The 55002-nt window shown below is 73.4% G+C and carries 59 protein-coding genes (2 of these 59 running past the window's edge); 26 read left to right on the top strand and 33 right to left on the bottom strand.

The annotated features are described in order from the left end of the window. The 4 genes in view from ACQEVB_RS15215 to ACQEVB_RS15230 are tightly spaced (at most 8 nt apart) and all read left to right on the top strand, a layout consistent with a single transcriptional unit that may run on beyond the window. On the top strand, positions 1–735 hold the 3' portion of the coding sequence (locus tag ACQEVB_RS15215) for an MCE family protein (RefSeq protein ID WP_432970865.1). Its footprint begins 411 nt before the window's first position; the window shows 735 of its 1146 coding nt (coding positions 412–1146); the start codon falls outside the window, past its left edge; it ends in the stop codon at positions 733–735. Then, positions 732–1964, top strand: a complete 1233-nt coding sequence (locus ACQEVB_RS15220; protein WP_432970868.1) for an MCE family protein — start codon at positions 732–734, stop codon at positions 1962–1964. The genes ACQEVB_RS15215 and ACQEVB_RS15220 overlap by 4 nt, the downstream gene beginning before the upstream one ends. Before the next feature lie 8 nt (positions 1965–1972). Next, positions 1973–2455 (top strand): hypothetical protein, encoded by a 483-nt coding sequence (locus tag ACQEVB_RS15225; RefSeq protein WP_432970871.1) that lies wholly within the window; start codon positions 1973–1975, stop codon positions 2453–2455. Then, a complete protein-coding gene (locus tag ACQEVB_RS15230; RefSeq protein WP_432970874.1) occupies positions 2452–3117 on the top strand; it encodes a hypothetical protein in 666 nt (221 codons plus the stop codon). The genes ACQEVB_RS15225 and ACQEVB_RS15230 overlap by 4 nt, the downstream gene beginning before the upstream one ends. Positions 3118–3125: 8 nt before the next feature. Here the strand turns inward: ACQEVB_RS15230 and ACQEVB_RS15235 are convergent, their stop codons facing one another. Continuing rightward, positions 3126–3713 (bottom strand): TetR/AcrR family transcriptional regulator, encoded by a 588-nt coding sequence (locus ACQEVB_RS15235; RefSeq protein ID WP_432970877.1) that lies wholly within the window; start codon positions 3711–3713, stop codon positions 3126–3128. 112 nt (positions 3714–3825) lie between these two features. Then, positions 3826–4824, bottom strand: a complete 999-nt coding sequence (locus tag ACQEVB_RS15240; RefSeq protein WP_432970880.1) for a LacI family DNA-binding transcriptional regulator — start codon at positions 4822–4824, stop codon at positions 3826–3828. Between the two features lie 167 nt (positions 4825–4991). On the opposite strand from ACQEVB_RS15240, the gene ACQEVB_RS15245 reads away from it, so the two are divergent. The 4 genes from ACQEVB_RS15245 to ACQEVB_RS15260 are packed head-to-tail and all read left to right on the top strand — an operon-like array spanning position 4992 to position 10300. Next, positions 4992–6344, top strand: a complete 1353-nt coding sequence (locus tag ACQEVB_RS15245) for an ABC transporter substrate-binding protein (RefSeq protein WP_432970883.1) — start codon at positions 4992–4994, stop codon at positions 6342–6344. Then, entirely contained in the window at positions 6331–7275 is a 945-nt protein-coding gene (locus tag ACQEVB_RS15250) for a carbohydrate ABC transporter permease (protein ID WP_432970886.1), read from the top strand. Before ACQEVB_RS15245 ends, ACQEVB_RS15250 begins: the two co-directional genes overlap by 14 nt. Next, on the top strand, positions 7272–8111 hold the full coding sequence (locus ACQEVB_RS15255) for a carbohydrate ABC transporter permease (RefSeq protein ID WP_432970889.1): 840 nt from the start codon (positions 7272–7274) through the stop codon (positions 8109–8111). Before ACQEVB_RS15250 ends, ACQEVB_RS15255 begins: the two co-directional genes overlap by 4 nt. A gap of 23 nt (positions 8112–8134) precedes the next feature. Continuing rightward, positions 8135–10300 carry a glycoside hydrolase family 36 protein gene (locus ACQEVB_RS15260; RefSeq protein ID WP_432970892.1) on the top strand — a complete coding sequence of 722 codons (2166 nt, stop codon included), beginning with the start codon at positions 8135–8137 and terminating at the stop codon, positions 10298–10300. A 126-nt stretch (positions 10301–10426) separates the two neighbouring features. On the opposite strand, the gene ACQEVB_RS15265 is transcribed toward ACQEVB_RS15260, so the two are convergent. From ACQEVB_RS15265 to ACQEVB_RS15310, 10 genes are all read right to left on the bottom strand, one after another. After that, positions 10427–11257 carry a glycosyltransferase family 2 protein gene (locus tag ACQEVB_RS15265; RefSeq protein ID WP_432970895.1) on the bottom strand — a complete coding sequence of 277 codons (831 nt, stop codon included), beginning with the start codon at positions 11255–11257 and terminating at the stop codon, positions 10427–10429. Continuing rightward, positions 11242–12249, bottom strand: coding sequence for a glycosyltransferase (locus tag ACQEVB_RS15270; RefSeq protein WP_432970898.1), 1008 nt, complete (start codon positions 12247–12249; stop codon positions 11242–11244). The genes ACQEVB_RS15265 and ACQEVB_RS15270 overlap by 16 nt, the downstream gene beginning before the upstream one ends. Continuing rightward, positions 12246–13313, bottom strand: a complete 1068-nt coding sequence (locus tag ACQEVB_RS15275) for a glycosyltransferase (RefSeq protein ID WP_432970901.1) — start codon at positions 13311–13313, stop codon at positions 12246–12248. Before ACQEVB_RS15275 ends, ACQEVB_RS15270 begins: the two co-directional genes overlap by 4 nt. After that, positions 13310–14404, bottom strand: a complete 1095-nt coding sequence (locus ACQEVB_RS15280) for a glycosyltransferase family 1 protein (protein ID WP_432970904.1) — start codon at positions 14402–14404, stop codon at positions 13310–13312. Before ACQEVB_RS15280 ends, ACQEVB_RS15275 begins: the two co-directional genes overlap by 4 nt. A gap of 7 nt (positions 14405–14411) precedes the next feature. Further along, entirely contained in the window at positions 14412–14894 is a 483-nt protein-coding gene (locus ACQEVB_RS15285; RefSeq protein ID WP_432970907.1) for an SRPBCC family protein, read from the bottom strand. Between the two features lie 61 nt (positions 14895–14955). Then, on the bottom strand, positions 14956–17148 hold the full coding sequence (gene katG / locus ACQEVB_RS15290) for a catalase/peroxidase HPI (RefSeq protein WP_432970910.1): 2193 nt from the start codon (positions 17146–17148) through the stop codon (positions 14956–14958). A gap of 82 nt (positions 17149–17230) precedes the next feature. Then, positions 17231–17665 carry a Fur family transcriptional regulator gene (locus tag ACQEVB_RS15295; RefSeq protein ID WP_432970913.1) on the bottom strand — a complete coding sequence of 145 codons (435 nt, stop codon included), beginning with the start codon at positions 17663–17665 and terminating at the stop codon, positions 17231–17233. A gap of 58 nt (positions 17666–17723) precedes the next feature. Next, positions 17724–18194 (bottom strand): CinA family protein, encoded by a 471-nt coding sequence (locus ACQEVB_RS15300; protein WP_432970916.1) that lies wholly within the window; start codon positions 18192–18194, stop codon positions 17724–17726. Next, positions 18191–19690, bottom strand: coding sequence for an FAD-dependent oxidoreductase (locus ACQEVB_RS15305; RefSeq protein WP_432970919.1), 1500 nt, complete (start codon positions 19688–19690; stop codon positions 18191–18193). The genes ACQEVB_RS15300 and ACQEVB_RS15305 overlap by 4 nt, the downstream gene beginning before the upstream one ends. Before the next feature lie 28 nt (positions 19691–19718). Next, positions 19719–20150: a DUF4383 domain-containing protein gene (locus tag ACQEVB_RS15310; protein WP_432970922.1), complete on the bottom strand. Its 432-nt coding sequence runs from the start codon at positions 20148–20150 to the stop codon at positions 19719–19721. Between the two features lie 496 nt (positions 20151–20646). Between ACQEVB_RS15310 and ACQEVB_RS15315 the strand changes: the two genes are divergently transcribed. Further along, on the top strand, positions 20647–21108 hold the full coding sequence (locus ACQEVB_RS15315; protein WP_432970925.1) for an MSMEG_6728 family protein: 462 nt from the start codon (positions 20647–20649) through the stop codon (positions 21106–21108). 4 nt (positions 21109–21112) lie between these two features. Here the strand turns inward: ACQEVB_RS15315 and ACQEVB_RS15320 are convergent, their stop codons facing one another. The 7 genes from ACQEVB_RS15320 to ACQEVB_RS15350 all read right to left on the bottom strand — a co-directional run bounded on the left by ACQEVB_RS15320 (position 21113) and on the right by ACQEVB_RS15350 (position 27742). Then, entirely contained in the window at positions 21113–21694 is a 582-nt protein-coding gene (locus tag ACQEVB_RS15320) for a hypothetical protein (RefSeq protein WP_432970928.1), read from the bottom strand. A gap of 86 nt (positions 21695–21780) precedes the next feature. Then, positions 21781–22878, bottom strand: a complete 1098-nt coding sequence (locus ACQEVB_RS15325) for a Gfo/Idh/MocA family protein (protein WP_432970931.1) — start codon at positions 22876–22878, stop codon at positions 21781–21783. Beyond that, a complete protein-coding gene (locus tag ACQEVB_RS15330; RefSeq protein ID WP_432970934.1) occupies positions 22875–23651 on the bottom strand; it encodes a ThuA domain-containing protein in 777 nt (258 codons plus the stop codon). Before ACQEVB_RS15330 ends, ACQEVB_RS15325 begins: the two co-directional genes overlap by 4 nt. A gap of 13 nt (positions 23652–23664) precedes the next feature. Then, on the bottom strand, positions 23665–24468 hold the full coding sequence (locus ACQEVB_RS15335) for a carbohydrate ABC transporter permease (RefSeq protein ID WP_432970937.1): 804 nt from the start codon (positions 24466–24468) through the stop codon (positions 23665–23667). Beyond that, positions 24465–25406, bottom strand: coding sequence for a carbohydrate ABC transporter permease (locus ACQEVB_RS15340; RefSeq protein ID WP_432970940.1), 942 nt, complete (start codon positions 25404–25406; stop codon positions 24465–24467). The genes ACQEVB_RS15335 and ACQEVB_RS15340 overlap by 4 nt, the downstream gene beginning before the upstream one ends. After that, entirely contained in the window at positions 25399–26622 is a 1224-nt protein-coding gene (locus ACQEVB_RS15345) for a sugar ABC transporter substrate-binding protein (RefSeq protein WP_432970943.1), read from the bottom strand. The genes ACQEVB_RS15340 and ACQEVB_RS15345 overlap by 8 nt, the downstream gene beginning before the upstream one ends. 88 nt (positions 26623–26710) lie before the next feature. After that, on the bottom strand, positions 26711–27742 hold the full coding sequence (locus ACQEVB_RS15350; RefSeq protein ID WP_432970946.1) for a LacI family DNA-binding transcriptional regulator: 1032 nt from the start codon (positions 27740–27742) through the stop codon (positions 26711–26713). Positions 27743–27904: 162 nt separating this feature from the next. Between ACQEVB_RS15350 and ACQEVB_RS15355 the strand changes: the two genes are divergently transcribed. Continuing rightward, positions 27905–28666, top strand: a complete 762-nt coding sequence (locus ACQEVB_RS15355) for a PIG-L deacetylase family protein (RefSeq protein ID WP_432970949.1) — start codon at positions 27905–27907, stop codon at positions 28664–28666. Between the two features lie 20 nt (positions 28667–28686). Further along, the gene (locus tag ACQEVB_RS15360) at positions 28687–29532 is read left to right on the top strand and encodes an alpha/beta fold hydrolase (RefSeq protein ID WP_432970952.1); all 846 of its coding nucleotides are present in this window, start codon (positions 28687–28689) and stop codon (positions 29530–29532) included. Between the two features lie 4 nt (positions 29533–29536). On the opposite strand, the gene ACQEVB_RS15365 is transcribed toward ACQEVB_RS15360, so the two are convergent. Then, a complete protein-coding gene (locus ACQEVB_RS15365; RefSeq protein WP_432970955.1) occupies positions 29537–30013 on the bottom strand; it encodes a MarR family transcriptional regulator in 477 nt (158 codons plus the stop codon). Between the two features lie 133 nt (positions 30014–30146). Here ACQEVB_RS15365 and ACQEVB_RS15370 point away from each other — a divergent pair, with 133 nt between their 5' ends. Genes ACQEVB_RS15370 through ACQEVB_RS15380 form a run of 3 tightly spaced genes read left to right on the top strand, consistent with a single transcriptional unit; the run spans position 30147 to position 33101 of the window. Continuing rightward, positions 30147–31127 (top strand): helix-turn-helix domain-containing protein, encoded by a 981-nt coding sequence (locus tag ACQEVB_RS15370; RefSeq protein ID WP_432970958.1) that lies wholly within the window; start codon positions 30147–30149, stop codon positions 31125–31127. Positions 31128–31179: 52 nt separating this feature from the next. Then, a complete protein-coding gene (locus ACQEVB_RS15375; RefSeq protein ID WP_432970961.1) occupies positions 31180–31893 on the top strand; it encodes an SDR family NAD(P)-dependent oxidoreductase in 714 nt (237 codons plus the stop codon). Beyond that, entirely contained in the window at positions 31893–33101 is a 1209-nt protein-coding gene (locus ACQEVB_RS15380; RefSeq protein WP_432970964.1) for an acyl-CoA dehydrogenase family protein, read from the top strand. The genes ACQEVB_RS15375 and ACQEVB_RS15380 overlap by 1 nt, the downstream gene beginning before the upstream one ends. A gap of 3 nt (positions 33102–33104) precedes the next feature. Here ACQEVB_RS15380 and ACQEVB_RS15385 read toward each other — a convergent pair whose 3' ends face one another. The 7 genes from ACQEVB_RS15385 to ACQEVB_RS15415 all read right to left on the bottom strand — a co-directional run bounded on the left by ACQEVB_RS15385 (position 33105) and on the right by ACQEVB_RS15415 (position 39907). Further along, complete coding sequence (locus ACQEVB_RS15385) at positions 33105–34046, bottom strand: PDR/VanB family oxidoreductase (protein WP_432970967.1); 942 nt, start codon at positions 34044–34046, stop codon at positions 33105–33107. 14 nt (positions 34047–34060) lie between these two features. Continuing rightward, positions 34061–34219, bottom strand: coding sequence for a hypothetical protein (locus tag ACQEVB_RS15390; RefSeq protein WP_432970970.1), 159 nt, complete (start codon positions 34217–34219; stop codon positions 34061–34063). Continuing rightward, positions 34216–35247 (bottom strand): Rieske 2Fe-2S domain-containing protein, encoded by a 1032-nt coding sequence (locus ACQEVB_RS15395; protein WP_432970973.1) that lies wholly within the window; start codon positions 35245–35247, stop codon positions 34216–34218. The genes ACQEVB_RS15390 and ACQEVB_RS15395 overlap by 4 nt, the downstream gene beginning before the upstream one ends. An 80-nt stretch (positions 35248–35327) precedes the next feature. Next, the gene (locus tag ACQEVB_RS15400) at positions 35328–36089 is read right to left on the bottom strand and encodes an IclR family transcriptional regulator (protein ID WP_432970976.1); all 762 of its coding nucleotides are present in this window, start codon (positions 36087–36089) and stop codon (positions 35328–35330) included. Beyond that, positions 36090–36779, bottom strand: a complete 690-nt coding sequence (locus tag ACQEVB_RS15405) for a FadR/GntR family transcriptional regulator (protein WP_432970979.1) — start codon at positions 36777–36779, stop codon at positions 36090–36092. A 4-nt stretch (positions 36780–36783) separates the two neighbouring features. Then, the gene (locus tag ACQEVB_RS15410) at positions 36784–37305 is read right to left on the bottom strand and encodes a hypothetical protein (protein WP_432970982.1); all 522 of its coding nucleotides are present in this window, start codon (positions 37303–37305) and stop codon (positions 36784–36786) included. Positions 37306–37309: 4 nt separating this feature from the next. Further along, complete coding sequence (locus tag ACQEVB_RS15415; protein ID WP_432970985.1) at positions 37310–39907, bottom strand: helix-turn-helix transcriptional regulator; 2598 nt, start codon at positions 39905–39907, stop codon at positions 37310–37312. A 159-nt stretch (positions 39908–40066) separates the two neighbouring features. On the opposite strand from ACQEVB_RS15415, the gene ACQEVB_RS15420 reads away from it, so the two are divergent. Beyond that, complete coding sequence (locus tag ACQEVB_RS15420) at positions 40067–40675, top strand: dihydrofolate reductase family protein (protein ID WP_432970988.1); 609 nt, start codon at positions 40067–40069, stop codon at positions 40673–40675. Positions 40676–40678: 3 nt separating this feature from the next. Here the strand turns inward: ACQEVB_RS15420 and ACQEVB_RS15425 are convergent, their stop codons facing one another. Both ACQEVB_RS15425 and ACQEVB_RS15430 read right to left on the bottom strand, forming a co-directional pair. Then, complete coding sequence (locus ACQEVB_RS15425) at positions 40679–41359, bottom strand: response regulator (RefSeq protein WP_432970991.1); 681 nt, start codon at positions 41357–41359, stop codon at positions 40679–40681. Between the two features lie 7 nt (positions 41360–41366). Then, complete coding sequence (locus ACQEVB_RS15430) at positions 41367–42518, bottom strand: sensor histidine kinase (protein WP_432970994.1); 1152 nt, start codon at positions 42516–42518, stop codon at positions 41367–41369. Between the two features lie 194 nt (positions 42519–42712). On the opposite strand from ACQEVB_RS15430, the gene ACQEVB_RS15435 reads away from it, so the two are divergent. Further along, the gene (locus tag ACQEVB_RS15435; protein ID WP_432970997.1) at positions 42713–43039 is read left to right on the top strand and encodes a DUF6223 family protein; all 327 of its coding nucleotides are present in this window, start codon (positions 42713–42715) and stop codon (positions 43037–43039) included. A gap of 84 nt (positions 43040–43123) precedes the next feature. On the opposite strand, the gene ACQEVB_RS15440 is transcribed toward ACQEVB_RS15435, so the two are convergent. Next, complete coding sequence (locus ACQEVB_RS15440) at positions 43124–43429, bottom strand: PadR family transcriptional regulator (protein WP_432971000.1); 306 nt, start codon at positions 43427–43429, stop codon at positions 43124–43126. A 46-nt stretch (positions 43430–43475) separates the two neighbouring features. Further along, complete coding sequence (locus ACQEVB_RS15445) at positions 43476–43865, bottom strand: VOC family protein (protein WP_432971003.1); 390 nt, start codon at positions 43863–43865, stop codon at positions 43476–43478. Between the two features lie 193 nt (positions 43866–44058). Between ACQEVB_RS15445 and ACQEVB_RS15450 the strand changes: the two genes are divergently transcribed. The 8 genes from ACQEVB_RS15450 to ACQEVB_RS15485 are packed head-to-tail and all read left to right on the top strand — an operon-like array spanning position 44059 to position 51328. Continuing rightward, positions 44059–44814: a GntR family transcriptional regulator gene (locus ACQEVB_RS15450; protein WP_432971006.1), complete on the top strand. Its 756-nt coding sequence runs from the start codon at positions 44059–44061 to the stop codon at positions 44812–44814. Between the two features lie 19 nt (positions 44815–44833). Beyond that, the gene (locus ACQEVB_RS15455; protein ID WP_432971009.1) at positions 44834–46111 is read left to right on the top strand and encodes an ABC transporter substrate-binding protein; all 1278 of its coding nucleotides are present in this window, start codon (positions 44834–44836) and stop codon (positions 46109–46111) included. Beyond that, entirely contained in the window at positions 46108–46965 is an 858-nt protein-coding gene (locus tag ACQEVB_RS15460; RefSeq protein WP_432971012.1) for a carbohydrate ABC transporter permease, read from the top strand. Before ACQEVB_RS15455 ends, ACQEVB_RS15460 begins: the two co-directional genes overlap by 4 nt. Further along, positions 46962–47780, top strand: a complete 819-nt coding sequence (locus ACQEVB_RS15465; RefSeq protein ID WP_432971015.1) for a carbohydrate ABC transporter permease — start codon at positions 46962–46964, stop codon at positions 47778–47780. The genes ACQEVB_RS15460 and ACQEVB_RS15465 overlap by 4 nt, the downstream gene beginning before the upstream one ends. After that, positions 47777–48703, top strand: a complete 927-nt coding sequence (locus tag ACQEVB_RS15470; RefSeq protein WP_432971018.1) for an N-acetylglucosamine kinase — start codon at positions 47777–47779, stop codon at positions 48701–48703. The genes ACQEVB_RS15465 and ACQEVB_RS15470 overlap by 4 nt, the downstream gene beginning before the upstream one ends. Further along, positions 48700–49365, top strand: a complete 666-nt coding sequence (locus tag ACQEVB_RS15475; protein ID WP_432971021.1) for an N-acetylmannosamine-6-phosphate 2-epimerase — start codon at positions 48700–48702, stop codon at positions 49363–49365. The genes ACQEVB_RS15470 and ACQEVB_RS15475 overlap by 4 nt, the downstream gene beginning before the upstream one ends. After that, positions 49362–50567, top strand: a complete 1206-nt coding sequence (locus ACQEVB_RS15480; protein ID WP_432971024.1) for a hypothetical protein — start codon at positions 49362–49364, stop codon at positions 50565–50567. Before ACQEVB_RS15475 ends, ACQEVB_RS15480 begins: the two co-directional genes overlap by 4 nt. Next, positions 50564–51328 carry a sugar isomerase domain-containing protein gene (locus ACQEVB_RS15485; RefSeq protein ID WP_432971027.1) on the top strand — a complete coding sequence of 255 codons (765 nt, stop codon included), beginning with the start codon at positions 50564–50566 and terminating at the stop codon, positions 51326–51328. The genes ACQEVB_RS15480 and ACQEVB_RS15485 overlap by 4 nt, the downstream gene beginning before the upstream one ends. 36 nt (positions 51329–51364) lie before the next feature. On the opposite strand, the gene ACQEVB_RS15490 is transcribed toward ACQEVB_RS15485, so the two are convergent. Next, complete coding sequence (locus ACQEVB_RS15490; RefSeq protein WP_432971030.1) at positions 51365–51505, bottom strand: hypothetical protein; 141 nt, start codon at positions 51503–51505, stop codon at positions 51365–51367. Between the two features lie 90 nt (positions 51506–51595). On the opposite strand from ACQEVB_RS15490, the gene ACQEVB_RS15495 reads away from it, so the two are divergent. Together ACQEVB_RS15495 and ACQEVB_RS15500 are read left to right on the top strand one after the other, a co-directional pair. Further along, the gene (locus ACQEVB_RS15495) at positions 51596–52339 is read left to right on the top strand and encodes a Clp protease N-terminal domain-containing protein (RefSeq protein WP_432971033.1); all 744 of its coding nucleotides are present in this window, start codon (positions 51596–51598) and stop codon (positions 52337–52339) included. Positions 52340–52567: 228 nt separating this feature from the next. Then, the gene (locus ACQEVB_RS15500; protein ID WP_432971036.1) at positions 52568–54379 is read left to right on the top strand and encodes a metallophosphoesterase family protein; all 1812 of its coding nucleotides are present in this window, start codon (positions 52568–52570) and stop codon (positions 54377–54379) included. On the opposite strand, the gene ACQEVB_RS15505 is transcribed toward ACQEVB_RS15500, so the two are convergent. Further along, positions 54373–55002, bottom strand: the 3' end of a protein-coding gene (locus tag ACQEVB_RS15505; RefSeq protein ID WP_432971039.1) for a protein kinase domain-containing protein. It continues 2853 nt past the right edge of the window; 630 of the gene's 3483 nt are visible here — the last part of the coding sequence; its start codon lies beyond the right edge, outside the window; it ends in the stop codon at positions 54373–54375. The genes ACQEVB_RS15500 and ACQEVB_RS15505 overlap by 7 nt on opposite strands.

The following is a 55002-nucleotide window of genomic DNA, read 5'->3' on the forward strand; positions in this document are numbered from 1 at the left end:
AGCCGCAACCCGGAGGTCGAGGAGGTGCTGGGTGCGCTGTCGATGCTGCTGAACGGGGGCGGCGTCGCGCATCTCCAGGACATCGTCGGCGAGGTCAACCAGGCGCTGGACGGCAACGAGCCGCAGATCCGGTCGCTGCTGGGCCGCCTGGACCAGCTCATCGAGCAGCTCGACGGGCAGAAGGCGACGATCGTGCGCGCGATCGACGGGCTGGCGCACCTGTCCGACGCGCTCGCCGGGCAGACCGGGAACCTCGCCACCGCCATCGACGAGCTGGGGCCGGGCATCGACGCCATCGAGGAGCAACGGACGCAGCTGGTGGGCATGCTCGAAGCGCTCGACCGGCTCTCGGACGTCGCCGTCGACACGATCCACCGCAGCCGCGACGACCTGGTCGCCGACCTGCGCGCCCTCGCCCCGACCCTGCAGAAGCTCGCCGAGGCCGGCAGCGACCTGCCGCGGTCGCTGCAGTTCGTGCTGACCTACCCGTTCCCCGACTACGCGATGGAGTCGCTGAAGGGCGACTTCTTCAACACCGACGTCCGCATCGACCTCGACCTGAGCACCACGCTGGGCAACCTCAGCCGCTCGTCGCAGCCACCCGTGGCGCTGCCGGACGCGCTGGGGGGTGGGCTGCCGGGGTTGCTGCCGCCGGCACCGAGCGGGAAGCGCGAACCGGGGGAGGGCGGCGGGGTGCCCGGCGTGCTCGGCGACCTGCTGGGCGGTTCGTCATGATCACCACCAGGATGCGCGTGCAGCTCGTGGTGTTCATGCTGATCGCGGCCGTCGGCATCACGTACGTCGGCGGCGACTACGCCGGGCTCAACCGGTTGTTCGGCACCGGCGGCTACCGGGTGACCGTGCAGCTCGCCGACTCCGGTGGGATCTTCGAGAACTCGGAGGTGGCCTACCGCGGCGTGGCCGTCGGGCGCGTCGAGGAGCTGCGGGTGACGCCCGGTGGCGTCGACGCCGAGCTGCTCATCGACGACTCGGCGCCGCGCATCCCGGCGGCGACGCGGGCGGTGGTCGCCAACCGGTCGGCCATCGGCGAGCAGTACGTGGACCTGCGGCCCGACGCCGACACCGCGCCGTACCTGGCCGAGGGATCGACGATCCCGGTCGCGCGCACCAGCCTGCCGCCGCGCGCCGAGGAGACCCTCGCCAGCGTGGACCGGCTGGTCACGAGCGTGCCGGTCGAGTCGCTGCGCACCGTCGTCGACGAGCTGGGCACCGCGTTCGCCGGCACCGGTCCCGGCCTGCAACGGTTGCTGGACGGCGCCGGCGCGCTCACCGCGACCGCGACCGAGCACCTGCCGCAGACGACCGGGTTGCTCGCCGACGCCCGCACCGTGCTCGCGACGCAGGAACAGCAGTCCAGCGACGTCCTCGAGTTGAGCCGCGGCCTGCAGGGGATCGCGGAGCAGCTCAAGGAGTCCGACCCGGACCTGCGGCGGATCATCGCGGCCGGGCCGCCGGTCGCGGGTGAGGTGCAGGAGCTGCTGCGCACGTCCGGGTCGGACCTGTCGGTCGTGATCGCGAACCTGCTCACCGTCTCGCAGGTCACCGTGACCCGCACGGACGCGCTCACCGAGCTGCTCGTCGCGTTCCCGGTGATCAACGCGTTCACCCCGGGCACGGCACCGGACGGGCGCGGGCACCTCGGGCTGGTGCTCGACTTCTTCGATCCGCCCTCGTGCACCCGTGGCTACGAAGGCACCGTCCAGCGCGGGGCGGACGACTTCGCGGACGTGGCCGTCAACAGCGACGTGCACTGCGCCGAGCCGCACGGGAGCCCGACCAGCGTGCGCGGCTCCCAGAACGCCCCGTCGGGCGGGAAGGTGCGCGCGCCGGCCACCGCGGGCGGGTCGGGGCAGGCGCCGGTGGCGGGACAGGTGCCCGGCACGGTCGGCGTCATGGACCACGGCGGCGCCACGACGTTCGCGCAGCTGCTGGGCCTGCCGTGATCCGGAGGGTGCTCCCGTTCGTGGCCGGGGTCGCGGTGGTCGCCGCGATCGCCGGCGGCCTCCTGTGGTGGCAGGCCGCCACCTCCCCGGCGGTGGCGACCGCGCAGGCCAGGGACCTGGTGCTGGACGCCGGCTCGCGGGCGCTCGTCGAGCTGAACACGATCGCCTCCGACGACGCCGACGCGGCGGCCGACCGCTGGGAGCGCAACGCCACCGGGCCGCTGCTCGCGCAGCTGCGGAAGCAGCGGGAGCAGACCGTGACGGCCGCCAAGGCGGCCCGCACGAGCTCGACCGCCCGGCCGCTGCAGGCCGCCGTCACCGAGCTGGACCGCGCGGCGGGCACCGCGCGGCTGCTCGCCGCCCTGGAGGTGCGCGTGACGACGGCCGACGGGCAGGTCGCGACGAAGCGCACCCGGCTCGCCGCCGCGCTCACCCGCACACCCGACGGATGGCTGCTCAGCGAGGTCGACGTCGTGGGGCTCTCGACGTGACGGGCCTGCGCAGGGCGGTCCGCACCCGCAGCGCCCCGAAGCCGGTGCGCCGGGTGCGGGTCGCGGGTGTGCGGGACCGGAAGGTCGCGGTCGAGCCGGAGGTGGAGGTCGAGCCGGAGGTCGCCGCCGCCGAGGAGCCGTCGCCGGCGCGGCCGCCGCTGCACCGGCGCGTGCCGTCCGCGGTGCTCGTCGCCGTGACGGTGGTGGCTGCGGCACTGGCGGTGTGGTCGACCGTCGAGGCGCGCGGGCTGCGCGCCGGCGGCGCGGCGAACACGGCGCTCACCGACATCGCCACCACGCGCGACGTCACCGCGGCCGTGCGCACGGCGGTGGAGTCGGCGTTCAGCTACGACTACGGCGATGTCGACCGGACCCGCACGGCCGCGCGGCAGGTGCTCGTCGGACGCGCCGTGCAGCAGTACGACGACCTGTACGCGCAGGTCGTGGCGCAGGCGCAGGCCCGGCGGCTGGTGCTCACCACGTCCGTGCGCTCGATCGGGGTGACCGAGCTGCGCGGCGATCGCGCGGTGGCGCTCGTGTTCGTCGACCAGCAGATCGTGCAGACCGGGGACGGCGCGCACGACTCGGGCGCGAGCCAGCTGTCGGTCACGGCCGGGCGGCACGACGGCGCCTGGCTGATCGAGGACATCACGGTCCTGTAGACGGTTGCTCAGCCGGCGGCCGGCACCTTCAGCCCGTCGAGCATGAGGGTGAGGTACTGGTCGGCGAGCTGGGTGGCGGTGAGCCGTCCGGTGGGGGTGAACCAGCGGACGGCGACCCAGACGGAGTCGCGCAGGAAGCGGTAGATGATCGTGGGATCGAGGTCGGCGCGGAAGACGCCGGCCGCGATCCCGTCCTCGATGACCTTGATCCACAGCCGGCGGACGTCGTTGTCGGCCTTCGCCAGGTAGGCGAAGCGGGGGAGCTGGGAGAGGTAGTTGCGCTCGTTCTGCAGCACGGTGATGGCCGCGCGGTGCGGACCGAGCGAGACGAACGCGGCTTCGACGAGGTCGCGCAGCCGGGTCTCGGGATCGGAGTCGCGCTCGACGATCTCCCGGTAGCTGGCCAAGAGGCTGTCGAGGTAGCTGGAGAGGATCTCGTCGACGATCATCTCCTTGGAGTCGAAGTGGTAGTACAGGCTCCCGGACAGCACACCGGCGGCGTCGCCGATCTCGCGTACGGTGGTGGCCTTGAAGCCGCGTTCGGCGAAGAGCTCGGCCGCGATCTGGACGAGGGCCTGGCGGCGCTCGGAGCTCACGTTGCTGTCCTGCGCTGCTCGCGAGCGGGGCTTGGTCGAACGGCCCGCGGTCGCGCGCTTGGGAGCTGGCATGCGCCGAGTATCCCCCGACGGTGCCCAAGCGCTAGCTCGGCTACCGCTCGGCCGTGTCCGGTCCCCGCGGGGGCCCGCTGCTCTCCCGGACCACCAGTTCCGCCGGCAGCCGGACGCACGTCGGCGGCGGGGTGCCCTGCTCCAGCTGGGCGTGGAGCAGCGCGAACGCGCGCCGCCCGAGCTCCAGGAAGTCCTGCGTGACGGTGGTGAGCGACGGCCGCACGTAGGCAGCGAGGGGGGTGTCGTCGAAGCCGACCACGCTCAGGTCGCCCGGCACGTCCCGGCCGATGTCCATGGCCGCCCGCACGATGCCGGTGGCGACGTCGTCGTTGACGGCCAGCACGGCGGTCACGTCGGACCGCCGGGCCAGCTGCGCGCCCGCCTCGTAGCCGGAGCGGGGCGTCCAGTTCACCTCCAGCGGCTCCGGCACCGGTGCGCCGGCCCGTTCCAGCGCCGTGCGCCAGCCCAGCAGCCGGCCCGACGGCAGCAGCGGGGGCACGGCGACGTGGTGGACGGTGCGGTGGCCGAGGTCGAGCAGGTAGCGCGTGGCCGCCTCGGCGCCGGCCTGCTCGTCGATCATCACGTGGCCGCGGTCGCCGACCCCGGTGCCGAAGGCGGTGACGGTCGGGGTGCGCGGCGGCACCCGCTCCACCGCTGCCCTGGCCAGGTCGTCCTGGGTGAAGGCGATGAGCCCGGCGTGCGGTTGGGACAGCAGCCGTTCGACGGCGTCGACGCGGTCGGAGTGGTCGGGGGACTGGAGCACGGTGATGTGCACGGTGTAGCCGGCGCTCCACGCCGCGTCCTCGATCCCCTCCAGCGTGCGCGCGTAGCCGTACAGGCTGGTGTTGGACGCGACGACGGCGATCGTCGAGTCCCGCCCGGTGACCAGCGCGCGAGCCGCGCTGTTGGGGTGGTAGCCGAGCTCGTCGATCGCGGCCTGCACGCGGGCGCGGGTGTCCGGATGGACGCGATCGCTCTCGTTGATCACCCGCGAGACGGTCTGGTAGGAGACGCCGGCCGCGCGCGCGACGTCGGTCATCGACGGTCGCGACGCCGACCTCTGCGCCTGCCAGGAATGTGCCACGCGGATGCGCTCCTTCTTGTGCCGAGGGCCTTGACGATACCCGGTGTGAACGTTCACACTGCTCGCGCCATGCGATGTGAACGATCACATCGGAGGATCGCGAGCCTCAACGGAGAGCTGCCATGTCTGACCGCACCCCTGTATCCGCCGGCGTCGACCGCTCGTCCCTCTCCCGCCGGAAGCTCCTCCGCTACGGCGCGACCGCCGCCGCCGCGGTGGGCGCGGGCTCCCTGCTCGCCGCGTGCGGCAGCGGTGGTGGCGGCGCGGCGGCCGGCCCGGACGCGCGGGCCGACCTGGTGCTCTCGTCGTGGCAGATCCCGCTGGACATCGAGACCTACCGCAAGTTCGCCGCCGACTACAAGGCGACCCACCCCAACGTCAACATCACCGTGCGGGAGACCCCGGGCGGCGACTTCAACCAGTGGTTCACCACCCAGCTCGCCGGCGGCAGCGCACCCGACATCATCCGCATCACCTGGCAGCAGATCGGGCGCTACGCGAAGAACAACGGCGTCGTCGCGCTCGACGACTACCTGGCCCCGAACTACGGCGCCGACTTCGGCCCGACTTTCTGGTCGGCCGCGCAGCTGAACGGGAAGGTGCACGGCATCCCGCAGCACACCGACACGTTCGCGACGTTCTACCGCACCGACGTGTTCTCGAAGATCGGCGTGACCCCGCCGGCCAGCCTCGACCAGGCGTGGACGCTGGATCAGTTCGTCGACATCGCTCGCGAGGTCAAGAAGGCCACCGGCGCGTACGCGCTGTCCTACGGGTTCGGCGGCGTCCCCACCGGCTACCGCTGGCTGCCGTTCCTCTACATGCACGGCGGCCGGCTCGTCGCCGACGACGGCGTGACCCCGGCCATCGACAGCCCCGAGGGCGTCGCGGCCCTCACCTGGTTCCAGCGGCTCTACGCCGAGGGCCTGATCCCGATGTCGAACACGGTGAAGGGCTCGAACGACGCGTCGACCGTCAACTCGTTCATCACCGGCCAGGCCGGGATGATGATCTTCGGCGACTGGATCATGTCGGACGTCTCCAAGGGGCTGCCGCAGGAGTCGTGGGGCATCACCTACATGCCGCGCGGGAAGTCCGCGGCGTCCGACCTCGGCGGCAACCTGCTCGCCGTCACGGCCACGTGCAAGAACCCGGCCGTCGCCGCGGACTTCATCCAGTTCGTGTGCAACGAGCAGAACATGCGCTACTTCTGCGAGAACGACCTGTTCCTGCCCGTACGGACGTCGCTCACGAAGCAGCCGCTCTCGTACAAGTCGCAGCAGAAGCAGATGGCGCTGTTCTCCGAGCAGGCCACGACGGTGCCGGAGTCGATGGCGAAGGTGCAGACCGCGCCGAACTTCAACGCGATCAACCAGGTGCTCGCCGACGAGCTCGACCTGTGCTGGACAGGGCAGAAGACGCCGGCCGACACGGCCCGCTCGATCTCCGACGGAATCCGCAATGCCGCTGCCTGAGCTGGTGGCGGAGCCGGTCGTCCCCGTGACCGACCGGCGGCCGGCCGCGCACCGCGCGCGGCCGCGCCGGCGCCATGGCGCGACGCCGTGGCTGTTCATCGCGCCGAGCCTGCTGCTGTTCGCGGTGTTCGCGTTCCTGCCGATCGCGATCTCGGTGGTACTGAGCTTCCAGGACGTCGCGGTCTTCGGCGGCGGCCGGTTCGCCGGCGTCGACAACTACACCGAGCTGGTCACGACCCTGCTGTTCTGGACCACCGTGCAGAACACGCTCGTGTTCACCATCGGCACGGTGCCCACGAGCACGGCGATCGGGCTGCTGCTCGCGGTGCTGCTCAACCGGCACCTGCCCGGGCGTGGGCTGATCCGCAGCCTCTACTTCCTGCCGATGGTCATCTCCGGGGTGGCCGTGTCGCTCGTCATGGCGTGGATCTTCAACGCCGACAACGGCATCGCGAACGCGGCGCTGGAGGAGCTCGGGCTGCCCCGCGTGGGCTGGCTGAGCTCGCCGAACTGGGCGATGATCACGTTGGTCCTCGCCGTGGTGTGGGGCCGGATCGGGTTCTGCATGGTCACCTACCTGGCGGCGCTGCAGAACATCAACCCCGCGCTGCTGGAGGCCGCCGAGATCGACGGGGCCGGGCCGTGGAGCCGGTTCGCGCGGATCGTGTGGCCCCTGCTGGCGCCGACGACGTCGCTGCTCGTCGTGCTGAACGTGGTGTTCTCGATCCAGGCCTTCGACGTGATCTACGTGCTGACAGGTGGCGGGCCGGGCTTCGCCACCACGGTGCTGGTGCAGTACGTGTTCCGGGCCGCCTTCACCGACGGCCGCATGGGCTACGCCTCCGCGATCGGGGTCGTGCTCGTGCTGGCCCTGCTCGCGCTGACGCTCCTGCGCAACCGGTTGGCCCGGCGTTCGGAGGACCTCGCATGACCACGATCTCGCGACGCGACCGGATGACCGCAGGGCGCTGGCTCGTCTGGGCCCTGCTCGTGCTGGGCGGGCTGGTGATGCTGTTCCCGGTGTACTGGGTGCTGGTCACGGCGATCAGCCCGGGCGGGCTGGCGCAGGGCACCGGGTTCCGGCTGTGGCCGGAGCGGGTCGACCTCGGCGTCTTCGGCCGGGCGTTCACCGACCAGCCGGTCGCGCAGTGGCTGCTCAACTCGGCGGTGATCGCCGTCGCGGGCGTCGTGCTGACGGTGGCGGTGAGCCTGCTCGCCGGCTACGCCTTCGCGAAGTACCGCTTCCGCGGCCGGGACGCGCTGTTCGCGCTGATGCTCGTCACCATCATGGTGCCGATCCACGTGATCATGGTGCCCGAGTTCGTGATCGTGTCGAAGCTGGGCATGGTCAACTCGCCGTGGGCGGTGGTGCTGCCGACCGCCGCCCAGGCCGTCACGATCTTCATGGCCCGCCAGTTCCTCGCCGGCCTGCCGGACGAGCTGCTCGAGGCCGCCCGCGTGGACGGGGCCGGTGAGCTGCGCATCTTCCTGCGGGTGGTGCTGCCGCTGTCCGGACCGCTCATCGCCGTGCTGACGATCCTGACGTTCGTCTGGCGGTGGAACGACTTCGTCTGGCCGCTCGTGGCCCTCCAGACCCCGAACGACTACACGATCTCGGTGGGGCTCGCCTCCCTCAACGGCACCTTCTCCCACCCCTGGGACGAGATGATGGCGATCACGCTGCTGTCGATGATCCCGGTCGTCGCCGTCTTCGTCGCCTTCCAGAAACGGTTCGTGCGCGGCATCGCCGAATCCGGCCTCAAGTGATCCGACCAGCGAAGGACTCCTCCATGTCAGAACTGCTCGCGCCCGTCGACCCGACGGCCGGGACCGACCGGATCACCTGGCGCTTCGGCGCCGGTGCCGTCCGCCTGCTCGCCGGCGCGGACGCACCCGTCCGGTTGGTGTCCGTGCAGCCGGGGGACGACGCCGCCGAGTGGCCGACCGACCTCGTGCACACGGTGCCGCTCGTCGAGCTCGGGCTGGGGACCGAGGGGCGGAAGGGAGCGAGCCCGCACGCGCAGCACCGCCGCTACCTGCCCTCGAGCCGGCTGCGGCACGTCTCGCACGAGGCGACCAGCTCCGGCGGCGTCGACGTGCTGACCGTCGAGCAGCAGGACCCCGAGACCGGCGTCGTCGTCACCACCCGGCTCGAGCACCGCCCCGGCGCATCGGCGTTCCGCGCGACCACGCACCTGCGCAACGGCGGCGGCGCCGCGGTCGCCGTCCGGTACGTCTCGTCGTTCACCCTCGCCGGGTTCGCCGACCAGGACATCATCGACGCGCCGAAGCGGCTGCAGCTGCACCACGCGCGCAACGCGTGGGACGCCGAGTTCCGCTGGCACCGCACGACGCTGGAGGACGCCGGCGTCGTCGACATCGGGCGCATCGGGGAGGGCAACGACTCCTCGCTCGGGCACTTCGCCGTCCGCGGCTACGGCAGCTGGTCGAGCGGCGATCACCTGCCCGCCGGCGCGATCACCGACCGCGTCACCGGTCGGGCCTGGACGTGGCAGCTCGAGCACAACGGTCCGTGGCAGTGGGAGGCGCTGGACCGGCAGGGCCGGCTCTACGTCGGCATGAGCGGGCCGACGGCGGAGGACCACGAGTGGGAGGTCGTCCTCGAGCCGGGTGCGGAGTTCACCAGCGTGCCCGTCGCGGTGGCGGTGTCGACGGACGGGCTCGACGGCGCGCTCGCCGAGATCACCCGCTACCGGCGGCAGATCCGGCGCCCGCACGGCGACAACGCGGCCTGCCCGGTGATCTTCAACGACTACATGAACTGCCTGATGGGCGATCCGACGACGGAGCGGCTGCTCCCGCTCGTCGAGGCGGCCGCCGCGGCGGGCGCGGAGTACTTCGTGATCGACGCCGGCTGGTACTCCGACGAGCCCGGGTGGTGGGACTCGGTCGGGGAGTGGCTGCCGGCGAAGTCGCGGTTCCCGAACGGGCTCGCCGAGGTCACCGACGCGATCACCGCGGCCGGCATGATCCCCGGGCTGTGGCTGGAGCCCGAGGTGGTGGGCGTGCGCAGCCCGCTGCTGGACCGGCTGCCGACCGAGGCGCTGTTCTGCCGCGACGGCGTGCCGATCGTCGAGAACGGCCGCCACCAGCTCGACTTCCGCCACCCGGCGGTCGTGCGGCACCTCGACGAGACCGTCGACCGGCTCGTCGCCGAGTTCGGCGTGGGCTACTTCAAGCTCGACTACAACATCAACATCGGGGCGGGCACGGACGTCGACGGCGCCCGTCCCGGCGCGGGCCTGCTGGGGCACAACCGGGCGTACAGCGCGTGGATCGACAGCGTGCTCGACCGGCACCCCGACCTGGTGTTGGAGAACTGCTCGTCCGGCGGGATGCGGGTGGACTACGCCCAGCTCGCCCGGCACAGCATCCAGTCCACGAGCGACCAGACCGACCCCGAGCGGTACGTGTCGATCGCGGCGGCGGCGCCGGCGTCGGTCACGCCGGAGCAGTCCGCGGTCTGGGCCTACCCGCAGCCGGACTGGACCACCGACGTCAACGACCTGACGCTGGTCAACGCCCTGCTCGGGCGGGTCCACCTGTCCGGCCGGATCGACCTGCTCGACGAGGCCGGGCGCGCCGCCGTGCGCGCCGCGATGGACACCTACAAGGCCCTGCGCCACCGGATCCCGCACGCCCTGCCCGTCTGGCCGCTGGGCCTGCCCGGCTGGTACGACGCGTGGTGCGCCGCCGGCCTCGTCGACGACGAGGGGATGCTGCTGCAGGTCTGGCGGCGCGGCGGCTCGGGATCGAGCGCGGACACCGCGGCGCTGCCGATCCCCGCGTTCGCCGGGCGCGACGTCGACGTGGAGGTGCTGTACCCGGTGGGCGGCAACGGCTCGGCGACCTGGTCGCGGGCGGACGGCGCGCTGCAGGTGCAGCTGCCCGACGCGCCCAGCGCCCGGCTGCTCCGCCTGGTGCCGCGCGCCTGAGCTCGCCCCCGACCCACTCCCGGTGCGTCGAGAACGACGTTGTGGTGATCAACAGGCCTTTTTGATCACCACAACGTCGTTCTCGACGCGTTCCCCGGGTCGTTGGGCGGGCGGGCGGCTCGTGAATCAGGCCATTCCGTGACCGGTGACCGCCCAGCTGTCGGTCCGCGGGTCGTAGCGGGCGAGCCCGGCGTCGGCGAAGGCGGTGAGCCAGCCCGTCATCGGCCACCAGCCCCAGCGGCGGCGGAAGATCGCGGCGTTGCGCAGGATGTCGGCGAGGTGCTCGCGGGGCGGGTCGGAGACCGGGTGGTGCTGGTGGAAGGCGGTGGCGCCGCCGACCCAGCGCAGCCCGATGCCCGCCGCGCGGGCGGACTGGCCGAAGTCGGTGTCCTCGCCGCCGTAGCCGACGTAGGCCTCGGTGAACCCGCCGATCTCCGCCCACACCGGCGCGGTGACGGCGAACGACAGCGACCAGAACAGCTCGTGGTCGGCCGAGTCGAGCGTCTCGTGGTCGGCGGGGGCGGGGCGGGCCGGGTGCGGGGCGGCGAGCCGGTCCAGCCCGGTCGCCGGGTAGCCGCCGTCCGGGGCGGGGGGCAGGTAGGCGACCGGGCCGCAGAGCAGGCGCCGGTCCGTCCTCGCCGCGACCTCCGCGTACCTGCGGACGAGGTCGGGGCCGGGGATGCAGTCGACGTCGAGGAACACGAGCAGCTCGGCGCCGCCGTCGAGGGCGCGCGCGGCGCCGGCGTTGCGCGCCGCGGCCAGCGGGAGGCCCAGCGGGCTCGTCGGGTGGTCCACGACGACGATCGGGCGGCCGGCGAGCGCGGCGGCCACGCCGGGATCGTCGATGGCGACGACGATGCGCTGGTCCGGCGCGCGGGTGCCGGTCGCGAGCCCCTGCTCCTGCCGGCGGAGGTGGTCGTGCCGCCCGGCGACGACGGTGATCACCGCGGTGCGCACGTCCGGCTCCGCTCCGCCACCTCGGCGATGCACCGCGCCGCCCGGTCGGCACCGTCGCCGGGGCACCACCGTGCCCACGCCTGCCCGTCGGCGGCCGCGGCGTCCGCCAGCAGCGCCGGCCACGCCTCCGGCGGCGGCCAGGTCCGCCGCACGACCGCGAGGCCGGCCCGTTCCAGCAGGTCGGCGGCGGCGGCCTGCTCGCCGTGCGGACGGGCCTGCGGGACGACGACGGCCGGTGTGCGGGCGGCGGCCACCTCGGCGACCGCGTTCTCCCCGGCGTGGGTGACCACGACATCGGCATCGCGCAGGACCGGACACGGGTCGGCCCGCCAGCCGGCGCTGCCGCCGAGCACGTCCCAGTCCCAGTCCGGGGTCGCGGCCGTCGCGGCCGCGACCTGGGCTGCGCCCACGTCCGTCCCGCCGGCGCCGAGCAGCACCGCCACCCGCCGGCGCCCGCCCGACCGCGGTGCTGCGGTGCGACCGTCGAACCGGGAGAACGCGCCGGTGAAGCTGGTCTTGGCCGTCCAGTGCGCCGGCCACGTCGGGTCGGCGAACTCCGCGGGCCAGCAGGCGAGGAGGGCGTCGGCGAGGTCGTAACCGAGGCGGTGCGCCCGGTCCGTGCGGTCGCCGTGCATCGCGACCACCACGACGGGCACCCCCATGGCCCGGCACAGCGCCGTAACCTCGACGGACACGTCGACGACCATCACCGACGGCCGGGCCCGCTCGATCCAGGCCGCGATCGTGGCCATCCGGCGCCGCAGCCCGGCATGCCCCGGCGGCGCCCAGTGCAGCACCCCGCCCGCTGTCGGGTCGCCGTGCACCGGGTCGCGCGCGTCGTCGGCGAGCGCGACGTGGTCGGCGAACCCGTCCCGGCTCGCGCCGACCGGCGCCGAGGTGAGGATCGTCGTCGGCTCGGCGAGCCGCGCGGCGATGCACCGGGCGCGCTGGACGTGGCCGCTGCCCTGGTGGTGGGCGTAGTAGCCGATCACGCCGCGACCTGCTCGTAGAGCCGGACGTACTCGTCGACCATGCGCGGGTGGGCCCAGTCCCGCTCGGCTCTGCGCCGGGCGGCGGACCGCGGCAGCGCGGTCGTCTCGGGGATCACCGCGGCCAGTGCGGCGACGTCACCGGGTGGCACGAGCCGCCCGCACGTGTCGTCCACGAGCTCGGGGAGCGCGCCGATCGCGAACCCGGCCACCGGCGTCCCGCAGGCCAGCGCCTCCGCGACGACCAGCCCGTACGGCTCGTCCCAGCACGGGGTCACCAGCACTGCGCTCGCCGCGGCGACGAGGTCGCGCAGCTCGCGTCGGCCCAGGTGCCCGACGTAGCGGATCCGACCGTCCAGGCGTGGTTCGACCTCGGAGCGCCAGTAGCCGGTGTCGGCGATCGGGCCCGCCACCAGCAGCGGACGGTCCGCGTGCCGGGCGGCGTCGAGGGCGAGGTGGGTGCCCTTCTCCGGGGTGATCCGGCCGGTCCACACCAGCGGCCCGCCGCCCGGGCCGGGCGACCACTCGTCCAGGTCGATGCCGTTGCGGATGACGAGAGCGTCCGGCACGAGCGGACGCCAGGCCGCCGCCGTGTGGGCGCTGACGGCCACGAAGACCACCCCGTTGTCCGGGCGCGCGCGGATCGCGGACTCCAGCCACGGCGTCGGCGGGGTGTGCAACGTCGTCACGACGGGGGTGGACAGCAGGGGGGCCAGCGCAACGGGCAGGTGGTGGAGGCTGTTGTTGTGCACGACGTCGAACCGGTCGGGCCGCTCTGCCAGGTCGAGCATCAACCGCAGGTAGGCGTGGTGCTCGGCCATCCACCACTCCGGTCGCATGGACGCGTCGGCCCGGGCGGCCGCGCTGAGCGCGACGGTGTCGACCGGCAGCAGGTCCACACCGAGGCCGGGGTCGGACCCGGGCGCGGCGAACACGGTCAGCTCGTGGCCGCGCCGCCGCAACGCCCGGGCCAGGTACCACGTGTGCGACTCCAGACCACCGGCGAACGGCTCGCGGATCGGGAACCTCGCCGAGGCGATGATCGCGATCCGCAGCACGCCGGTCACGGGAGCACCGCGGCGTACGCGGCTCGGTGCGCCGCCGCCACCGCCCGCCGCTCGGCCATCCGCTGCGCGCGCACGGCCCGCCAGTGCGGACGGTCGCGGCCGGTGGCCGTCACGACGGCGGCGGTGAGCGAGGCGGCGTCGAGGCCGTGCTCCTCGTCGTTCCGGTAGATCAGGCAGGGACGTTGCTGCGCGTAGAACCCGCAGCTCGGGGCGACGACGGTGGTCCCGAGGTCGTGGCAGGCCTCCAGCCAGCCCGAGTGCGTCCCGAACCGGTACGGCAGCACCGACACGTCGATCTCGTCGCGCAGGTAGTGCCACAGCTCGTCGTCGGAGAAGAAGTGGTGCACCGCCAACCGCAACCGGCCGTGCCGGTCCGCGTCCTGCAGCCACCGGGCCAGGTCGCCGTCGTGGTGCCGGTTGCCCGGTTCCAGCACGTCCGGGTGCACGTCCACGCGCAGCACCACGCCGGGCAGCTCCGCGACCGCGGCCGCCAGCACCTCGAGCACCGGCCGGCTCGCCATGTTGGCGCGCAGGCTCTTGAGGTGCACCCCCACCACGACCTCGGCGCGGGGCCTCCGTGGCGTCTCCAGCCCGGACGGCTCCACGACGTGCGGGTGCGGCAGCACCTGCGCGGTGCGCCCCCACCGCCGCCCGATCACCTCGGCCGCCCCCGGTGTGAGGGTGACGAGGTGATCGGCCGCCGGGATCAGCACGTCGAGGTGCGCGTCGTGGGCCGCCGGGTCGGCGTGGTGCGGGTTCCGCAGGTCGTGCACGGTCTGCACGAGCGGCTTCCCGTGCCGGTGCAGGGTCGCCACCACGTCGTCGAGGTTCTCCACGGTCTGCGCGTCGAACCCGAAGTGCAGGTGGAACAGGTCGAACGAGGCGTGGTTGGCCTCGATCCACGCCGGGTCGAGCATGACCGGCGGCCACCAGACCGACTGGTCGCTCGGCGCGTGGCAGGGCCGCGGATCGGCCAGCCGCCGCACCCCGCCGTCACCGTCGACCGGGCTCAGGTGCCGCACGTAGACGTGGTTCTCCGGCACCGACGCCACCCGGATGACGTCGGTGCCGACGTCGGCGAACGTGGTCATCGTCGGCTCAGGCGAGGCCTTCGCCGTGCTGCGGGGACCGGTCGACGTCGCCGCGCCACGCGCCTTCCTCGTGGCCGCGGGACTCGACGAAGGACTTGAAGTTGCGCAGGTCGCCCTTCACCCGCTGCCCGACGACGCCGAGGGCGTCACCGGCCTTCTCGACGAAGCCCTCGGGGTCGTGGTCGAGCTGCAGCGTCACCCGGGTCGTCGCGTCGTCGAGGCGGTGGAACGTGACCACGCCGGCCTGGTGGGTGCCGTTCTCGGTCTTCCACGCGATGCGCTCGTCGGGGTGCTGCTCGGTGATCTCGGCGTCGAACTCCCGCTCCACGCCCGCGATCTTGGTCACCCAGTGCGTGCGGGTGTCGGTGAGCTGGTCGATCCGCTCGACGCCCTCCATGAAGCGGGGGAACGACTCGAACTGCGTCCACTGGTTGTAGGCGGTGCTGACGGGCACGGCCACGTCGACGCTGTCCATCACGGTGTTCGTCATGGCGCCCACGTACCCGGCGGTGTCGGGCTCAACCCGACACCGCCGGGTGGTGACCAGTACCTCAGCGCAGGTCGAACCGGTCCAGCTCGGCGACCTTCACCCAGGCCGCGACGAAGTCGCGGACGAACTTCTCCTTGGCGTCGTCGGCCGAGTACACCTCGGCGATGCCGCGCAGGATCGAGTTCGAGCCGAAGACCAGGTCGACGGCGGTGGCGGTGCGCACCACCTTGCCGTCGGCGTCACGGCCCTCGTAGACGCCGGGCTCGGTCTCCGAGGTGCTCCACTCGACGCCGAGGTCGAGCAGGTTGCGGAAGAAGTCCTGCGAGAGGACCCCCGGCCGGTCGGTGAAGACGCCGTGCTCCACGCCGCCGGTGTTGGCGCCGAGCACGCGCAGCCCGCCGACCAGCACCGTCAGCTCCTTCGCCGTGAGCTCGAGCATGTACGCCCGGTCCACGAGCAGCGTCTCCGGCGCCAGCTTGACCTCGGGGTCGATCCAGTTGCGGAACCCGTCGGCGCGCGGCTCGAGGTAGGCGAACGTCTCGACGTCCGTCTGGTCCTGCGTGGCGTCGGTGCGGCCGGGGTGGAACGGCACGGTGACCGGCACCCCGGCGTCGGCAGCGGCCTTCTCCACCGCGGCGGCACCGGCGAGCACGATCGTGTCGGCCAGCGAGACCGGCTTGCCGAACGCCGCACGGACCTCGTCCAGCTTCGCGACGACGTCCTGCGTGCCGGCGTTGACCGCCCAGCTCGCCTGCGGCTCCAGGCGCAGCCGGGCACCGTTCGCGCCACCGCGCTTGTCGGTGCCGCGGTAGGACGCAGCGGCCGACCACGCGGTGTGCACCAGCTGGGACACCGACAGACCGGACGCCAGGATCTGCTTCTTCAGCTCGGCGGCGTCGGCGTCGGAGATCAGCTCGTGCTCGACGGGCGGCAGGGGGTCCTGCCAGAGCTGGACCTCCTGCGGCACCCACGGGCCGATGTAGCGCGAGACCGGGCCCATGTCGCGGTGCAGCAGCTTGAACCAGGCGCGGCGGTACGCCTCGGCGAACTCGTCGGGGTTGTCGCGGAACCGCTCGGCGATCTTGCGGTACTCCGGGTCCGTGATCAGCGCGAGGTCGGTCGTCGCCATCATCGGGGCGTTCGTCTTGCCCGGGATGTGCGCGTCGGGCACCAGCTCCTGGGCCGCGGCGTCCTTGGGCTTCCACTGCTTGGCGCCCGCGGGGCTCTCGGTGAGCTCCCACTCGTGGCCGAACAGGGTTTCCCAGAAGCTGTTGTCCCACTTGGTCGGCGTGGGGGTCCAGGCACCCTCGAGGCCGCTGGTGACGGTGTCGGCGCCCTTGCCGGTGCCGTTCTGGTTCTTCCAGCCCAGCCCCAGGGAGTGCACCGGGCAGCCCTCGGGCTCGGGGCCGACGAGGTCCGGGTTGCCGGCGCCGTGCGCCTTGCCGAACGTGTGGCCACCGGCGATGAGGGCGACGGTCTCCTCGTCGTTCATCGCCATGCGGCCGAACGTCAGGCGGATGTCGTGGGCCGAGGCCTCGATGTCGGCCGTGCCCCGCGGGCCTTCCGGGTTGACGTAGATCAGACCCATGGTGACCGCGCCGAGCGCGCCCTCCAGCTCCAGCGGGGCGTCACCGCTGTAGCGCTCGTCGCCGAGCCAGGTGTCCTCAGGGCCCCAGAAGACCTCCTCGGGCTGCCACACGTCCTCGCGGCCGAACGCGAAGCCGAACGTGCGGAAGCCCATGTCCTCGTGGGCGATGTTGCCGGCGAGCACCAGCAGGTCGGCCCAGGACAGGCTGCGGCCGTACTTCTGCTTGATCGGCAGCAGCAGGCGGCGGGCCTTGTCGAGGTTGCCGTTGTCCGGCCAGCTGTTGAGCGGGGCGAAGCGCTGGGCGCCGTCGCCGGCGCCGCCGCGGCCGTCGACCTGGCGGTAGGTGCCGGCCGCGTGCCACGACATGCGGATGAACAGCGGGCCGTAGTGGCCCCAGTCGGCCGGCCACCAGTCCTGCGACGTGCGCATGACCGACACGATGTCGGCCTTCAACGCCTCGAAGTCCAGCTGCGAGACGGCCTTCTTGTAGTCGAAGTCGTCGTCGCCGAGCGGGTCGGAGTCCCGCGAGGTCTTCGTCAGGACGGACAGGTCGACCTGGTTGGGCCACCAGTCCTTGTTGGTCCGCGGCCGGCCGGCCGTGTGGGGGCTGGGTCCGGCGAGGGAGGGGTTCTCGCTCTCACTCCTGCTCGCGGTGCTGTCGGTCACGTCGATCCTTCCTCGGTGGGACGCCGGTCGCGGGGCCTGGCGCCCAGGTGGTGGGTGCGCGGGTTCGTTGGCGGGCGCGCGATCAGCGGCCCACGGGCAGAGACTGGCAGGCGGGGCACAGGCCCCAGTAGACGACCTCCGCCTCCTCGATCATGAAGCCGGAGTCGTCGGACGCGGTGAGGCAGGGCGCCTCGCCGACGGCGCAGTCCACGTCGCTCACCGCGCCGCAGTTGCGGCACACGACGTGGTGGTGGTTGTCGCCCACGCGTGCCTCGTAGCGCGCGACCGAGCCCGCCGGCTGGATGCGGCGGACCAGACCCGCGTCGGTGAGGGCGCGCAAGACGTCGTACACGGCCTGGTGCGACACCGACCCGAGCTGCACGCGGGTGGCCGCGAGCAGTGTCTCGGTGTCGGCGTGCGGGTGGTCGTGCACCGCGGCCAGCACCGCCTTGCGGGGTGCGGTGACGCGCAGATCGGCGTCGCGCAGGAGGCGCTCGACGTCGGGGGGGTTGTGCACGGACCGATCCCACCACGAAGACTTGACTGGATCAAGTCCAGAAACCACTCGATCGGGTTCAGCCCGAACCGATCGGACCCGTCGAGCTGACCGCCGGCAGCCGCAACCGCTCGACGAGCAGCTCCAGTGCGTTGACGACGGCGGTGCTGCGCCCGAGGTTCGACCGCAGCGGCTCACTGCCGGACTCGCTGCCGTCGGCGACCGTCAGGAACACCGACGCGTCGTCGGCGCCCGTCACGGCGACGGCGACATCGGCGGACAGCAGTGCGCGGGCCCTCACGCCCATGGCGCGGGCCGCGGCGGCGCTGTGCACCTGCCCGTCGGGCACGTCGAGGACGGCCTCCGCGACGCCGTCCGCGCACGCGACCACGCCGCCGCGGAACCACGTCGACGAGGACTCGGCGGCCGCGAGCGCAGCGCAGAGCGCGCCGCCGGTGAGGGTCTCGGCGGCCGCGACGGTCCGGCCGGTCGAGCGCGCCAGCCGGGACACCTCGGCCGCGAGCTCGGCCGCCCGTTCCGCGTCCGTCACGGCGGGTCCACCTGCTCCAACCGTTCGACGGCCGGACCTTCCAGCACCGCGCCGTCGACGTCGAAGCGGGAACCGTGGCACGGGCAGTCCCAGCTGCGTTCCGCCCCGTTGAACCGGACCAGGCACCCCAGGTGCGTGCACCGCGCGGACACCGCGTGCACGCCGCCGTCGTCGTCGCGGTAGACGCCGGTGCGCACGGCGCCGCGGCGCACGATGGCCCCGCTGCCAGGGGCGATGTCGGCGACCGACGCGGCCTCGCCGGGTCTGAGCCGGTCGCCGACCAGGTCCGCGCCCACCTTGGCCTGCATGCGGGCCAGGGTCGGTAGGCCGCGCACGGTGAACCGGTGCGGCGAGAACACGTCGGTCGTGGCCTTGCCGGTGAGCTGGTCGGCGAGCAGCGCGGCCGCCATCGTGCCGCTCGACAGCCCCCACTTCGAGTACCCGGCCGCGACGTACATCCGCTTCGAGACCGGCGTGTACGTGCCGATCATCGGCGTGTGGTCGTAGGGGAGGGCGTCCTGCGCCGACCAGCGGTGGGTGACCTCGACGACGTCCCAGTGCCGGTGCAGGTACTCCTCGAGCGTCGCGAACCGGTCCGGCTCCACGCCGCGGGCACCGGCCGCGTGGCCCTGCCCGCACACGATCATCACCTCGCCCGCCGAGCGCGTCGACCAGCTCGTGCTGCCCGCCGTGATCGTCATGTCCCGGGACGGGCGGCCGCGCACCCGACCCGCCACGCAGTACGACCGCCGCGCCTCCATGCGCGCGAAGTAGAGGCCGCGGTCCCACACGGGGTAGTGCGTGGCGACGACGACGCGGTCGCCGGTCAGCGGACCCTGGTCGGTCTCGACCCGGACCGGGGCGCCCTCCTCCACCGACCGCGCCCGCGTGTTCTCGAAGACCCGGGAGCCGTCACCGTCGATCGCGGCGGCGAGGCCGTACGCGTACGCGACGGGGTGGAACTCGATCTGCTCGGCGAGGCACACGGCCCCGGCCACCGGGTACGGGAGGTCGACGTGCTCGCTCCACTCGACCGGCAACCCGGCCTCGCGCGCGGCCTCCGCCTCCTGCTCCACCGTGCGCAGCTCGCTCTCGTCGGCGGCCACGGTGGCGGCCGTCCGGCGCTGCAGGCTGCACTCGATGTCCAGGTCGGTGGCGAGCGAGGCCACCAGTTCGACCCCGCGCCGGCTGTGCTCGGCGTACGCGGCCGCGACCTCGGCGCCGCGCGTGCTGCGCACCTGCGAGAGCAGCGTGCCCTGCAGCGCGGTCACCTTCGCCGTGTTGTTGCCGGAGGCGCCGGAACCGACCCGGTCCGCCTCCACGACCGCGACGCGGGCACCGCGCTGCCGCAGCAGCAGCGCGGCCGTCAGCCCGGTGATGCCGCCGCCCAGCACCAGCACGTCGAAGTGCTCCTCGGTGGTGGGCGGCGGGTAGCGGACGTCGGGGCGGTCGGCGAGCCACAGCGAACCCGTCGCGGTCGTCGTCGGAACGGACATGGCCAGGACGTACCCAGCGCCGTCCGGTTCACGCCCGGTCGGCGCGCGTCAGCCCGACGCCCAGCCCGACCATGACGACGCCGAGGGCGAGGTGCAGCCAGTTGTCCGCGGTGTTGACGGGCACGAAGTTGGCGTTGCTGCCGTGGTCGATGACCAGGCCGTAGATCCACAGGACCAGGTAGATCGCGCCGCCCCAGACCAGGAAGTTCCGGGCGCCCGCGGCCGTCCGAGCCATCACGAGCCCGGCCACCCCGAACAGCAGGTGGACGATGTTGTGCAGCACCGACACGGCGAACACACCGAGCAGCAGCGCGCCCGAGCCGTGGCCGGCGGCGGCCAGCTGGTCGTAGTTCGAGGTGACCCCCGGGATGAACCCGAGGATGCCGACGAGCAGGAACACGGCCCCGACGACGGCGGCGGCGAGCTGGACGGGCGTGCGAGCTGAGGTACGAATGGACACGGGTGCCTCCTCCGGTGTGCCGGCCGCGCTGCTGCCGGCCGGTCGTGGTGACCGGCCCGGTTCGCGCAGGTCCGGGCCGGCTCTTCGCAGATCGGCAGGCACCTTCCCCCGACATTGCGGGGCAAACCGGATGTTGCGGAATTGTCGTCAGGCCGGAGCGCCGGTGGTGCGGTGATCAAGGGCAAAAGGTCGTTCCGAGCGCTCGATCAGCGACCCTTTGCCCTTGATCGACGCCGCGGGCTGGGGTGGGGGCCGGAGCCGGGGCTGCCCCCGCCCGATCGTGTGGTGATCATGGGCAGAACGTTGCTCGGGAAGATCGACTGACCGCGGTTTGCCCATGATCGGCGAGGTCGCCGCGGTGGGGGCGGGCCAAGGACCGCGGGGGCCGGCGGAACGCGCGACTCGCCCGGCGGAACGCTCGACTCGCCCGGCCGAACGCGGGACTCGCCCCGCGGAATGCAGGACTCGCGGGGCGGGAGCGGGGTACCGCACCTTCGTGCAGACCTTCCTGCCCTACCCCGACTTCGCGGCGAGTGCCGCGGTGCTGGACCGCCTGCGGCTGGGCAAGCAGCGGGTGGAGGCGCTGCAGGTGCTGCGGGCGCTGGTCCGGCCGGGGTACGGCTGGCAGCACCACCCGGCGGTGGTGATGTGGCGGGGGTATCCGGAGGCGGTGGCCGCGTACGGCTCGGCGATGTGCGCGCAGTGGCGGGCGCGGGGTGGTGCGGACACCGTCGAGGCGTCGATCGTGGCCGATCTGGCGGCGGTCGGGCTCGGCCCGCCGCGCGGTCAGGCCGAGCTGGCGGCGGCCGGCGAGCTGCCCGACTGGTTGGGTGACGAGCGGGTGCACCGCAGCCACCGGGCCGCCCTCGTGACGAAGGACCCGGCGCACTACGGCCCGCTGTTCCCCGACGTGCCGCTGCTGGAGGCCACGGCCTACCACTGGCCGCGCCGCTCCTGAGGGATCAGGTGTCGAAGAGCGCCCGGTCGGCGTCGGTCCACTCCGCGCTGCGCCCCTGCGTGGCGCAGTACATCGACCACGTCAGCAGCGGCCCGGACGGGCGGGGCGGGCGCGCCCAGTAGCCGATCGACTGGTCGTGGCGCCACGCGCCGGTGCCCGGCCCCTTCACCACGACGAGCGCCCCGGATCGTTCGAGCCGCGCGAGGGCCTTCGCGAACCGGGCCGTCGACGCCGAGCCCGGCCCGCGCCGCGCGCCGAGCATGACGTGCCCCCGCTCCCGGACGTGCGCGACGAACAGCTCCGGCCGCGCGAGCCGGAACCGGTACTCGACGACGCCGTACTCGACGAACGGCTCACCCGGCTTGACGCACGCGAGGAGCGGTTCGAGCAGCTCGTCGATGGCGGTGTCCTCGGCGTTGGCGCTGCTCCGCGGCGCAGCGCTCGACCGGCGCGCACCGGGTGTGCGCGTGGCCGGTGCCTCCACGACGGCGGGGGCGACCGACCACGTGTGCGCACCGGCACCGTCGTGGTCGCCGGTGCACGTGTACACGACGGTGCCGTCGGGCTGCCGGCGCGGCGGCCGCACGTCGTCGAACGAGAAGCACCGGGGACAGGTGACGATCAACAGAGGGCCCTGGCTCGATCCACGTCCCGACTCTATGCGAGCGGGGCTCAGCCGCCGAACCCCAGCACCTCCCGGGGCGACGGCCATGCCGCCAGCGCGCTGCGGACGTCCGCCCGCTGCTCGGCGGCGAGCGCGGCCGCGTGGGCGTCGGCGAGGACGTCGTCGACGAGCACGCGCGCCCCGGTGTGCGCCGACCGCACGGCCGCCTCCACCATCGCGAGGCTCATGACGTTCTCGTGGACCTCGCCCGACGGCCGGGACCCGGTGCGCACCGCGTCGACGAACGCCGTGAGCGCCGCCTCGATCCCGGACTCACCCGGCGAGACCTCCACCGGCGCGCCGCCGGACTGCGGTGGCTGCTCGCCGTCCCACACGGCGCTGCCCTTCTCCGCGCTCACCCGCCACTCGCCGTTCCACGACGTCTCGTCGCCGGGTGCGCACCAGCTGCCGCTGTACGCGTAGCCGGCGCCGCCCGCCATCGTGAAGACGGCGTTCGCGGCGGCGTCCCCGGCGTACCAGCTCCACGGCGGGTTCGACGTCTCGCAGTACACCGCGACCGGGTCGGCACCCAGCAGGAACCGGGCCGTGTCGAACGCGTGGATGGCCATGTCGACCAGCAGCGGATGGGCCATGGTCGAGCGGAACCCCTCGAACCGCGGCGCCTTGAAGAACTGCGTGGTGAGCGTGCCGACGGTGCCCAGCTCGGCGATCGCCGCACGCAGCGCGAACACCTGCGGGTTCCACCGGCGCGACTGGCTCACCATGAACAGCCGCCCCGTCACCTCGCTGGCCGCGGCAAGCGAGAGCGCCTCGGCCAGGGTGGCCGCCACCGGCTTCTCCCCGAGCACGGGCAGGCCCGCGAACAGCGCGGCCGTCGTGACGGGGTGGTGCGCGACCGGTGTCGTGACGTCGATGACGGCCTCGGCGCCCGTCCGCGCCGCCAGCTCGACGGCGTCCGTGCCCACCTCGGTGTCCGGTGCAGCGGCCCGCGCGGCGTCCAGGTCGAGGTCGGCGAGGCCGGCCAGCTCGACGTCGGACGAGCCGGCGACCGCCCGCAGCCAGGCCTGCCCCATCATCCCGGCCCCGACGACGACGACGCGCAGCGGACCACGCTGTGCCGATGATTCGCTCGCAAGCTCGCTCACCGCTGCGGCCCCGTGTACGTCCGCCCCTTGAAGAACTCGCCCGTCTCGTAGCGCAGCAGCTCCGGAAGCTCCCGCTCCGCGCGGTCGGACCGTGCCCACACGACGCCGTTGGCGATGACCTTGCGGACGTCGCGGTGGTGGTAGGTCGGGTAGTCCTGGTCACCGGGCCGGAAGTAGAAGATCTTGCCGTGGCCCCGGCGGAACGTGCAGCCGGTGCGGAACACCTCGCCCCCGCTGAACGTGGACAGGAAGACCAGCTCGTCCGGGGCCGGGATGTCGAAGAACTCCCCGTACATCTCGTCCTCGTCGATGATGATCGGGTGCGGCACGCCCTGCGCGATGGGGTGCGTGGGGTTGACCGTCCAGATCAGCTCGCGGTCGTGCTCGCTGCGCCACCGCAGCGTGCACGTGGTGCCCATGAGCTTCATGAAGATCTTCGACCAGTGCCCGGAGTGCAGCACCACCAGGCCCATCCCGGACAGGACGTGGCGGTGCACGCGCTCCACCACCTCGTCCGCCACCTCGCCGTGCGCCATGTGGCCCCACCACGTGAGGACGTCCGTCTCGGCCAGCACCTCCTCGGTCAGGCCGTGCTCCGGGTCGTCGAGCGTGACGGTGCGCACCTGGCAGCCCTCGCCCAGGTTCTCGACGATCCCCTCGGCGATCGTGGTGTGCATGCCCTGCGGGTAGATCTTGGCGACGTGCTCCTCGACCTGTTCGTGGCGGTTCTCGCCCCAGACGGTGACGCGGACGGGCTGTGACAACGGGGACAACGGAAGGTCCTTCTCACTTGACGGAGCCGCTGGTGACTCCAGCGGACACGAAGCGCTGCGCGACCAGCAGCAGCACGAACGCGGGGACGGAGGCGAGCACCGCGGTCGCCATGACGGCGCTCCAGTCCTGGACGTAGGTCCCGATGTAGGTGAACAGACCCAACGTCACGGGCCGGACGTCCTCGGTGGTGGTGAGGGTGAGGGCGAAGAGGAAGTCGCTCCACGTGAACAGGAAGCTGAACAGCGCGGCCGTGATCAGCGCGTTGCGGCTCATCGGCAGCACGACCGACACGAACGTGCGGATCTGCCCGGCACCGTCGACGCGCGCAGCCTCGACCACCTCGGACGGGAGCGCGCCCATGAACGCGCGCATCACGAGGATCGCGAACGGGATGCCGTGCGTGGAGTCGGCCAGGATCAGCCCGCCCACGGAGTTGAGCAGCCCCAGCTCGGTGTAGGCGCTGTACAGCGCGTTCGCGACGACGATGCCGGGCACCATCTGGCTGATCAGGATGGCGAACAGGATGACGTCGGCACCGCGGACCTTGAAGTGCGCCAGCGCGTAGGCCGCGGGGGCCGCGACGAGCAGGCTGAACACCACGGTGCCCGCGGCCACGACGAGGCTGGTCACCAGGTGCTCGCCCTGCTGGCTCAGCGCGGTCACGTAGCCCTGGAAGCTGACGTCGACCGGGACGAGCGGCGTGGCCACCGCGGAGCCGCTGGGCTGCAGCGACACGTTCACCATCCAGTAGACGGGGAACAGCATCACCGCGAGCAGCACGATCCCGATCGCGGTGTTGCCCCAGCTGCGGCTCATGACGCGTCCGCCCGACGTGCGGCCCGCAGGTAGAGCAGGGCGAACAGGAACGAGATGGCGATGAGGACGTTGCCCATCGCGGCTCCTTGTCCGAAGTCGAACTCCACGAACGACAGGTGGTAGGACTGCGTCGCGAGCGTCTGCGTCGCGTTCGCCGGACCGCCTCCGGTCAGGCCGAGGATGATGTCCAGCACCTTCAGCGTGTAGACCACGCCGAGCACGAGCACGACCGTCACCACGGGCCGCAGCAGCGGCCAGGTGACGTGGCGGAACGCTCGCCAGCCCGTGGCGCCGTCGAGCGAAGCAGCCTCGTAGAGCTCGTCCGGGATGTCCTGCAGTCCGCTGTAGAGGATCGTGGTGTTGAAGGGGATCCCGATCCAGATGTTCACCATGATCACCGCCACCAGCGCGATCGACGTGCTGGTCAGCCAGCCCGGGTGGATGCCGCCGAGCAGGCCGCCGAGCGTGGTGTTGAGCACGCCGTTGTCCTGGTCGAGGATCCAGCGCCACACCGCGCCGGAGACGATCAGCGGGATCAGCCACGGCAGCAGCAGGAGCGCGCGCAACGTCCCCGAGAGGGGGAACCGGCGGCGGAAGAACAACGCGATCGCCAGCCCGATGCTGAACTGGCCGGCGATCGAGCCGATCGTGAACAGCGCCGTGTTCAGCACCGCCGTGCCGAAGACCCCTGACGAGGCGATGCCGACGTAGTTGGCGAAGCCGACCCACGGCGCCTCGCCGGTGTAGAACGTGGCCGTCGTGTACTCCTGGAACCCCATCACGATGTTCTGGGCCAGCGGGTAGCCGAAGAACGCCACGAGGTAGAGCACGGCCGGGACGAGGAAGGCGAGCTGGAGCAGCCGCTCACGCCGCCGCGGTGACCACCACGATGACGTGGTGGTCTGCCGCGGCAGCGCGAGCGACATACCTTCAGCCATTCTGCGCCTGTTGCAGGGCGTCGAGCGGCGCTGCCCCGCCGGTCAGCGCCTTCTGGACGGCGGTGTAGATGCGCGTCGCGGCCTTGGGCCACTCGGGGCCGAGCTCACCGGTGCGGGCCCGGGCCGTCTGCACGGCGGTGGAGAACGCGGCCATGTTCGGCTGCTTCGCGACGAACTGCGGGATGAGCGCGGACTTCGTCGGAACGGTGCTGCGCGTGGTGGCGAGCGCCATCTGGTTGGCGTCCGTGTTCAGGCACTCGACGATCTTGGCGGCCTTCGCCTGCCGGTCCTTGTTGCCGGTGCGCGGGATCGTCCAGGTCTCCCCGCCGAGCGGGGCGACGGGCGTGGCGCCGGCCTGCGGGCCGGGGATCGGGACGACGTCGTAGTGCACCGAGGGGTTCGTGGCGAGCTTCGGGAACTGCCACGGCCCGTTGATCATCATGGCTGCGTTGCCCGCCATGAACTGCTCGTTGACGTCGGCCTGACCCCACGTCACGACGGACTTGGACGCCGATCCCGAGTTGACCAGGTCGACCCACAGCTGCAGGGCCTGCGCGGTCTGCGGGGTGGCGATGTCCTTCTCGTCGCCGCCTGCGGTCCACATGAAGGGCAGGAACTGCCAGGTGCCCTCGTAGTCGGCCTTCGCGGTGAAGGCGATGCCGTAGCGGTTGCCCGAGGTGAGCTTCTTCGCGGCGTCCTTCAGCTCGTCCCACGTCTTGGGCGGCTGCACGCCGGCCTGCGCCAGGACGTCCTTGTTGTAGAACAGGCCGATCGTGTTGGTGATCGGCTGCAGCCCGTAGAGCTTGCCCTCGTAGGTCGAGGCCGCGACGATGCCGGGCGCGTAGCCGTCGGCGTTGAGCCCGTAGTCGCCGACGGGCGACAGCGCGCCGGTCGCGGCGATCTGCTGCAGGTCGGGGTTGTCGAGCATCAGCACGTCGGGGAGCGTCTTGGACGACGCCTGCTGCAGCACCTTCGCGATCAACGACGACCCCGGCACGACCTCGCGCTCGATCTTGACGCCGTTCTGCGCGCCGCACTCGTCGAGCTTCTGCGCGTAGACGGTCTTGTCGGGCTCGTTGTTGTAGTAGTCGAGCACCCGGAGGCTCGTGACCGGGCCGCCGCCCGCCGCGGCGCCACCGCCGCCGCCGCACGCGGTCAAGCCGATCGCCGCGGCTGCCGCCAGTGCGGTGGCCAGTACTGCTCGTCGTCGAGCCATCTCCGGTCCTCTCGCTGTGTTGTCGATGCGTATCGTCGATACGTATCGATGATTCGTGTGCGATACCGCCGCGGACGCGACGGGACGGTCAGGGTTGGGGCTGTGCTGGGTGTGGCAGCGTGGTCGAGCGTCTGGTCAACCGGGGCTGGACCAGCTCCACGCTCGCCTCGGGTGGCGTTCCCTCACGGTCGAGCAGCCCGAACAGGGTCTGCATCGCCCGCCGGGAGACGTCGCGAGGTTCCAACGAAACATTGCTGACCTGCGGGAACATGGCGTCGGCCGTCATGTCCGGGCAGATCCCGATCACCGAGAGGTCCCGTCCCGGCACGAGGTCGCGCTGCTGGAGCTCGTGCAGCACGTACTGGATGGCGACCGTGTTGGGCACGACGATGCCCGGCTGCGGCCCGCCTGCGGCGAGGGCGGCGTCGACGGCCACCCGGGCGCCGTCCCGGCCCGGCTCGACGGGCGCGACGAGGTGGCAGGGCAGGCCGAGCTCGGCTGCCGCCGCCTCGACGCCCCGCTGGAACCGTCCCACGTAGTTGACGCGCCGGGCCACGGTCGCGGGGGAGTGCCCGATGACCACGATGCGGTCGTGGCCGCAGGCGGCGAGCTCGGTGGCCGCGATCCGGCCGGACTCGACGAAGTCGACGTCGACGCAGTGCAGCCCGGTCGGGTCGTCGGGCACGCCGATCAGGATCACGGGCACGCCGAGCGACCGGGCGACCGGGATGCGCTCGTCGACGGCGCCGATGTCCATCATGACGATCGCGTCGCACAGCGACCGCCGGGCGAGGCGCTGCAGCCCGGCGGCGCCCTCGTCCGCGGTGACGAGCAGGACGTCGTGGTCCTGCTCGCGGGCGCACGCCGCGATCGTCTCGATGAAGGGCAGCAGGCCCTTCGTGTCGTCGTTCGGCTCGAACGGAACGACGAGCCCGACGACCTGCGTGCGCTGGCTCGCGAGGGCGCGGGCGCCGGCGTTGGGCTGGTAGGTCAGCTCCTCGATGGCAGCTTCGACACGCCGGCGGGTCTCCTCCGAGATGGGGCGCCGGCCGCTCATCACGTAGGAGACGGTGCTCTGGGAGACGCCCGCGACGCGAGCTACGTCCCTGCTGGTCACCATTGGCCGCCTCCGCGTCGATGCGTATCGACTGCGAGGACGATAGAGGTTCGCCGTGTCGCGCGCAATGACGGAATTCGCGCTCGTGGTGGAGTCCGGCCGCGCCGCTCTCACGCCGTTGATCGACGCCATCGGCGCCCGCAGAAGCCGACCCTGCGGTGCAGGATGACGCGCATGACCTTGCCCGCCCTTCCTGAGGAATCCTTCCGGCGCGTGCTCTGCGTGGTCGCGCACCCCGACGACATGGAGTACGGCACGTCGGCCGCCGTCGCGCGCTGGACCGACCGCGGCATCGAGGTCGGCTACCTGCTGCTCACCCGTGGCGAGGCCGGCATGCCGAACCCGCCGGAGGAGACGGCCCGGTTGCGGCTCGCCGAGCAGCAGGCCGCCTGCGCGGTCGTCGGCGTCGAGCACCTCACCGTCCTCGACCACCCGGACGGCGTGCTCGTCTACGGCCTGGACCTGCGCCGCGACATCTGCCGCGAGATCCGCCGGTTCCAGCCCGACGTCGTGCTGGGCGTCAGCTACGAGGTCGAGACGCCGTACGGCTTCGACCAGGCCGACCACCGCGCGGCCGGCCTCGCCACGCTCGACGCGCTGCGCGACGCCGGCAACCGGTGGGTCTTCCCCGAGCAGATCGACGACGAGGGCCTCGCCCCGCACTCGCCGCGCTGGTACCTCGTCCCCGGTCTCGGTGAGAACTCCACCCACGGCGTCGACGTCACGGGCGAGCCGCTGCGGCGCGGGGTGGCCTCGCTCGAGGCGCACGCCGCCTACCTCGCCGCCCTCCCGAACCACCCCGCGCCCGCGGAGTTCATCCCGATGTTCGCCGCCATGAGCGGCAAGCTCATGGGCGTCGAGCACGCCGTGCTGTTCCGCGCCCACGACCTGCAGGCACCGTTCTCGACCGACGAGGTCCCGGGCTGACACCTGGCACGATCGACCCCGTGCACGTCGAACGTCGGGGATCAGGTGCGCCGACCGTCCTGCTCGAGGCGGGGCTCGGCCACCACAGCGCGTACTGGGGCGACGTGCCGCGGCTGGTGGCCGCGACGACGTCGGTGGTGACCTACGACCGGCGCGGGCTCGGTCGGAGCCCGGCCCGGCGCGGCCGGTTCGACGTGCCGGCCCACCTCGCCGATCTCGACGAGGTGCTGGCGCACTGCGAGCCGGGACCGGTGGTGCTGGTCGGGCACTCGTTCGGCGGGTTCCTGATCCGCGCGCTGGCGGCGGCCCGGCCGCGGCGCGTCGGCGCGCTGCTGTTCGTCGACAGCGCGACCGAGAACGAGCTGGACGGGCTGCCCGAGCGGGCACGGCGGCTCGACGCGCTGGGCCCATGGCTGATGCTCGTCAACGCGGGCATCGCGGCGACCGGCCTCGCCCGGCTCCCGGCCGCCGTGCGGCGGGTGGAGCGGGAGTTCGCCCGATTCGAGCCCGAGCAGCGGAAGGCGATCGTGGCCGACCAGGCCAACCCCCGGTACTGGCTCGCCAACCGCGCCGAGCTGCACGCGTACGCCGCGTTCCGGGAGCACGCGGTGGCGACCCGGGACGCCGCGGTGTTCCGCACGGTCCCGGTCGGAGTGATCACCGCGGCCGCCTACCCGGAGGCCGCCACCCGCCCGCTCGGCATGACGCCGGACGAGTTCCGGGCGTTCCACCTGCAGCACCAGTCCGCGGCGTTCGCAGCGCTCGCCCCGCAGGCGCGCACCGTGGTCGCCGAGACCGGCCACCTCGTGCACCTCGACGACCCGGAGCTGGTGGCCGCGGAGATCGCCCGGCTCGTCGCCGGCTGACCCGCTACGGGACGGGCCGGACCCGCCGGTTGCGGACCGCATCCGTCGCGCCGAGGACGTCCAGCGCGGCGAGGAGGGTGTGCCGCGCGTCCTCGACCTGCTCCGCGCCGAGCGCCGCCGCGAGCTGGTCGACCAGCTCCGCCCGGACCTCCCGCGCGTCGCGGACGGCGTCCCGGCCCCGCTCGGTGAGCTCGACGCGGCGCACCCGCCGGTCATCGGCGTCGGCCGCGCGGCGGACGTAGCCGTCGTCCTCCAGCTCGGCCGTCACCTTGGACGCGGCCTGCTGCGTGACGCCGAGCCGCGCGGCCAGCTCCCCGATCGTCACCGACCCTTCGACGAGGTGCTGGAACACGTAACCGTGGCTGACCCGCAACGTCGGGTGCCCGCGCCGGCGCAGCCCGTCGAGCGCGCGCTCGGTGAGGGCGAGCCCGGCGAGCTGGGCCACGACGGCGAAGTCGAGCTGGTCGTCGGGAACGGGCACGCGTCGACACTACAACCGGGGTTGTGGGTGGTGGTGGCAGTGCACGATCTGGCTGCTCCCGGTGCACGCAGTGGCGGCCGCGCGGGTGTGGCGCGCCTTACAGTCGACGCACTGCGGAGACGGGAGGTGGCGGATGGGTGCGCACCGTGCGTCGCTGGTCGCCGTGGGGGAGACGGCCGATCACGGCCGGTTCGCCGCGCTCGTCGCGCCCACGTTCGCGGCGGTGCGGGTGCGCCCGCTCGGCGACGGGACGTTCCGCAGCGCGATGAGCTCCGCGATGGCCGGGGACGTGCGGGTGTCGGTGCTGAGCGGCAGCCCCTGCGTGGTGACGCGCGGGGCGGATCTGATCCGGGCGTCCGATCCGGCGTTCCTGACCGTGTCGCTGCAGCGCTCCGGCACGTCGTCGGTGGCCCAGGACGGGCGCCGCTGCCTGCTCGGCCCCGGCGACCTGGTCAACTACGTGACCTCCCGCCCGTACGAGGTGACGTACTGGGAGCCCTACGAGGCGGTGCTGGTGTCGGTGCCGGTCGCCGCGCTCGGCTCGCACGCCGACGCGCTGGCCGTGCGAACCGCCATCGCCGTCGGGACCGACCACGGGCCGCGCGACGTCGTCGGCACACTGTTCGCTGCCCTCGCCACGAAGATCGCCGGCTGCACGGCGGGTGACGCGAGCAGCAGCAAGGAGTACCTCGCGGACGCGATCGTGTCGCTGGTGCTCGCCGAGCTGGTCGACATCGCGCCGCCGGACGCGGGCGCGGAGCTGGTCGACCGCGTGCGCGCGCACTGCCTGGCGCACCTGTCCGACCCCGGGTTGACCGTCGAGTCGGCCGGGCGGGCGCTGGGCGTCTCGGTGCGGTACCTGCACAAGGTGCTCGCGCCGACGGGCGTCACGCTGTCGGCCTGGATCCGCCGGCAGCGGCTGGAACGCATCGGTCGCGACCTCGCCGACGAGTCGCTGCGCGGGCGCACGGTCGGCGCCATCGCGGCCGGCTGGGGGATGCCCGACACGGGGCACCTGAGCCGGGCGCTGAAGGCGGAGTTCGGCATGACCGCGAGCGAGATCCGCCGCGGCGGCCACTGGGAGCGCGGCGGCCCGCGCACCGCTGCCGGCTGAACGCCGCCGTCTCGTCGAGAACCGTCCACTGTGTACTGAGGAGGAGTGTGTCATGACCACCAGCTCGACCAAGGTCGCGATCGTCACCGGGGCGTCGCGCGGCATCGGCGCCGGCGTCGTCGAGGGGTACCGCAAGCTCGGCTACGCCGTCGTCGCCACCTCCCGGTCCATCGGCGCGTCCGACGACCCGCAGGTGCACACCGTCGCCGGTGACCTCGCCGACCCGGCGACGGCCGAACGGGTCGTCGACGCGGCGCTGGAGCGCTTCGGCCGGGTCGACGCGCTGGTCAACAACGCCGGGATCTTCATCGCCAAGCCCTTCCCCCTGCACAGCGACGACGACTTCGCGGCGATCGTCGGGCTGAACCTGGGCGGCTGGTTCCGGATCACCCGCCGCGCCGTGGCGACGATGCTGGACCAGGGCTCCGGGCACGTCGTGACGATCACGACGTCGCTGGTCGACCACGCGCTCAGCGCGGTGCCGTCGGTCCTCGCGTCGCTCACCAAGGGTGGTCTCGACGCGGCGACGCGCTCGCTCGCCATCGAGTGCGCCGGCCGCGGGGTGCGCGTGAACGCAGTCTCCCCGGGGATCATCAAGACCCCGATGCACCCCGTCGAGGCTCATCCGGCGTTCGCGCCGCTGCACCCGATGGGCCGCATGGGCGAGATCGACGAGATCGTGCAGGCCGTGCTCTACCTGGAGTCGGCTGCGTTCGTGACCGGCGAGACCCTGCACGTCGACGGCGGGCAGGGCGCGGGGCACTGATGACGGCTGTGATGGAGGACCTGCGGGCCCGGGCGCGGGAGTTCGCGGGTGACGTGCTCAGCCACGTGCGCGAGGTGACCGACCCGCTGCCGACCGCCACCGAGCGGTACCGCGCGACCCGGCCGTTCTACCGGCAGCTGGTGGAGGCCGGGTTCCTGCGCCGGCTGATCCCGCAGGCGCTGGGTGGGGACGGCACGGGCGCGTCGTCGACGGCGGTGCTGGCCGAGGAGCTGGTGGCGGGCGATCCGAGCGTCGCGCTGCACCTGTTCTCGACGGGACTCGGGCTCACCCCGCTGCTGCGGGCGGGGAATGCGGCCCAGCGCGACCGGTTCCTCCCGCCGTTCCTCGCGACGAGCGGGACGCCGATCGCGTCGCTGGCGCTGACCGAACCCGGCGGCACGGCGAACCTCGCCGAGCCGGACGGCCTGCGCACGACGGCGCGCCGGCAGGGCGACGGCTGGGTCGTCGACGGGGAGAAGCAGTGGGTGTCGCACGCGACCGGCTGGGACGGGACGGGCCCGGACCTGATGACGGTGGTCTGCCGGACAGGCCCGGATCCGCGCACGTCGCTGGCGGTGCTGATCGTGCCGGGCCCGATCGACGGCCTCCAGGTGACGGAGCTGCTCGACCCGCTCGGGCACCGCGCGCACCTGCTGCCCCGGTTCACGCTCGCCGGCGTGCAGGTGCCCGGCGAGAACCTGATCGGCGAGGTGGGCGACGGGCTCGGCATCGTCTCGGCGGCGTTCGGCGGGGCGCTGGTCGGGGCGTGCGCGGCCGGCGTCCTGCGCGCAGCCTTCGACGCCGCGCTGCGGTTCGCCCGCACGGATCGCCGCGGCGGGCCGGTGCCCGTCGTCGAGCACCAGGGCGTCGGGTTCCTGCTCGCCGACGTGAAGACGCGCATCGAGGCCGTCCGCGCGCTGACGCTGCGGGCGTGCGCCGCGGTGGACAGCGGGTCGCCGGGCGCGGAGGAGCTGTCCGTGCACGCCAAGGTCTTCGGCTCGGAGACGGCCGTGCAGTCGCTGGTGGACCTCATGCGCGTCGTCGGCGTCGACTCCTACGGCCACCACCTGCCGTTCGCCGGCCTGCTGCAGGACGCGCTGGCGTACCCGCTGTTCAGTGGCGGCAACATCGGCTTCCGCCGCCGCCGGCTGCAGGCGATGCTGGCCGACCCCGACTACGACCCGTGGTGCACGATGGCCGGCCCCTGACGGTCAGAGGTCGAGCACCAGGCGCGCGGAGCAGGAGCGGGACACGCAGATCATCATCGTGTCGCCCGCCGCCCGCTCCTCGTCGGTGAGCAGGGAGTCCCGGTGGTCGGGCACCCCGTCCAGGACCGCGGTCTCGCAGGTGCCGCACGTCCCTTCCCGGCAGGACGACAGCACGGCCACGCCGGAGTCCTCGACGACCTCGAGGATCGACCGGTCCGCCGGCACCGTCAGCGTCGTGCCGGAGGCGGCCAGCTCCACCTCGAACGAGTCGCGCGGGCCGGCTGCCGCGTCGGGCTTGGGGGCGAAGCGCTCCACGTGGAGGTCGAGGTGCGGCCGGCGGCGGCACTCGTCCTCGACGGCGGCGAGCAGGCCCTCCGGCCCGCAGCAGTAGACCGCGGTGGGCTGCGGCTCGTCGAGGACGGCGGGCAGGTCGAGCAGGCCGACCTCGTCCATCGGGTGCACGGCGACCCGGCCCGGGTAGCGCTGCTCCAGCTGGTCGCGGAAGGCCATCGAGGCGCGCGTGCGTCCGCCGTAGACGAGCCGCCACTCCGCACCGGACGCCTCCGCCTGCTCGATCATCGGCAGGATCGGGGTGATCCCGATCCCGCCCGCGACGAACAGGTACCGCGGTGCCGGGACCAGGGCGAAGTGGTTGCGCGGCCCGCGCACGGGCACGGTGTCCCCCTCGGCGAGCACGTCGTGGACGTGCGCGGAGCCGCCGCGCCCTGCCGGCTCGCGCAGCACGGCGACCTGCAGCACGGCCCGTTCGGCCGGGTCGCCGCACAGCGAGTACTGGCGGGTCAGCTCGTCGGTGAGGACCAGGTCGAGGTGCGCACCCGGCTCCCATTCCGGCGCGTCGGAGCCGTCGGCGCGGCGCAGGGTGAGCAGCACGACGCCGTCGGCGATCGGCTCCTTCTTCTCCACCACCAGTTCGAGATCGGGCATCGGTCCTCCTCGGGTCAGCGGTGGTCGGGGTGGGCGAGCAACCACTCCCAGAGCTGCACGGGCTCCTCGAACTCGCGCTCGGCGCCGCAGTGGCAGACCGCGCGCAGCCGGTCGGTGCCCAGCACCCAGTGGATGCGGTACACGCGCTCGCCGGACAGCATGGGCGCGGTCACGGCGCCATCCGGGCCAGCATGCGGCGGGCGGCCAGGCCGCCGGTGTCGATGTTGATCGACAGCTCCTGGTAGCCCGCGGGCTCGCGCTGGATCACCTGCTCCAGAACGTCGAGGGCCTCGACGTCCTGCAGCACGACGGTCCGGTTGCTGTCGGCCAGGAACGCCGAGACGCCGTCGTCGTCGAGCGCGAAGTCGCGGGCGACCATCCAGAAGTCGTGCGTGGAGTGCTCGGTCTCGGGGGTGATCGCGTACACGACCTCGACGTGGAACGCGTCGGGATCGGTGCCGTCGGGGTTCGGCACGGACCCGATGGGGGCGATGCGGCTGTGCAGCTTGTACAGGCACGGCGGCGTGTACTCGATGTCCTGCCAGCGGGCGATGCGGCCGGTGAGGCCGGTGGACTTCGCGTAGAACGGCGGGCACTCGGCGTCGTCCATGTGCCGCGAGACGTAGACGATGCCGGCGTCGTCGTCGACCTCGGTGGTGATCGGGGTGGAGGCGACCTCGGGGGTGCCGATGTAGCCGCCGTGCAGGTAGGTCTCGTGGGAGAGGTCGAGCAGGTTGTCGACCAGCAGCGAGAACCGGGCGGCCAGCGGCTCCAGTCCACGGACCGTCGTCCAGCCGGCCGCGTCCAGGTACGGGGCGCGCGGGATGCGCGACGCGTCGGCCAGCTCGGGGTCGCCGATCCACACCCAGACCAGCGAGTCCTGCTCCACCACGGGGTACGGGGTCAGCCGCGCGGTGCGCGGCACCCGGGTCTGGCCCGGCACGGCGACGCACCGGCCGTCCTCGCCGTAGGTGAAGCCGTGGTAGCCGCACACGACGTTGCCGTCGACGAGCCGGGACGGGGCCTGCGAGAGCGGGAACCGGCGGTGCACGCAGCGGTCGGAGTGGGCGACGACCGTGCCGGCCGCGGTGCGCCAGAACAGGATCGGTTCGCTGCAGATGGTGCGGCCGAACAGCTCGTGCTCGATCTCGGCCGAGTACGCCGCGACGTACCACTGGTTGCGCGGGATGGCGCTGCTCATCGGGTCCTCCTCGATCCGGTCGTCAGAGGATGCGGACACGACCGTGATCCGCTGAACCGAACTTCCGGAAAATGGAAGGTTCAGTCGACGAGTGCTCGGCTGATCGCCCGTGCGCTGGTGCGGACCAGCGGGGCCAGCGCGTGCGCCGACACCGACCCGTGCCGCACGACCAGCGACACGGCGGCCACGACCTGCCCGCGGTGGTCGTGGACGGGGGCGCCGACCGACAGCGAGTCCGTCGTCACCTGCCGGTCGCTGATGGAGAACCCGTTGGTGCGCACGTCGGCGAGCATGGCCCGCAGCCGGGCCGGATCGGTCACGGTCAGCTCGGTGTACCGCTCGATGTGCCCGCCCAGCACCTCGTCCTGCACCTCGACGGGGGCGTGGGCGAGCAGCACCAGCCCGACGCCGGTGGCGGTGAGCGCGAACCGGCCGCCGACCCGCGTCAGCACGGGGACGGCGCCGGTGCCGGCGATCCGCTCGACGAACACCACCTCCGTGCCCTCCCGCACCGCGAGCTGCACGTTCTCCCGGGTGATCTGGGAGAGGTCCTCCAGGAACGGCAGCGCCCGCTCGCGCAGGCCCTGCCCGCGGGGGGCGAGGCTGCCCAGCTCCCACAGCCGCAGCCCGATCCGGTAGGTGCCGTCCTCGGCGCGTTCCAGCGCGCCCCACGCCACCAGCTCCCCGACGATCCGGTGCGCGGTCGAGAGCGGCATGCCGCTGATCGTGGCCAGCTGGCTCAGCCGCAGCGCGCGGCGCTCCGCGGTGAAGCAGTCCAGGATCGTGAGCGCGCGCGCCACCACGGGCCCGGTCGGCCCGGTCGGGTGCCCGCGCCGCGCCACCTAGCGATCCGGCGCGTCCAGGAGGGCGCTGCGCAGCCAGCCCTCGACGCCGGCGATGTGCACCGTCGCCCACGAGCGGGCGATCTCGGGCTGCCGCGCCGCGATCGCGTCGCAGATCGCGGCGTGCTGCTCGATCGTGCGGGCGACGGCGTCCTCCTGCGTGATGCCGCGCCAGATCCGTGCCCGCGTGGTGGGCCCGGACAGCCCGTCGATCAACGAGCACAGCACCGGGTTGCCGCTGCCCGCCGCGATCCGCCGGTGGAACTCCAGGTCGTTCGCCACCAGCGCCTCGACGTCGGGGTCCGGGGGCAGCTCGGCGAGCACGGCCCGCAACCCGTCGATCTCCTCGTCGGTCATCGCGACCGCCGCCAGCGCGGTCGCGGCGGGTTCGAGGATGCGGCGCACCTCCAGGAAGTGCAGCACCGTGTCGTCGCGGTGGAAGTCGATGACGAAGCTGATCGTGTCGAGGAGCAGGTCCGGGTCGAGGCTCGTCACGTAGGTGCCGTCGCCCTGCCGCACGTCGAGCACGTGGATGAGGGAGAGTGCCTTCACGGCCTCGCGCAGCGAGCTGCGCGACAGCCCCAGCCGAGCCGCGAGGTCGGCCTCGCGCGGGAGCCGGTCGCCCGGACGCAGCTCGCCGGACATGATCATCGCCTTGAGCTTCTCGATGGCTTCGTCGGTGACCGGCACCCGCTCATCCTCCACCCGGGCGCGGTGGGCGGCTGTCGACGACGATCAACTTCTCCAGCCGGTAGGCGTCGATGTCCCGAGCGAGCCACGACTCGCGCGGCCGGTCGCGGTGGAACCGGAACGTGCCGTTCGTGCTGCTCGCGCTGACGATGCAGCGCACCGCGACCGGTTCGGGCATGGCGCGGACGAGCCGGACGACCTCCAGTGCGAGCGCCCACCCGTGGCGCAGCATCAGGACCTGGTCCGCCTCGCTGATCACCGGCTCGCCGTCCGACGACCCGACGTGGACGGGCACCGCGTCGTCGAGGTGGACGGAGCTCGTCTCGCACTCCCATCCGGTCAGGTCCGCCTCGCCGGGGAACGGCGGGAGCGTCTGCGCGGCATCCCGGGCGAAGGCCAGTGCCGTGCCGTGCCGGACAACACCTTCGTCCACCAGCGCGCGCAGGTCGGGCGCCAGTTCCGCCGCGCGCACGGGGTGCCGCAGGCCTGCCTCGATCGCCGGCTCGTTCATCCGCACGGTGAGCACGGCGCTACCCCTCGGGGAGGGAGGCGGCGTATCGGGCCAGCTCGGTGCGGTTGGCGACGCCGAGCTTCGCGTAGACGTGCGCGAGGTGGGTCTTGACCGTGCCGCGGCCGATGTAGAGGCGGGTGCCGATCTCGGGGTTGGTGAGACCCTGCGCGGCGAGCTGGACGACGCTGCGCTCGGTGGGGGTGAGCGACTCCCAGCCCGATGCGGGTCGCCGGCGCGGACCGCGGGCCCGTTGCGCCAGCTCGACCGCCTCGTCGAGGGTCGGCACCGGACCCTCGACGGGTGGCGGGTCGGCCGGGGCGCCGAGCCGGTAGCCGGTCTCCTCGCGGGCTCGAGCGGCCGCGGCGCGCAGGACGGTCGCGGTGGGCTCGGCCACGAGCGGGGCGAGCGCTTCCAGGCTGTCGACGCAGTCGAGGACGAGTCCGTGCTGGTGGCGGATCCGCAGGGCCTCGTGGTGCAGGGCGAGCGCCTGGTCCGCCTCGGCCAGGTGCGCCTGCTCGGCGGTGGCGCTCGCGCGCGCGGACGGCGGCACGCCCTCCGCGGTGAGGGTCGGTGCGAGCGCCTGCGCGGCTGCGGTGTCACCGGCCCGGCGCAGGGCGGTGAGCAGGAGTGTGCGCGTGATCGGGTCCAGTTCGGCGTCGCATCCGGCGCCGCGCCACCGCCCGCCCAGGCGGCACCACTCGACGGCCTCTGCGGGCCGGCCGGTGGCGAGCGCGAGCCGCGCGTGCGTGAGCTCGCGACCGGGCACGAACACCGGGTGTGCCGCGTCTGCGGTGGCGAGCGCGTCGAGCCGGTCGGTGGCCGCGGTAGCGGCCGCCACGTCCCCGACGAGCAGCAGGACCTCGCTGAGCACCGTCTGCGCGATCCCGATCCGGTGCAGCTCGTGCAGCGGCTCGGCCGCGGTCACGGAGGCACGCGCGTGCTCCACGGCCGCGGCCAGGTCGCCGAGCGCGGCCGCAGAGCGGGCCAGCACCGCAGCCCCCGTCGACGCGACGCCGCGATGGCCGTGGGCGAGCAGCTGCGACGTCGCGGGCGCGAGGTGGGCGACGGCGGTGGGGTGGTCGTCGGCCATGCCGGCGAGCAGCCCGATCAGGAAGCGGCAGGTGTCGACGACGAACCCGTCACCAGCTGCGCTCGCCTCGGCCAGCGCCTCCTCGGCGACGGTGCGGGCATGCGGCGGGTCGACGAACAGCAGCGCGTTCGCGAACAGCAGGCGGGCCAGCGGCGTCACCGCGGTCGCGCCGCTGCGCTCGGCCGCCTCCAGCGCTGCGGCGGCCGCCTCGACGCCGGTGCCGGTGGGAAGTGCGGTCATCGCCACCAGCCCGTGCGCGACGAGACACTCGGCGTCCAGCACCGGGTCGGTGCCGTCGCCGAGCGCGATGGCCCGGTCGAGCAGCCGCAGCCCGTCCTCGCCGTGGGTCTCCCAGAAGGGGGCCAGCCGGACGGCCAGCCGGCGGGCCGGAGCAGGGTCGGCGCTGGTCAGGCCCCAGTCGACGGCGGCACGGGCGTTCGGGTAGTCGGCGCGCGTCGCGGCCCGCCAGTCGTCCATGTCGGTGGCGACGAGTGCGGCGCGCGCGTCCGCCCGGTCGAGGTGGACGGCCAGGTGGTGCGCGCGCACCGCATCGGCCTCACCGGATTCGACGAGCTTGGCGAGCGCGAACTCCTGGATCGTCGCGAGCAGCCGGTAGGTGGCGACGGCGCCGTGGGTGTCGGCGACGACCAGCGAGGTCGCGATCAGCCGCCGCAGCGCCAGCAGCGCCTCCGGGACGGGCTGCCCGGCGGCGCTCGCGAGCGCGGCGACCGCGTCGGCGTCGAAGCCGGGCGCGAACACCGCGAGCCGGCGCAGCAGCCGCTGCTCGGGCGCGTCGAGCAGGTCGTGGCTCCACTGCATGGACGCTGCGAGCGACCGCTGGCGGAACGGCGCGGTGCGGTCGCCGCCGGCCAGTGCGAGCGTGCCCTGCTCCAGCGCCGCGCTGATCTGCTCCAATGAGAGCGTCTCGGCCCAGCCGGCGGCGAGCTCGAGCGCGAGCGGGAGGCGGTCGAGCTGGTCGCAGACCCGTCGGGCCCTGGCGACCTCGGGCGCGGTGCGACCCGGCCCGGCGATCCGGTCGAGGAAGAGCGCGAGGGCGTCGGCGAGCACGAGCGGCGGCACCCGCCACACGCGCTCGCCCGCCACCTCCAGCGGCGCGCGGCTCGTCGCGAGGATCGTGACGGCCGGGCAGCGGTCGCGGATCCGCGCCACGAGCGGCGCGAGGTCGTCGAGCAGGTGCTCGCAGTTGTCCAGCACCAGCAGCGCGGGATCGGCGCCGAGACCGGTGGCGATGGCCGTCGCCGGCTCGACGCCCGGCGCGACGACCGTCCCCAAGGCGTCCTGGACGGTGCCGAGGAGCGCGCCCGCCTGCACGGCCTGCAGGTCGAACCAGTGCACGGCCCCGGACTCGTAGCCGGCCGCCGCGCGGACGGCGAGCCGGGTCTTGCCGATCCCGCCCGGCCCGACGAGCGTGACGAGCCCGCCGCGCCGCACCTCGGCCGTGACCGCGGCGAGCTCCTCCGCGCGCCCGACGAACGTCGAGAGCTCGGCCGGAGGTGCGCTCGTCACCGGCCGATCCTGGCATGCGGCTCCTCCTGGCAGACCCGGCCACCTCCGGATCTCTGCCACCACATCTCTGCCACCTGGCAGGTGTAGTCGGGCCCGCCGGCCGACAGCATTTGTCCCATCAGGCGCCGCAGGGGCGCCACCAGCACAAAGGAGATTCCGATGAGCACCGACCAGCACCCCGCCCGCCGCGTCGTCGCCAACATCTCGCTGTCGCTCGACGGCCGCGTCAACGGCAAGGGCGGGGACTACGACATGGGCTGGGTCGTCCCCCACGCCATCTCCGACGCCGCCCGCGACCACATGATCCGCGTCACCGGCTCGGCCACGACCGCGCTGCTGGGGCGCAAGAACTTCGAGGGCTTCGGCGGCTTCTGGCCGGCCGTCGCCGCGGACGAGAACGCCGACCCGCGCGACCGCGCCTTCTCCGCGTGGCTGAACGGCACCGAGAAGGTCGTCTTCTCCCGCACGCTGACCGAGTCCCCGTGGGAGAACTCGCGGATCACCGACGCCGACCCGGCGAAGGAGGTCGCCCAGCTCCGCACGCAGGACGGTGGCGACATCATCGTGCTGGCCAGCAGCAGCGTCATCCGCGCCCTCCTCGACGCCGACGAGGTCGACCGCCTCTCGATCACCCTCTGCCCCAGCGTCGCCGGCGGCGGTGCCCCGTTGTTCACCGACGGCATGCCGAGCAGCGACTGGACCCTCGTCGACGTGACGACGGCCGAGTCCGGCGCCATCTGCCTGCTTTACGACCGGGTGCGCGGCTGACCATCACCCCTCCGGCTCCGGCGGGGCGACGAGCCGGTGCCGGTAGGCGAAGGCGACGAGCTGGGCGCGGTCCCGCGCGCCCAGCTTCGTCATCGCCCGGCTGACGTGGGTCTTCGTCGTCGCGTGGCTGATGGTGAGGGCGTCGGCGATCTCGGTGTTGCTCAGCCCGTGCGCGACGAGCCCGACGATCTCCCGTTCGCGGGCGGTGAGCTGGCGCAGCGCGTGCGGGTCGAGCCTCGGTTCGGTGCCGCGGTCGGCGAGCTTCGCGACGAGCCGGCGGGTGAGGCCGGGGGAGAGCAGCGCCTCGCCGCCGGCGACGAGCCGGATCCCGTTGAGGAGCTGGCGCGGCTCGGTGTTCTTGATCAGGAAGCCGGCCGCGCCGGCGGCGAGCGCCTCGACGACGTACTCGTCGTGGTCGAACGTCGTCAGGATCAGGACGTGGACTCCGGCCAGCTCCGGGTCGGCGGCGATGTGCCGGGTGGCCGCGAGGCCGTCGATGCCGGGCATGCGGATGTCCATGAGGACGACGTCCGGCCGGGTCCGCCGGGTCAGCTCGAGCGCGGTGTGGCCGTCCGCCGCCTCGCCGACGACGGTGAGGTCGGGTTCGCCGTCCACGAGGACCCGGAAGCCGGCCCTGATCAGTGCCTCGTCGTCGGCGATGAGGACCCGGACGGCGTCGGTCATGGACGCATCATCGACGAGCGGGCAGGGGCAGCTCGGCGCGGACCTCGAACCCGCCGTCCGGGTGGGCCGCGGCGGCGAGTCGGCCGGAGAACGCGCGGGCGCGTTCGCGCATCCCGCTGATGCCGTGCCCGGACGACCGGTCGCCCGGTGGCGCGGTGCCGTCGTCGCGGACGTGGACGAGCACCCGGTCCGGCTCGTGCGTCACCGTCAGCCAGACGGTGCTGGCGTGCGCGTGCCGCAGGACGTTGGTGAGCGCCTCCTGGATGATCCGGTAGACGGCGAGGTCGACGGGCGTGGGCAGCGGCCGTTCCTCGCCGTCGACGCGCAGCTCGACGTGGAGACCGGCGTCCTCCACGGTGGCCACGAGCTCGGCGAGCTGCGGGAGGCGACCGCGCGGCTCGCGCGGCGCGTCGCCGGTGCGCAGCACTCCGAGCGTCGAGCGGACGTCGTCGAGGCTCTCGTCGCAGATGGCCTTGATGGCCTCGAGGGTCTCCCGGGCCTGGTTCGGCTGGCGGTCGAGGACGTGGAGGGCGACGCCGGCCTGCACGCTGACGGTGGCCATCGCGTGGCCGATGATGTCGTGCAGCTCCTGCGCGATGCGCAACCGCTCGCCGACCAGCAACGATGTTGCGCGCTCCTCGCGGAGCTCGGCCTCGCGGGCGAGCTGGGCGCGGGCGGTCGCCAGCGCCGCGCGGTAGTAGCCGACAGCGGCGCCCGCACTGGCCGCCGTCGCCACCAGCAGCACCCAGATCGGGACGACGCCGGCCGTGCGCGTGTCGCCGAGCACCAGCCGGACGGCGAGGACCTGCAGCACCGCGGTCGGGACCGCCCCGGCCAGCGCCCACACCCACCCGCGGCGGACGGCGAGGGTGTAGCAGCCCAGCAGCGGGCCGAGCAGCACGAGCGATCCGGGGTACCCGCCGGCGAACCACGCGAACACGCCCGCGTTGAACGCGACGAGCGTGGAGACGGGGAAGCGGCGCCGCAGCGCGGCCGCCCCACCGATGGCCGCCGCGATGACGACCGCCACCGCGTCGAGCCGGCCCTGCGCCGTCACCGGCCCCAGCTCCGCCACCCCGGCGGCCAGCAGCGCGGCCATGACGACGGCGCCCAGCGCCGCGTCCCGCAGGTCCGGCGGCCGGGCATCGACGACGTTCACCGCTCCATCGTGGATGCGACCCGGCTCGCGGTCATCCACCCGGTGGGTACCGCAGCGGATGTAGGCGCGCTACGACCGCCGGCTGACGTCGGCGCGACGGGGTAGCGCGAGAACGCGACCCTCGCCCGACGCGGAGACGGACCCGCGCCGGTGATCCTCGGCATCGCACCTGCCCCTCTTGCGAAGGAGATCCGATGCTCACCAGTTCCGCACTCGCGCTCGCCGGTTACGAGATCGGCGTCGGACGGACCGTCCCGACCATCGCCGCGGTGGTGGGGCTCATCGGCGTCGTCGTGGCGGTGCGGGCGGTCCGCTCGTCCGGCCGCGGCGGCGTCGCCGCGATCGCGCTGGGCCTGGTCAGCGTGCTCGTCGGTGGAGTGCACGGGGCGAACGCCGCAGGCGGCCTCGGCACCGGGAACGGCCTCGCCGGCGCCGTCATCGCGGTGGTGCTCGGTGCCGCCGGCGCCCTGCTCGGCGGGGTGTCCCTGGTCCGGTCGCGCCGGTTCGTGCGGCGCGGCTGACCCGACGACGTCACACACGGTTGGGCCCGTTCACACACGTTCGGACGTGTGTGAAGGGGCCCAGAGGTGTGTGAGGTCGAGCCGTCAGGGCACGTCCAGGCCGAGGAGCTCTCGGGCCAGCTCGCGCAGCGCCGCGCGGTCCTCGGCCAACGCCTGGCGGCCGGCGTCCGTGGCGCGGTAGACCCGGCGCGTGCGGCCGTCGACGAGCTGCTGCTCGGAGACCAGCAGGCCGTCCGACTCCAGGCGGTGCAGGGTCGGGTAGAGGGTGCCGGGGCTGATCCGGTAGCCGTGCCGGCCCAGCTCCTCGGTGAGCCACGCGCCGTGCACGCCGTCCTCGGCCGCGTGGTGGAGGATGTGCATCCGCACCGCGCCGCGTTGGAACTCCCGCACCGACCCTCCCCGGTTGCCCAGCCGATATCGGTTCCGACACTACCGGTCAGGCGGGTTCGAACAGCTCGACCAGGTTGCCCGACGGGTCCTCGGCCAGGATCTGCGCGCCGCCGCGGCCCGCGACGATCTCGTTGCGGAAGGCGACGCCGGCCGCCCGCAGCCGCTCGACCTCGGCGCCGAGGTCGGCGACCTCGATCTGGAAGCGGTTCCAGCCGCCCGGCTCCGGACGGGATCCGTCGGGCATCGCCTGGGACGCCCCGCCGGGCCCGCCGGGCGCGTTCACCAGCAGCCGCAGCGCGCCGCGGCGCAGGGCGGCGAACCCGGGGGACCGGTCCATCTCGACCTCGAAGCCGAGGTGCTCGACGTAGAAGGAGACCGCGGCCGCCACGTCGTCGACGAGGTAGCGGACCGCAACAGTGTTATCGGTTGACGACATCGGACCACGATATCGAGATCCGATACAGGGGTCCAGTCCTTCGGATCGCAGTAGACCAGGGCTCGCCAGATCATGCCGATGACCTGCGGAGCAAGGTTCTCGTGGTCCACCCCGATCGGCTCGGTGGTCTACCTGCACGCCCCTCGACGCGGTTACCGTGCCGGCACCGCCGACCGCACGAGGGGGTGAGCACGTGGCACCGATCGCGCTGACCGATCGGGTCGGGGAGACCCGGGCCCGCCTGCTGGACCTGATCCAGGAAGTGGGCACGGGGGAGCGGATCCCCGCCGAACGGGACCTCGCCCGCCGCTGGGGGGTCGCGCGCATGACGCTGCGGAAGGCGGTCGACGGCCTGGTGCTCGACGGCCTGCTCGAACGCCGGCAACGGCAGGGCACCTTCACGAGCAGGCCGCGGACGCCGCGCCACCTCACGGTCGCCTCGTTCACCGAGGAGATGACCCGCCGCGGGGTGAAGGCGTCGAGCGAGACGCTGTCGCTGCGGCGCGTCCGGGCCACGACGACGCTGGCCCGGCAGCTGCGGATGCCGGAGGGCGAACCGGTGATCCGGTTCGTGCGGCTGCGCCTGGGGGACGGCGTGCCGCTGGCGGTGGAGACGAACCACGTACCGGAAGCGCTGGTCCCCGGCATGACCGAGGAGGACCTCGAGGGCTCGTGGTACGCCCGCCTCGCCGACCACTACGGCATCCACATCATCGCCGGGGTGGCCAACGTCGAGGCCGCCATGCCGGACGAGCGCTCCGCCGCGCTGCTGGGCATCACGACCGCCCAGCCTTGCTTCCGGGTGCGCACGGTCGTCCGGGACCGCTCCGGCCAGGTCGTCGAGTACGGCGAGTCGATCTACCGGGGCGACGACTTCACGCTCACGGTCGAGCTGTTGCCCGAACCCAGACGCGACCCGCGCGGCCGGGCCCGTCCCCGCACCGACTGACCCCTCGGGAGGAAGACCGATGTCCCGTCCCCGCCTGGCCGCGACGATCGTGGCCGCCGCCGTGGTGCTGACCGCCTGCGGCGGTGGCGCCGCCGCACCGACCCCCGACCAGCCCGTCACCCTGACGTTCTGGACGCACACCCACCCGCCGATGGTCGAGCTCAACAAGAAGCTCGTCGCGGAGTACGAGGCCGCGCACCCGAACGTGAAGATCGAGTACCAGACGGTGCCCAACACCGACTTCAACACGAAGATGCTGACCGCGCTGTCCACCGGCGCCGGCCCGGACATCATCAACATGGACGACGGCGCCCTGCGCGGCGACTACATCGAGAAGGGCCTGGTCGCGCCGCTCGACGCGGAGGCGTTCGGCAAGCCCGACGTCGAGTCCGGGTTCGTGCCCGGCACGCTCGACGGTGCCGAGGGTCCGGACGGGAAGCTGTACGGCATCCCGAGCGAGTTCAACGGCACCGTGTTCGCGATCAACAAGAAGCACTTCGCCGACGCCGGCCTCGACCCGGCGAACCCGCCCAAGACCTGGCAGGACGTCCTCGCCGCCGGCAAGAAGCTCAACGCGGCCGGCCACAAGCAGGCGTTCAACTTCCTGTACCTCTCCTCCGGCTGGTACGCGCAGTGGTTCCAGACGCTCGCCAACCAGACGGGCGGCTCACCGCTCTCACCCGACGGCCGCACCGCGAAGCTGGACTCGCCGGAGAACGTGGCCGCGCTGCAGCTGTGGGTGGAGCTGGCCCGAACCTCCGGCATCTCCGACCCGACGTCGTCGTCGCGCGACGCGACCTCGCCGTTCCAGGACCTCGCCTCCGGCGTGCAGTCGATGGCGATCACCTACCCGTGGGCGCTGCAGCAGATCAAGGAGACCAGCCCGGACGTGTTCGCCCAGCTCGCCGTCGTGCCGCTGCCGCAGGTGGACGCGGCCAAGCCCCCGGTGAACCGGATCTACGGCTACTTCTGGGCGGTCAACTCGGCGAGCAAGCAGCAGGCCGAGGCGTGGAAGTTCATCGCCTACCTGTCCTCGCAGCACGAGCGCTGGCTCACCGACGTCAACTTCGTCCAGCCCGTCGCCGGCTGGGACACGAGCCCCGCGGCGCGGCAGATCCCGGCCATCGACGTGATCGCCGCCGCGTACGCCAAGGGCCGCTACGACCAGGTCGGCCCTCACTGGAACGAGGTGCAGGACGCCATCCACGCCGCCGTCGACAAGGCCGTGTTCGACGGGGTGCCGGTGGATGCGGCGCTGAAGGAGGCCAACGCGGCCGCGCAGCGGAGCATCGGATGACGTTGACGGCCTCGCCGCCACGGCTCGACCTGATCGGGGCGCTGCTCTCGCTGCCCGCGCTGGTCCTGTTCGCCCTGTTCGCGGTCTACCCGGGGCTGCGGGTGTTCTACCTGAGCCTGTTCGACTACAACCTGACCGGCCGGCCGCGGTTCGTCGGGTTCGCCAACTTCGCCTACCTGGCGTCGGACCCGCGCTTCCACGCCGCCGTGCTCAACACGGTGGTCTACACGCTCGGCACCTACGTGCCCGCGCTGGTGCTCGCGCTGGTGCTGGCGCAGGGGCTGCGGCAGCGGATGGCCGGCTTCGGGTTCGCGCGGCTGCTGTACTTCCTGCCCGTAGCGACGAGCTGGGTGGCGGTCGCCGTCGTGTGGCGGCTGGTGCTCAACCCGTCCGGCCTGCTCAACCAGACGTTGGGGCTCGACGTCGACTGGCTGACCAGCTCGGCCGCGGCGCCCTGGGCACTGGTGATCATGAGCATCTGGAAGGAGACCGGGTTCTTCCTGATCCTGTTCCTCGCCGGCCTCGCCCGGCTGCCTGTCGACGTCTACGAGGCCGCCCGCGTCGACGGCGCCAACGCGTGGCAGCGCTTCCGGCTGATCACGCTGCCCCTGCTCAAGCCGATCACCGCGGTGTGCTGCGTGGTCGCGGTGATCCGCGGGTTCCAGTCGTTCAGCCCGCAGGTCGTGCTCACCGGCGGCGGGTTCGGCACCGAGGTGGTGAACCTGTTCGTCTACAAGACCGCGTTCGAGAGCGCCCGGATGGGCCGCGCGAGCGCCGTCGCGGTGCTGGTGTTCGCGCTGCTGCTCGTCGTGACGCTGGTGCAGCTACGGGTGTTCCGGAGGTCCGACGCATGATCGCCCGTCGCGTGCTCTGGGTCGTGCTGGTCGGCGGCGGGCTGGTGTTCGCCGCGGTGTTCGCGTACGCGGTGGTGTCGGCGCTCAAGGGACCCAACGAGGTGCTCGCGATCCCGCTGTCGTGGCTGCCCGAGCAGTGGCGCTGGTCCAACTTCGCGCTGCCGTTCACGCAGACGCCGTTCGCCCGCTACCTCGGCAACAGCGTGGTCGTCGGGATCACGGTCACCCTGCTCAACGTCGTGACGTGCACGCTGGCCGGCTACAGCTTCTCGAAGTTCCGCTACCGCGGCCGCAACACCGCGTTCGTGATGGTGCTGGCGACGCTGATGGTGCCGCTCGAGGTGATCTACGTGCCGCTGTACGCGCTGATCTACGACCTGGGCTGGGTGAACAGCTTCGCCGCGCTCATCGTTCCGGCCGGCACCAGCGCGTTCGGCATCTTCCTGATGCGCCAGGCCATCGACGCGGTGCCCGACGAGCTGATCGAGGCCGCCCGGCTCGACGGCGCCGGCGTCGTCCGCACGCTGGTCAGCGTGGTCGTGCCGCAGCTGTGGGGGCCGATGGCGGCCCTCGCCCTGTTCGTGTTCATGTCCAACTGGGACAGCCACCTCTGGCCGCTGCTCGTGGCGGGCGACGACGCGCACCGCACCCTGCCCGTCGGGCTCGCGGCGATGCAGTCGAACAACATGGGCGCGAACGGGCTGCCGATGATGATGGCCGCCGCGGTGCTGGCGCTGCTCCCGACGGTGCTGCTGTTCCTGTCGCTGCAGCGGAAGTTCGTCGAGGGCGTGGCGATGAGCGCGGGCATCCGATGACCCTGGTGGCCGTCGACGGCGGGCAGTCGGGCCTGCGGCTGACCGTCGTGGGCTCCGGGCAGGTGCACACCGGCCCCGGCTTCGCCTACCAGCACGACATCGTCGGCCCGCTCGTCGCGGCCGTCGGGCTGGCGTGGGCGGCGGCCGGCGCGCCCGGCCCGGTGGAGCGCGCCGCGCTCGGGCTCACCGGCCTGCCCTCGGACGAACCCGGCCGCCACCGCTTGGCCGCGGAGCTCGACGCGTTGTGGCCCGACGCGGAGCTGCTCCTCTGCGCCGACAACGTCACCGCGCACGCCGGGCTCTTCCGCGGCGCGCGCGGGGTCGCGCTGACCGTCGGCACCGGGGTCAACTGCCTGGCCGTCGACCCGGCCGCCGGCGCGAGCCACCGCGTCGACGGCTGGGGCCACCTCCTCGGCGACGACGGGAGCGGCTTCGCCATCGGTCGCGCCGGGCTCGCGGCCGTGCTGCGCGCCGTCGACGGCCGCGGGTCCGCGACGCTGCTCGCCGAGCGCGCTGAGCGCCGGTACGGGCCGGTCCGGCTCATGCCGCAGGGGCTCTACACGTCGCCGACCGTCGTCGACGACGTCGCGCGGTTCGCCGTCGACGTCCTCGACGCGGCCGAGGCCGGCGACGCGGTCGCTCTCGACGTCGTCACCGCGGCCGCCGAGGAGCTGGCCCGCACGGCCGCCGCCGGGGTCGCCACGCTGCCCGGCCCGGCACCCGTCCCGGTCGCGTGCTCCAGCAGGCTCCTGACCAGGGCCGTCCTGCGGGAGCCCTGGGTGGCCGCGCTCGCGCGGTGCTGCCCGCGCGCCATCCTCGTGGACGAGCCCGGCAGCCCGCTCGACGGCGCCTGCCACCTCACCGCGGATGCCGAGGCGTACCGCGATCTCGTCCACCGCTACCGATCCGGAGAGCCGCGATGATCCCGTTCCCGGCCGGCGGCCTGATCGTCTCCTGCCAGGCGGGCCCCGAGAGTCCGCTGCACGGCCCCGACCCGATGTCGCGCATGGCCCGCGCCGCCGCCGGTGCCGGCGCGGCCGGCATCCGGGCGAACGGCCCGGTCGACGTCGCCGCCATCCACGCGGCCGTCGACCTGCCGATCATCGGCATCAACAAGCTCGGCGACGAGGCCGGCGTCTTCATCACGCCCACCGTCGCCGCGGCCGCCGAAGTGATCGCGGCCGGTGCGGCGGTCGTGGCTTTGGACGGCACCCGCCGCCCCCGCCCGGACGGCACGACCCTGCGGGCGCAGATCGCCGCCATCCACGACGCGTACGGCGTGCCCGTGATGGCCGACGTCGACGACCACGCCGCCGGGCTCGCCGCGCGCGAGGCCGGCGCCGACCTGGTCGCGACCACGCTGTCGGGCTACACCGGCGCCGGCCCGGTGCCGTCCGAACCGGACCTGGACCTGGTCGCGAAGCTGGTCGCGGACCTGGACTGCCCGGTGATCGCCGAGGGCCGCTACGCCACCCCCGAGCTGTTCGCCGCCGCGCTCGCGGCCGGCGCGCACGCCGTCGTGGTGGGCGGCGCCATCACCGATCCGGGGCTGATCACGGGGCGCTTCCTGGCGGCCGTCCGATGAAGGTCGGGTACGCGGCGGTGCCGCTCGACGTGCCCGCCGGCACGCCCATGGGCGGGTACGCGGCGCGCCCCGGCCCGTCGACGGGGACGCTCGACCCGCTGCAGGTCGCCGCCGTCAGCATCAGCGACGGGCAGCGTCGCTTCGTCTGGCTGGTCGCCGACGTGCCGTGTGTGAACGCCGACCTCGCCGCCGCGGTGCGGGCTGCGGTCGGCCCGGACACCTGGCTCTCCGCCACCCACACCCACGCCGGCCCGGAGACCGGGTGCGAGCCCGGCGGCGCGGCCACACCGGCGCCGTGGCTCGACCGGATCACGACCGCCGCGCGTGTGGCTGCGGCCCGGGCTGCCGCTGCCGAGGACGCGGCCACGATCGAGGCCCGCACCACCCGCGTGACCTGCGTCGGCGGTCTCCGCTCCGCCGAGCGACCCGGCCGCAGCGTGCCCGTCGACGTGCTGACGGTGCGCGCACGGGAGCGCACGATCGGCGCGGTCGTCGTGCTGCCCGTGCACCCGACGGTGCTCGACGCTCGCAACCGGCTGGTCAGCGCCGACCTGGCCGGTGGGGTGCGGAGAGCGCTCGCCGGTGCCCTGGACGGCGCGTGGGTGGTGGTCGCGACCGGGGCGGCCGGCGACGTCAGCACCCGCCCGTTCCGGCGCGAGCAGACCCCGGCCGAGTGCGCCCGGCTCGGCGGCCTCGTCGCGGACGCCGTCGTCGACGCGCTGCGGCTGCCCGCCGGAGCGACCGCCCGCGCCGGCGACGTCGTGCGCGTGGCCGACGCCGAGGTGGCGCTGGACCCCAAGCCGGCCGGCTCGGCCGTCCCCGTCGACGCCCTCGAGGACGCGCTGGCCGCGGCGCAGCGCTCCGGCGACGCCGTCGCCGTCCGCACCGCGGTGACCGCGCTGCAGGCCGCCCGGCTCGCCGCGCCCCCGCCCGACGCGCTGAGCTGCGCCGTCTCCGCCGTGACGATCGGCGGGATCTCCCTCGTCGCGACGGGTGCCGAGCCGTTCCTCGCCCTCGCCGGGCAGCTCGCCCCTGCCGTCCTCGTCGGCTACACGAACGCCTACGTCGGCTACCTGCCCACCCGCGACGCCTACGCCCGGGCCGACTACGAGGTGCTCCGCACGCCGGTCGCGGCCGGCGGCGCCGAGCGCGTCGTCGCCGCGGCCACCGCACTCATCGCTCGTACTACGGAGAACACGTGACCCACCCGACCGTCTCGCCCCTGCCGGCGCTGGAAGTGCTGCAGGGCGCCATCGACCGCGTCGTCGCCACCCAGCACGACGCCATCCACGCCGCCGCGACCCTCTGCGCCACCGCGCTCGCCGGCGACGGCATCCTGCAGGCCTTCGGGACCGGCCACTCCAAGGCGTTCGCGATGGAGCTGACCGGCCGCGCGGGGGGCCTGATCCCGACCAACCAGATCTCCCTGAAGGACCTCGTGATGTTCGGCGGGGTGGCGCCCGGCGAGATCCTCGACCCCACCGTGGAACGCGACCCGACCCTCGCCGCGCGCGTGCTGGCCCTGCACGAGATCCACCCCGAGGACGTCTTCCTCATCGCGTCCAACTCGGGGATCAACGGGTCCGTCGTCGAGATGGCCCTGCTCGCCCGCGCTCGCGGCAACCCCGTCGTCGCCGTCACGTCGCTGCAGCACAGCCGCTCGACGCCGTCGCGGCACCCGTCCGGGCAACGGCTGTGCGACGTCGCCGACGTCGTGATCGACAACTGCGGGGTGCCCGGCGACGCCGGCCTGCCGCTCGCCGGCGGCGGCGCGATCGTCTCGACGTCGACGGTGACGTCGGCGCTGGTCGCGCAGCTGGTCACGGCCGAGGTGTGCGCGCAGCTGCTCGCGCGCGGCGTGCCCCCGCCCGTGTTCCGCTCGGCCAACCTCCCCGGCGGCGACGAGCACAACGCCGCCCTGCTCGCCCGCTACGCCGGGCGCATCCGTGTGCAGGAACCCTGACGTCAGCGGGCGTGGCGAAGCTGAGGCTGTCGTCCGTCACCGGTGCGGTGCCGTCGGCGGCCAGGTAGGTGCGCTGGAGCCCGGCCGGTCGATCTTGGCCGGCCCCGCGGTCCCGGCGGCGCTGCTCGTGTCGGACGGGCTCGGGCGCACCGCGACGGCGACCGCGACGATCACCACCCCACGACCCGATCGTAGATCAGCGCCTTGCGCATAACCCGTATAGGGGTTATATCTAGGGTTAGATGATTGCCCGCGGGAGGCGCAGTGATGCCGAAGATCAACGTGTACCTGCCCGACGACCTGGCCGAGGCGGTCAAGGCCACCGGCGTGCCGGTGTCGGCGATCTGCCAGCGGGCGCTGGAGCAGTCGGTGCGGCGCGTCAGCGCGATCCGGGCCATCGTGCTGGGCGATCTGGGAGCCGACGACCCGGTGGCCGAGCTGTCGCAGTTCACCGAACGCACCCGCACGGTGATCGGGATCGCCATCGAGCAGGCACGGGACCACCGTGCCGCCCGCGTCGGCACGGAACACCTGCTGCACGGGATGCTCGCCGAGGGCACCAACCTCGCGCTGCACGTCCTGCGCGCGATGGAGGTCGATCCTGCCCACGTGCAGCGGGCGCTGGCCGGCGCTCCGGCGGCACCGCCGGGGCCTGAGACGGCGACGCGGTTCAGCGGTCCCGCCGCGAACGCGCTGGAGCTGACGGTGACCGAGGCCCTCGCGCTGGGCCACAACTACGTCGGCTGCGAACACCTGCTTCTCGGCCTGATCGGCGAGCCGGAGGGCGGGGCCGGTCGTGTCCTGCGGGATCTGGGTCTCGACCTGCGCACCGCGCGCCGAACGGTCGTCGCGGCCCTCACCGGCTACACCCACCTGCGCGCACAGGCGAGCACGGCGACGTCCACGGACGCCGCGGCGATGATCGCCGCCGTCGTCCGCCGGGAACTGGGCCCGATCCTCGATCGCGTGGCGCGGCTGGAGCAGCAGGCCGGTCGGAATGTCGAGGGCTGAGTTCCTGCGCCGGAGGCTGCGGCGCATTCTCTTCTGCGTCGCCACGGCGGTGCTGGCCGCGTTGGTGGTGATCGTCATCGCGGGAGCGGTGTGACGGCCGCCTGGCGGCAGCGCCGCGGAGGTCGCCCCGGCGGGTCGGCCCGCCCGTCCTGGCGTGCTGTTCCCTGATGGGCGATGCTCTGGCCGCGGTCGCTGCGGGGGTGCGTGGCGTCGGGACGGGAGTTGGCCATGGGTCTGCCGATGCGGTTCGCGCGCGTCCTCGATGCGGTGCAGCGGCCGCGGACGGCGGTGAACGGGGCGCCGGCGGTGCAGTGGCTGTCGGTGCCGCAGCTGGTGCGGACCGCGCTGGAGGTGCTGCAGGCGTCGTCGTTCGCGAAGTTCGCCGACAAGCGGGAAGCGATGGCGACGAGCCCGCGGGAGTTCTACCGGCTGCCCGACCTGGGGCGGCCCGACGTGTGGGTCGACTACGTCGCCGACACCGGCGACGGGTTCGACGCCACGTTCGCCACCGCCCGCTGCGTCTCCGGTGGTGCCGCGGTGGAGGTACCGGGTCCGGCGCGGCCCGCGCAGGCCGACCTGCTCGTCCTCGGCGGTGACGAGGTGTACCCGACGGCGTCGGCCGCGCAGTACGAGCTGCGGCTCAACGAGGTGTTCCGGGCCGCGGCGAGCCTCGACCGCGTCCGCGGCATGCCGCCGGTGGTGGCGCTCCCCGGCAACCACGACTGGTACGACGGGCTGGCCGCGTTCCGCCGCAACTTCTGCGAGTCGTGGGTCCTGCGCACCCGCCCGCACCTCGCCGAGCCGCACCCCGTCGTCACGCCGGTGCCGCCGCCGGACGCGCGCGACGACGTCGGCGGTTGGGGCGCGTTCCAGTCGCGCAGCTACTTCGCCATCGCGCTGTCGGAGCGCTGGTGGCTGTGGGCCGTCGACAGCCAGCTGGACGCCCCGATCGACGCCGAACAGCTCGCCTACTTCCGCGACGCGACCACTCTCCTCGGCGACGCGAAGATCATCCTGTGCACGGCGAGCCCGAGCTGGCTGGAGGCCGGCGACGCCCGCCACGACATGTACTCCGCCGAGTCCGACACCCCGCTGTACACGCTGCTCTGGTTCCTCGACCGGGTGCTGGGCGACGCCGACCGGCACCGCGTGCGGCTGGTGCTGACCGGCGACCAGCACCACTACGCCCGCTACACGTGCACGGACGGGGACAGCGGCGACCGCGACGTCGAGCCGTTCGACCCCGAGCTGGTGACCTGCGGTGGCGGCGGCGCGTTCCTCGCCTCCACCCACCACCTGCCCGAGACGCTGGAGATGGCGCTGCAGCCGTGGCCCAGTGGCTCCGGCGCCAGCGCCCGCTACGCGCGCCGCACCTGCTACCCCGACATGGACACGTCCCGCCGGATCGGGGCCACCCGCTTCCTGTCCGCAGGCTGGCGCAACGGCCCGTCGCTCCCGCTGCTGGCCGGGGCGGGTGACTACCTTCTGTTCCTCGCGTTCGCGTTGAACTGGCCGCTGGGCTGGACGCGCGCGTGGCAGTTCTGGGTGCCGACCGCGATCGGCGCGGCGCTGCTCTACGTCTACGCGACGAGCGGCACGAAGGAACGCCGGTCGCGCAGACCACGGGACTGGGCACGAGCCCTGCTGACGGCCGGGCACATGCTCGGCCACCTCGCCGCCGCGGCGCTCGTGGCGCTGCTGGCGACCGCGGTGCTCGACCCGCAGACCGCGCCCTGGTACGTGATGATCCTCGCCCTGCCGCTGCTCGTGGTGCTCGGCACCGCCGTGTTCGTGACGTACCTGCAGATCGCGGACCGGTTCGGCTGCCACACCCTGGAGGCCTTCTCCGGCCTGCGCATCGCCGACTACAAGAGCCACCTGCGCCTCCGCGTCAGCGACGACGAGATCGAGGTGGCGGTGCTGGGCATCGAGTCGGTACCCCGCGCCCGCACGGTGGACGACCTGCGGCCGGTGGTGCCGGCGGTGCACCTCGTCGAGACGTTCAGCGTGCCGTGGCAGGCGACGCGGCCCGGTCAGTGATCCAGCAGGCGAACCGCGTGCGGGGCCTCGTCGGCCACCAGCCGGTGCAGGCCGAGCTCGGCGCAGCGGGCGGCGGCCGGGGCGAGTGCCGCGCGGGCCTCCTCGTCGCGGTGCAGCGCGGCCAGGCAGCCGGCCAGCAGGAGGTTCGCGCGCAGCGCTGCCAGCGGGCGGCGGCCGCCGTCGATCCCCTCGACGAGCGCGGCGGCCCGCCTGCACGCCGTCTCGCGATCCCCGTCGAGCAGTAGCCGGACGGCCGAGTCCTCGTCGATCTCCGCGACCGTCGTGGCGATACCGCTGTCGCGGGGGACGGTGCGCGGGGCCAGGACGCCGTCCGCGTCGACCAGCGCGGTGTCGATGCCCAGCCGGATCCGCTCGTTGACGATCCGCGCGGCGAGCCGGGGCAGCGCGAGCTCGCGCGCGACCTGCAGGCCCGCACTCAGCCTCCGGGCCGCGGTCGGCCGGTCGCCGAGCGCGGCCGCGACCCTGGCCCCGATGGCGTACCGGGCGATCATGAAGTCGACGCCGCCGCCTGCGGTGCCGAGCTGGTCGCCCGCGTCGAGCAGCCGGGCGGCCTCGTCGAGGTCCCCGGTCTCGTAGCGCAGCTCGCCGAGCAGCACGCCGGC

It is taken from the genome of Pseudonocardia sp. CA-107938 (assembly GCF_050936315.1).
Lineage (GTDB): Bacteria > Actinomycetota > Actinomycetes > Mycobacteriales > Pseudonocardiaceae > Pseudonocardia.

Coding starts and splice junctions, on each gene's coding strand:
- ACQEVB_RS15435 (WP_432970997.1), top strand. CDS start 42,713: ATGCTCACCAGTTCCGCACTCGCGCTCGCCGGTTACGAGATCGGCGTC.
- ACQEVB_RS15420 (WP_432970988.1), top strand. CDS start 40,067: ATGAGCACCGACCAGCACCCCGCCCGCCGCGTCGTCGCCAACATCTCG.
- ACQEVB_RS15335 (WP_432970937.1), bottom strand. CDS start 24,468: ATGAGCCGCAGCTGGGGCAACACCGCGATCGGGATCGTGCTGCTCGCG.
- ACQEVB_RS15385 (WP_432970967.1), bottom strand. CDS start 34,046: ATGCCCGATCTCGAACTGGTGGTGGAGAAGAAGGAGCCGATCGCCGAC.
- ACQEVB_RS15445 (WP_432971003.1), bottom strand. CDS start 43,865: ATGTCGTCAACCGATAACACTGTTGCGGTCCGCTACCTCGTCGACGAC.
- ACQEVB_RS15375 (WP_432970961.1), top strand. CDS start 31,180: ATGACCACCAGCTCGACCAAGGTCGCGATCGTCACCGGGGCGTCGCGC.
- ACQEVB_RS15425 (WP_432970991.1), bottom strand. CDS start 41,359: ATGACCGACGCCGTCCGGGTCCTCATCGCCGACGACGAGGCACTGATC.
- ACQEVB_RS15240 (WP_432970880.1), bottom strand. CDS start 4,824: ATGACCGACGTCGCGCGCGCGGCCGGCGTCTCCTACCAGACCGTCTCG.
- ACQEVB_RS15340 (WP_432970940.1), bottom strand. CDS start 25,406: ATGGCTGAAGGTATGTCGCTCGCGCTGCCGCGGCAGACCACCACGTCA.
- ACQEVB_RS15480 (WP_432971024.1), top strand. CDS start 49,362: ATGAAGGTCGGGTACGCGGCGGTGCCGCTCGACGTGCCCGCCGGCACG.
- ACQEVB_RS15220 (WP_432970868.1), top strand. CDS start 732: ATGATCACCACCAGGATGCGCGTGCAGCTCGTGGTGTTCATGCTGATC.
- ACQEVB_RS15255 (WP_432970889.1), top strand. CDS start 7,272: ATGACCACGATCTCGCGACGCGACCGGATGACCGCAGGGCGCTGGCTC.
- ACQEVB_RS15470 (WP_432971018.1), top strand. CDS start 47,777: ATGACCCTGGTGGCCGTCGACGGCGGGCAGTCGGGCCTGCGGCTGACC.
- ACQEVB_RS15465 (WP_432971015.1), top strand. CDS start 46,962: ATGATCGCCCGTCGCGTGCTCTGGGTCGTGCTGGTCGGCGGCGGGCTG.
- ACQEVB_RS15370 (WP_432970958.1), top strand. CDS start 30,147: ATGGGTGCGCACCGTGCGTCGCTGGTCGCCGTGGGGGAGACGGCCGAT.
- ACQEVB_RS15260 (WP_432970892.1), top strand. CDS start 8,135: ATGTCAGAACTGCTCGCGCCCGTCGACCCGACGGCCGGGACCGACCGG.
- ACQEVB_RS15355 (WP_432970949.1), top strand. CDS start 27,905: ATGACGCGCATGACCTTGCCCGCCCTTCCTGAGGAATCCTTCCGGCGC.
- ACQEVB_RS15345 (WP_432970943.1), bottom strand. CDS start 26,622: ATGGCTCGACGACGAGCAGTACTGGCCACCGCACTGGCGGCAGCCGCG.
- ACQEVB_RS15475 (WP_432971021.1), top strand. CDS start 48,700: ATGATCCCGTTCCCGGCCGGCGGCCTGATCGTCTCCTGCCAGGCGGGC.
- ACQEVB_RS15305 (WP_432970919.1), bottom strand. CDS start 19,690: ATGTCCGTTCCGACGACGACCGCGACGGGTTCGCTGTGGCTCGCCGAC.
- ACQEVB_RS15495 (WP_432971033.1), top strand. CDS start 51,596: ATGCCGAAGATCAACGTGTACCTGCCCGACGACCTGGCCGAGGCGGTC.
- ACQEVB_RS15350 (WP_432970946.1), bottom strand. CDS start 27,742: ATGGTGACCAGCAGGGACGTAGCTCGCGTCGCGGGCGTCTCCCAGAGC.
- ACQEVB_RS15280 (WP_432970904.1), bottom strand. CDS start 14,404: ATGACCACGTTCGCCGACGTCGGCACCGACGTCATCCGGGTGGCGTCG.
- ACQEVB_RS15380 (WP_432970964.1), top strand. CDS start 31,893: ATGACGGCTGTGATGGAGGACCTGCGGGCCCGGGCGCGGGAGTTCGCG.
- ACQEVB_RS15455 (WP_432971009.1), top strand. CDS start 44,834: ATGTCCCGTCCCCGCCTGGCCGCGACGATCGTGGCCGCCGCCGTGGTG.
- ACQEVB_RS15460 (WP_432971012.1), top strand. CDS start 46,108: ATGACGTTGACGGCCTCGCCGCCACGGCTCGACCTGATCGGGGCGCTG.
- ACQEVB_RS15395 (WP_432970973.1), bottom strand. CDS start 35,247: ATGAGCAGCGCCATCCCGCGCAACCAGTGGTACGTCGCGGCGTACTCG.
- ACQEVB_RS15250 (WP_432970886.1), top strand. CDS start 6,331: ATGCCGCTGCCTGAGCTGGTGGCGGAGCCGGTCGTCCCCGTGACCGAC.
- ACQEVB_RS15500 (WP_432971036.1), top strand. CDS start 52,568: ATGGGTCTGCCGATGCGGTTCGCGCGCGTCCTCGATGCGGTGCAGCGG.
- ACQEVB_RS15245 (WP_432970883.1), top strand. CDS start 4,992: ATGTCTGACCGCACCCCTGTATCCGCCGGCGTCGACCGCTCGTCCCTC.
- ACQEVB_RS15285 (WP_432970907.1), bottom strand. CDS start 14,894: ATGACGAACACCGTGATGGACAGCGTCGACGTGGCCGTGCCCGTCAGC.